Below are 55,854 nucleotides of genomic sequence, written 5' to 3'. Positions count from 1 at the left end.
CATGCAACGGTGGATGAAACGCCCGTAAGGCTCTGCTAGCGTCCCCGCCCATGAGCCGGGAAGTCAGCGCTGCGAAGGACGATCTGGAGGAGACCGGCGGCAGCGCCGCCGCGCCTGCCGCCACGCACAAGGCCGCGCGCTCCGAGGCCGAGCCCCAGCGCATGACGCCGATGATGGCGCAGTATGTGGAAATCAAGGCGGCGCACGCGGACTGTCTCCTCTTCTACCGGATGGGCGATTTCTACGAGCTGTTCTTCGAGGATGCCGAGATCGCCTCGCGCACCCTTGGCATCGTGCTCACCAAGCGCGGCAAGCACCTCGGCGAGGACATCCCCATGTGCGGCGTGCCGGTGGAGCGCGCCGAGGACTACCTGCAGCGCCTCATCGCCGCCGGCCACCGCGTCGCCGTCTGCGAGCAGACGGAAGACCCCGCCGAGGCGAAGAAGCGCGGCGGCAAGTCCATCGTGCAGCGCGGCGTCGTGCGCCTCGTCACGCCCGGCACGATCACCGAGGACAGCCTGCTCGACCCGGCGCGGGCCAACCTCCTCGTCGCGCTCGCCCGCCGCCGCACCGGCGAGGACAGCTATGCCTACGGCCTCGCCGCCATCGACATCTCCACCGGCCGCTTCACCGTGACGGAGACGGCCGCCGCCGGGCTGTCGGCCGAGATCGCGCGGCTCGACCCGCGCGAGATCGTGGTGCCGGACACGATCTACGACGAACCTGCGCTGCGCGATCTGTGGCGCGAGCAGCGCGCCGCCGTCACGCCCCTGGCGCGCGACGGGCTCGATCCGGCCTCCGCCGAGCGGCGGCTGAAGGATTTCTTCGGTGTCGCCAGCCTCGACGCCTTCGGCGCCTTCTCGCGCGCCGAGATCGCCGCCGCGGCCGCCGCCCTCGCCTATGTCGAGCGCACGCAGCTTGCCGCCCGCCCTGCGCTGTCGCCTCCGCTACGCGAGGACGTTTCCGGCACGCTCTCCATCGATGCGGCGACGCGCGCCAATCTCGAACTGATGCGCACCCTCTCGGGCGAACGGAGCGGCAGTCTCGTTTCGACCATCGACCGCACGGTGACGCCGGGCGGCGGGCGTCTCCTCGCCGAGCGTCTCGCGAGCCCGCTGACGAGCGTCGCCGCGATCCGCGCCCGTCACGACGCCGTGGCCTTCCTCCTCGGCGAACGGCCGCTGCGCGAGCGCCTGCGCCAGGCTCTCTCCGCGGTGCCCGACATCGCCCGTGCCCTGTCGCGCCTGACGCTCGGCCGCGGCGGCCCGCGCGACCTCGCCGCCGTGCGCGACGGGCTCGCGGCGGCGGAAGCGGTCGCGTCCCTCCTCGCCAGCGCCGCCCCACCTCCGGAATTGGCGGCCGCTGCCGAAGCGATGCGTGGCGTCGCGCCGGGCCTCGCCGAAAACCTCTCCGCCGCCCTCGCCGATGAACTGCCGCTCCTGAAGCGCGACGGCGGCTTCGTGCGCGAGGGCTACGACGGGACGCTGGACGAGGCGCGCGTGCTGCAGGTCGATTCGCGCCGCTTTATCGCCGCGCTGCAGGCCCGCTACGTCAACGAGACCGGCTGCCGGACGCTGAAGGTCAAACACAACAATGTCATCGGCTATTTCGTCGAGGTGCCACCCGCCATCGGCGAGGACCTCGTCAAGCCGCCGCACAACGCGACCTTTGTGCACCGCCAGACCATGGCGGGGGCCATGCGTTTCTCCACGACCGAGCTCGGCGAGCTTGAGGCCCGCATCGCCTCGGCGGCGGAACGCGCGCTCGGCATCGAGCTTGCCGTCTTCGAGCGGCTCGGCGATGCCGTGATCGGGGCGGGCGAGGCCATCAAGCGTGCTGCCGAGGCGCTCTCCGTCGTCGATGTCACGGCGGCGCTCGCGCTTCTTGCCGACGACCTCGGCTGGACGCGCCCCACCGTCGACGACAGCCTCGCCTTCTCCATCGCCGCCGGGCGCCATCCGGTAGTCGAGGCGGCGCTGAAGCGCGCGGGCCAGACCTTCGTCGCCAACGACTGCGCGCTTTCGCCGCCCGAGGGCGAGAAGGCCGGCCGCATCACCCTCGTCACCGGCCCCAACATGGCCGGCAAGTCGACCTTCCTGCGCCAGAACGCTCTCATCGTCGTGCTCGCCCAGATGGGTGCCTTCGTGCCGGCGGCGCGGGCCCATATCGGCATCGTCGACAAGCTGTTCTCGCGCGTCGGCGCCGCCGACGACCTCGCCCGCGGCCGCTCGACCTTCATGGTCGAGATGATCGAGACCGCGGCCATCCTCAACCAGGCGGGCGAGCGTGCGCTCGTCATCCTCGACGAGATCGGCCGCGGCACCGCGACCTTCGACGGTCTGTCCATCGCCTGGGCGGCGATCGAGCACCTGCACGAGGTCAACCGCTGCCGGTCGCTGTTTGCCACCCACTATCATGAGCTCACCGCCCTTGCCGAACGTATGCCCCGTGTGGAGAACGCGACCGTGCGGGTAAGCGAATGGAAAGGCGACGTCGTCTTCCTGCACGAGGTCGTCCCCGGTGCAGCCGACCGCTCCTACGGCATCCAGGTGGCCAAGCTCGCCGGCCTGCCGCCCCCGGTCATCGCTCGCGCCCGCGCCATCCTCGATGAGCTGGAGAAGACCGAACGGGAAAAGCCCGTCGCCACCCTCGTCGACGACCTGCCGCTCTTCGCCGCGATGCCGCCGCGCCCTGCCGCCGCGGCACCGCAGAAAGACGCGCTTGGCGAAGCACTCGACGGCATCGATCCGGACGAGATGTCACCCCGCGAGGCGCTCGAGGCGCTCTACGGCCTCAAGGCTCTGCGGGCCGAACGCGACCGTCACTAGTCAGGCCGCTGCCGCGACCCGGCGCAGCCGCCTCAGCCGCAGCGTGAAGAGCATGCCGTTCCACATGACGCAGATGGCAAGGCCGATCAGCAGCGCGGCGGCCGACCCCAGGGGAATGGCGGCGAGGTGAACCGCCGTCAGCGCGGCCGCAAAGCCCGCGAGGCCATAGACGCTGCTCGCCGCGACGGCACCGGCCGCCGGCCCGCCGATGGCCCGGTGAGTCACAACGAGAATACTCGAGATGACGATGGGGAAGAGGGCGAGAATGCCCGAGGCGACCGCCCCGATATGCCAGCTGACGACGCTGAGAACGCCCACGAGCGTCGCGACGGCGAGCGCGCGCAGCATCAGGTCGACCGGACGGGGACCATCCGAGGCCGGAATCACGACCCGCGAGAAGCGCCGCGCCAGCGGCACCCCCACGGCAAGGGCCGCGGCATTGACAAGCAGGCCGAACCACAGCGGCGGCGTCATCGTGCGGATGGCGAGGGCGGCGAGGAGCCACACGCCGATCGCTCCGGCGATGCTGCCGAGCCCGCCCGCGCCACGCCGGGCGAGCACCGCATAGGTCATGGCGAAGATCACCGTGACGGCGTTGATGCTGACGCTGCCGACCGCGCTTTCGGCGATGAAGGCCGGGCCGTGGTCCATGGCGAGCACGACATAGGCCGGGCCGGCGGAGATCGGCAGCGTCGCGATCAGGCCGCCGACGAAGGGCCCCGCCTTCTGCGCCACGAGCGAGCCCGAGACAACGATCGCGGCGACGAGCACCATCTTGACCGGCAGCGCCAGGAGCGCGGCATCGAATTCCATGTCCCGGACCTTCATCCCCGACGGCGCGCAGCAGCCGCCAGACAAGGGCATAGCGCGTTGGGGCGGGCGAAGCCCGCGACGTCTTTGCAACCCTGCCCTGCCGCCGCCGAAAGCGGATACCCGCCGCAATGGCGCCGGCTTTTGTTCTCTTCCTGTTCTTGAGCGGGACCGCGATCGCCGTTAAGGTGCGCCCGGGCCGGGGGAAAGAGCATGGTGGCGAGGGTCGCGACGGTCGCGTTCGAGGGCATCGAGGCACGCGCCGTCGACGTGCAGGTGCAGATCGCGCCGGGTAATGTGGCCTTCACCATCGTCGGCCTGCCCGACAAGGCGGTGGCCGAGAGCCGCGAGCGCGTGCGCTCGGCCCTGATGGCGGCGGGGCTCGCTTTGCCGGCCAAGCGCATCACCGTCAATCTCGCCCCGGCGGACCTGCCCAAGGAGGGCTCGCACTACGACCTGCCCATCGCGCTTGCCGTGATGGCCGCCATCGGCGCGGTGCCTGCGGATGCCCTTGCCGGCTATACAGTGCTTGGCGAGCTCGCGCTCGATGCGTCCGTCACGGCCGTCGCCGGTGTGCTGCCGGCCGCCATCGCCGCCAATGCGCGCGGGCACGGCCTCATCTGCCCGGCCGCCTGTGGCCCAGAGGCCTCCTGGGCGAGCGGCGATCTCGACATCCTCGCCCCGCGCTCCCTCGTCCAGCTCGCCAACCACTTCAAGGGCACGCAGGTCATGGCCCGACCCGCGCCGGCGGTGACGCGCCCCGGCGCCGACCTGTCGGACCTGAGGGACATCAAGGGCCAGGAAAGCGCCAAGCGGGCGTTGGAAATCGCCGCCGCCGGCGGCCACAACCTGCTCATGAACGGCCCGCCAGGCGCCGGCAAGTCGATGCTGGCGCAGCGCCTGCCCTCGATCCTGCCGCCCCTCGCCCCGGCCGAGCTGCTCGAAGTGTCGATGATCCAGTCCGTCGCCGGCCTCCTCGCCGAGGGCGCCCTGACGGACCGCCGGCCCTTTCGCGCACCTCATCATTCCGCCTCCATGGCCGCGCTCGTGGGCGGCGGTCTCAGGGCCCGGCCCGGCGAGGTCTCGCTCGCCCACCACGGCGTGCTCTTCCTCGACGAATTGCCTGAGTTCCAGCCCCAGGTGCTCGACAGCCTGCGCCAGCCGCTGGAAACCGGCGAGGTGCTGATCTCACGCGCCAACCACCGTGTCAGCTATCCGGCCCGCTTCCAGCTCGTCGCCGCCATGAACCCCTGCCGCTGCGGCCGCGCCACCGAGCCCGGCTTCGCCTGCCGGCGCTCGCCCAACGAGCGCTGCATGGCGCAGTACCAGGCGCGGCTGTCCGGTCCGCTGATCGACCGCATCGACCTCGTCATCGAGGTGCCGGCCGTCACGGCGGCGGATCTCATCCTGCCGCCCCCGACCGAGGGCTCGGCGGAGGTGGCGCAGCGTGTCGCGCGCGCCCGTGCCGTGCAGAGCGCCCGCTATGGCGCGCTCGGCCTCGCCGAGGTCACCACCAATGCCCGCTGCCCCGTGCCAGTGCTCGAGGAGGTGGCGCGGCCGGACGATGCCGGCCTTGCCCTCATTCGCGAAGCGGCCGACGCCATGCGCCTCACAGCCCGCGGCTATCACCGAGTGCTGAAGGTGGCGCGCACCCTCGCCGATCTCGACGGCGAGGAACGGGTCGGGCGCCTGCATCTCGCCGAAGCGCTGTCCTTCCGCACGACGCTCGAACGGCTCGCCGTACCAGCCTGAACGGCTTAACGGGCGATTCAGCACGCCTGCCAACGCAATCTCAACGCCTCCATGGGAGTTTGCGCAGCAACGAAAAGCTGAGCTGATCTGCCGGATGGACCTTCTGACCACCTCTCATGACCTCGTGACCGGCGCTGCCGCGCTGATCGCTGTCGCGACCGTGGTTTGGCTCATCGCCCGGCGTCGGCGGACGCTTCTTTCCCAGATCGACCGGCTCGAAGCGGAGATCGAGACGCTGCACGATTCGGTATGGGAACTGTCCGAAAGCCGCGAGCATTATCGCAGCCTGGTCGAAGCCCAGGGCGACGTCATCGTGCGCCGCGCCCAGGACGGGCGCATCATCTACTGCAACGACGCCTTCGCCCGCCTCGCCGGCCGGGCGCGCGAGGAACTCATCGGCAGCCACTGGCAACCGGTGGTGCGCGAGATCAGCGACGTACGCCTGTCGACGACAGGTGCGCGCATCTTCGACGAGGCCATCGAGTTCGGCAGCGGCATCGTCTGGATCTCGTGGATTGAGACCCTCGCCATCGGCGACAGCGGCGCCGAGCGCCAGCGCGTCGGCCGCGACGTGACGAGCCGCGTCGCGGCCGAACACGACCTGCTCGACGCACGCCACCGCGCCGAGGCGGCGAGCGAGGCCAAGTCCCGCTTCCTCGCCACCGTCAGCCACGAGGTGCGCACGCCGCTCAACGGCATTCTCGGCATGGCCGATCTGCTCGCCGACACGCGCCTCGATCCCGAGCAAGCGACCTATGTGCGCGCCGTCAAGACCTCCGGCGAGGTGCTGCTGTCGCTCATCGACGACATCCTCGACTTCTCCAAGATCGAGGCCGGCAAGATCGCCCTCGTGCAGGAGCCGTTCGACCTGCGCAGCCTTGTCGAGAACGTCGTCGAGCTTCTGGCCCCGCGGGCTCAGGGCAAGGGTATCGAGATCGCGAGCTTCGTTGCACCCGACCTACCGTCGCTCGTCATGGGCGACCGCGATCGCCTGCGCCAGGTGCTGATGAACCTCGCCGGCAATGCGGTGAAGTTCACCGACCAGGGTGGCGTCGGAGTCAGCATCGAGGTCGAGTCCGACGGACTCATTGCCTTCAGCGTCGCCGACACCGGTCCCGGCATCCCCAAGAGCCGCCAGGACGCCGTCTTCCGCGAGTTCGAGCAGGTGGACGACACGGCGAGCCGCCGCCATGGCGGCACCGGCCTCGGCCTCGCCATCTGCCGGCACATCGTCGAGCGCATGGGCGGCACCATCACCGTCGAGAGCGAGGAGGGCCGCGGCGCCACCTTTCGCTTCACTATCGCTCTCGCGAGTGTCGGCGGCGACAGCCGCACCGCGCTGCCGCCGCCGACCAAGGTCGATCTTTCCGGCAAGCGCGTGCTCATCATCGCCCACTCGCCCTTCGAGGCGCCCTTCATCGCCCGTCGGCTCACCGCGGCCGGGGCGAGCGCCGAGATCTGCGAAAGCGAAGAAGCCGCGAGCGCGGCGATGACAGCCGGCAGCTATGACGTCGTCCTCACCGACTGCGCACTTGGCGAAGAGGCGGCGCGCCGCCTCGCCGCCCTCGCCCGGCGTTCCGGCGTGCGGCGCAGCCTCGTCCTCCTCTCGCCCTTCGAGCGGCGCGAGTTCGGCCCGCCGGCTGCCGCCGGCTTCGACGGCTATCTGGTGAAACCGGTGCGCGCCCTGTCCCTGATGCAACAGATCGCGCACGAGCCCACTGCGCTGCCGCCGCAGCAGATCCATTCGGCGCAGGCCCAGGCCCTGCCGCCGCCGGGCGGACACGAGCCGCGCCGCCGGCGCGTCCTCCTGGCCGAGGACAACGAGATCAACGCGCTGCTCGCCCTCAAGCTCCTCGAAGCGGCGGGGGCCGAGACGCTTTGGGTGCGTGACGGTGTCAAGGCCGTCGCGGCCGTGCGGCGGGTACTTGCCGGCCACGAGGAACCGTTCGACCTCGTGCTGATGGACGCGCGCATGCCAGAAATGGACGGTCTCGAGGCGGTGCGCCGCATCCGCGCTGCCGAGGCCGCCCATCCGCGCCCGGTGCATGCGCGAATCGTCATGTTGACGGCAAACGCCTTCGCCGAGGACCGCGCGGCGGCCCTGGCGGCCGGGGCCGACGATTTTCTTGCCAAACCGTTTGAACGTCAGAAGATTCAAGAACTTGTTGATGGCGCCGGTACTGCCGGCGTGGCTCGGGCCTGAGCTCATCGCCCCATCTCGTCGTTGTCACAAAACTTTCCGAGGCTTATGGTTCCGTTAAGAAATGCGGCGGATTGGCTGCGTCGGCAAACCGGCGCGCCGGTTTGCCGATGCCGCCTTCGGGGCAGACGGTCTGGGGCACATGGTTTACGATCCGACACAGGTGAAGACCTCGCAAGGGGCCGCGCAGCCCGACGTCATCCGGGTCGCGCCACGCGGTTTCACGAACATGCTGCGCCCCAGCAACTGGGGAACCGCCACCGCAAACGCGCTGCTGCCGTTCCGCACCCCGGCCCCGGCCGATGCCGGCGGTTTGCCGACCATCCTCGGACGAATCGGCTCCCTCGAGGTGCGTCTCGCCCGCACCCGCAAGGAGATCAAGCAGGCGCAACGGCTGCGCTTCCGCGTCTTCTACGAGGAGATGTCGGCGCTGCCGAACGCGACATCCATGCTGTCGCGGCGCGACATCGACGAGTACGACGCCATCTGCGACCATCTGCTGGTGCTCGATTACGACGTGCCCAAGAAGGCCTTCCGCACCCCCAGGCCGCAGGTGGTCGGCACCTATCGCCTGCTTCGACAGGACGTGGCCGACCGGCACTGGGGCTTCTACACGGCCGGCGAGTTCGACATCCAGCCGCTGATCGACACCAATCCCGGCAAGCGCTTCCTGGAGCTCGGCCGTTCCTGCGTGCTGAAGCCCTATCGCAACAAGCGCACCGTCGAACTGCTGTGGCACGGCATCTGGACCTACGTGCTGCACCACCGCATCGACGTGATGCTGGGCTGCGCCAGCCTGGAGGGTACCAACCCGGATCAGATGGCTCTGCAGCTCAGCTTCCTGCACCATTTCGCCCGCGCGCCCGAGAACTGGCGGGCCCATGCGCTCGCCGGCCGCGGCGTCGCCATGGACCGCTTGCCCAAGGAGGCCGTCGATCCCAAGGCCGCGCTGCATGCACTGCCGCCGCTGGTCAAGGGCTACCTGCGCCTCGGCGCCTTCATCGGCGAGGGGGCCGTGATCGACCATCAGTTCGGCACCACGGACGTGCTGGTGGTATTGCCCGTCGAAGCCATCAACCCGCGTTATATCGACCACTTCGGCCCGGCCGCAAACCGCCACGCCGCCTGACGGGGTCTCAAGGTCGCCCGGCAAGCTCCACCTGCGCCAGTGCGGCAATCCCTTCACGGTAAGTCGGGTAGGCGAGCGACACGCCGAGTTCCTCGCGCAGGCGGCGGTTGCAGACGCGGCGGTTGTCGGCATAGAAGCTGCGCGCCATCGGCGACAGGTTGGCCTCCGCGAAAGGAACCTCCGGCGGCGGAGCGATGCCGGCGAGTTCGGCCGCATAGGCGACGACGTCCTGGGGCGGGGCCGGTTCGTCGTCGGCGACATTGTAGATCGCCCCCGGCGACGGCCGCGCGAGAGAGGCGGCGAGCGCGGCGGCGATGTCCTCCACATGGATGCGGTTGAAGACCTGGCCGGGCTTGACGATGCGCTGCGCCTCGCCGCGCAGGAGCTTGGCAAGCGGGCTGCGCCCCGGTCCATAGATGCCGGCGAGCCGGAAGATCTGCACCGCCTTGCCGGTCTTGCCGCCGAGCGCCAGCCATGCCTCTTCGGCAAGGACGCGCTGGCGCGTGCGCCCCATGGAGGCATTGAGCGGCGCGCTTTCATCCACCCAGGCACCACCATGGTCGCCATAGACGCCGACGGTGGACAGATAGGCGATCCACCCGAGCCTCGGCGCCCCTGCAATGGCCTCGCGCCCGGCCGCCAGCACCACGTCCCCCTCGGGCCCCGGCGCGATGCTGACGATGAGCGCATCGGCTTCTGCCAGTGCAGCGGCCGCCGCCTGCGGCAGGTGCCCGCCTGCGAAGACGAAGGCCTCGATCTCGCCCGGTGCCGCATTGACCGTGGCCGCCTTCTCGGCGGTGCGCACCGTCCCCGAGACGCGGCCGAAGCGCTCGCGATACCGGGCGATGAAGTGGCTGGCGCTGTAGCCGAGACCGAAGACGAACAGGTTCACGTCAGACCCTCCCCTGCACTCCCGGCGAGCGCCAAACGCCATTCATCGCGCACGGTCATGTCCTCTTCCCCGTCCATGCGAAGCGCAGCCAGCGCCACGAAGTCATCCGCCGGCAACAGCCGCGACAAGGCCCATACGGCCGTGCCGCGTATCAGGGCACTCGGCTCGTCGAGCAGACGCAAGGCGGACTCCGCGAGTGCCGGCAAGCCGGAATTGCCGATGGCGACAAGCACGTTGCGGATGAAGCGTTCGCGCCCCGTGCGCTTGATCGGCGAGCCGGCGAAGAGCTGCCGGAAGGCGGCCTCGTCGAGCCGTGCGAGCGCAGCAAGCGACGGCGCCGTTAGATCCGGCCGGGCAGCGAGGCGCGCCTCCCGCGCTTCCCGCGCGAACTTGTTCCACGGGCAGACGGCGAGGCAGTCGTCGCAGCCGAAGACCCGATTGCCCATGAGGGCGCGCAGGTCGCGCGGGATCGGCCCCCTGTGCTCGATGGTGAGGTAGGAGATGCAGCGTCGTGCATCAAGCACGTAGGGCGCCGGGAAGGCCGCCGTTGGGCAGATGTCGAGGCAGCGCCGGCACGAGCCGCAATGGTCCTTTTCCGGCGCATCGGGCGGCAGCTCCGCCGTGGTGAAGATGGCTCCGAGGAAAAGCCAGTTGCCGAAGGTGCGCGACACGAGCACCGTGTGCTTGCCCTGCCAGCCGAGACCGGCCGCCTCCGCGAGCGGCTTCTCCATCACCGGCGCGGTGTCGACGAAGACCTTGACGTCCGCGCCGCCCACGGAGGCGAGGAGCGATGCCACCTGCTTGAGCTTGCCCTTGATGATGTCGTGATAGTCGCGGTTGCGCGCATAGACCGAGATGGTCGCCCGCTCGGGCCGCGCGAGATTGGCCAGCGGATCCTCCGCAGGGCCGTAGTTCATGCCGAGCAGGAGGATGGAGCGCACCTGAGGCCAGAGCCGTGCGGGATCCGCCCGCTCGTCTGCCCGGTCTGCCATCCACGCCATGCTGCCCTGGCACCCTTCCGCGAGCCACGCGCCAAGCCGCTCCGGCAGTTGCGGCACGGCGGCCGGATGCGTGACCTTGAGGACGTCGAAGCCCTCGGCCGCGGCCCGTGCGGCAATCGCGCGTCTGAGCGCCTCGCCCGTCAGAAATCGAGATCCGCGTAGTGGGCGGCCGGCGCCATGCCCGGCACCCTGTCGTTCAGCAGCGTCCGGAAGGACGGCCGCGATTTTACCCGTGCGTACCACGCCTTCGCCGTTTCGTCCTCGTCCCAGGGCACATCGCCCAGATAGTCGGCGCAGGACAAGTGCGCCGCCGCCGCGAGGTCCGCATAGGAGAGCTGCGCGCCCGCCAGCCAGTTCCGCTTCGCCGCCAGGAAGCCGATGTATTTCATATGATAGCGGACATTGCTGCGCGCCGCACGGATGGCGCTCATGTCCGGCGGTCCGCCGCCGGCGTCGGCCCCCATGAAGCGCTTGTAGATCTTCTCGGTGACGAGATAGCCCGACACCTCCTCGAAGAACTTCTGGTGGAACCACTCCATCAGGCGCCGCACCTCGACCCGGTCGGCCACCGTCTGCGGCAGGAGGCGGCGCATCGCGTCGAGCCCGCCGCTCCGCGTCTCGTCGAGATATTCGGCGATGACGGAGGCACCGGGCACGACGAGCCCCTGTTCCTCCACCAGCACGGGGACGAGCCCGGCGGGGTTAAGCACCAGGAATTCGGTGCGCCGCTCCCACGGCTTTTCCTCCACCAGGGATAGTTCGGCACCGATCTCGCCGAAGATGAGCCGTATGAAGCGGGAGTGCGGACAGAAGGGATAGTGATGCAGGGTCGCCATGATACGCGCGGACTATGCTGACAGACAGGCGGCAATAAGGCGGGAGCGGTCACCTTCCGGCATATCCGCGCGCGCAGACCGGCTGGCACGATGGCCATTCCCCGTATAGAACCGCTGCCGGGCCGAGACAACTCGATTCGTTTCTCGGAACACGACGTCGCCGCCCCTTCTCGCAACTCTTCACAGCCCGCCCACAGCCCGCCGCAGGATCGCCGCATGACTTTCACGGACGCGCTCGAAGCACTCGTGCTCGGCCTCATCGAAGGCTTGACGGAGTTCATCCCGGTGTCCTCGACGGGCCACCTGCTGCTCGTCGGCCATTTCATCGGCTTCGAATCGAATGGCAAGACCTTCGAGGTGCTGATCCAGCTCGGCGCCATCCTCGCCATCCTGTCGGTCTATTTCAGCAAGCTCCTCACCGTCGCCCGCGGCCTGCCGACGGACCCCGGCATGCGCCGTTTCGTCCTCGGCGTCCTCATCGGGTTCCTGCCGGCAGCCATCATCGGCGCCATCTTGCACGGCTTCATCAAGGAGGTGCTGTTCGATCCGACGATCGTCTGCATCTCGCTCATCCTCGGCGGCATCATACTGCTCGCCGTGGACGGCCTGGCACTGAAAGTCGAGCATCGGGATGCCATGCACTACCCGCTGCCGATGTATCTCAAGATCGGAATCTGCCAGTGCCTCGCCATGATCCCCGGCGTGTCGCGCTCGGGTGCAACCATCGTCAGCGCCATGCTGATGGGTGCCGACAAGCGCTCGGCGGCGGAGTTCTCCTTCTTCCTCGCCATGCCGACCATGGCGGGGGCCTTTGCCTACGACCTCCTGAAGAACTACAAGAACCTTTCCTTCAACGACGGTGCCCTCATCGTCATCGGCTTCGTCTCGGCCTTTGTCGCCGGCCTCTTCGTAGTGCGCTCACTGCTCAACTTCGTCTCGCGGCACGGGTTCGCCCTCTTCGGCTGGTGGCGTATCGTCATCGGCGCCGCCGGCCTGGCAGGCATCCTCGTCTACGGTTGAGCCACCGTCATGCCGTCTCGGCTCATATCGTCTTGGCCTCGTAGCGACACAGGTCGTTGATGAGGCAGCGGCTGCAATCCGGCTTGCGCGCCTTGCAGACGTAGCGTCCGTGCAGGATGAGCCAGTGATGGGCGTGGCGCCGATAGGGCTCGGGCACGACTTTCTCGAGACCCATTTCAACCGCGAGCGGAGTTTTGCCCGGGGCGAGCGGGATGCGGTTGGCGACACGGAAGAGATGTGTATCGACGGCGATGGTCGGCGCACCGAAGGCGATGTTCATGACCACGTTCGCCGTCTTGCGGCCGACGCCCGGCAGGGTCTCGAGCGCCTCACGCGAGCGCGGCACCTCGCCGCCGAAACGCTCGATGAGCTGACGCGACAGGGCGATGACGTTTTTCGCCTTGTTGCGGTAGAGGCCGATGGTCTTGATGGCCTCACGCAGCGACTCCTCGCCAAGAGCAAGCATCTTTGCCGGCGTGTCGGCGATGGCAAAGAGCGGGCGCGTCGCCTTGTTGACGCCCGCGTCCGTCGCCTGGGCCGACAGCACGACTGCGACGAGCAAGGTGTAGGGATTGACGTATTCGAGCTCGCCCCTGGGCTCGGGGTTGGCATCGTGGAAGCGTCTGAAGATCTCGGCGACCGTCGCGGCATCCGGCACGACTGGGCCCTTGCGGCCCCTGCCGGCACGGGCCGGCAGCTTCCCGGTCGGCACCACCCCGGCCGATCCAGCGGCCTCCGCCTGCCGGGGTCGGGAAGTCGCCGTGTCGCCGGCGGGAGAAGAAGGATGCTTCACGCGCATGCCGGTCCTATAATGGACGGTGATGACGAGCGACAAGCCCTCTCTCCCGCCGAGTCCGGACGCGGTGAACGATCCCGCGGCGGAACCGCTGTTCCGCGCGCTCATCACGCCGCACCGCTCGCTGGGGCAGAGCGCCTTCCGCCTGGTCATGACGCTGATGTGCGTCGCGACCTTCGTCTCCAGCGTCCCCTTCATGCTCGCCGGCGCCTGGCCGGTTGCAGGCTTCTTCGGCCTTGACCTGCTCGCCATCTATCTCGCCTTCCGCGTCAACTTCAGCCGCGCCCGCAGTTTCGAGGAAGTCGTCCTGAGCCGGATTGAGCTTCTCCTGCGCAAGGTCGGCCACCGCGGCGACCGGCGCGAGTGGCGATTCAATCCGGCCTGGACCCGGCTCGAGCGCGTCTGTGACGAGGATTTCGGTTTGCAACGCCTGACAGTCGTGTCGCGCGGCGAAAGTGTTTCCGTGGGCAACGTCCTGTCGGCCGATGAGAAGGCGGACTTCGCCGACGCTTTCTCGGCCGCTCTCGCGACCGCAAAGCGCGGGTGAGTCTTCCGGCAGCGACACTTGGATGAAGGCGGCTTCACCGCTATTATTTGAACAACGGAGTGACGCCCTGCCCTAGGCTGTGTTGACAAAGGGGGTTCCCGCTCAACGAGCGACGTGGGTTAGGCCAGCGTCCAGATGATAGACAGCACCGTCGTGCGTGCCTACCAGCACTCGGCGAAGCGTCCGACGCCCAGGGTTTCGGCCCGATGATCGATCAGCCTGGACCGGAAGCGAAGGTGTTGATCGCCGACAACGGCTACGACAGCAATGCCATCCGCGACGATCTGCGGGCACGCGGGGCAGAGCCGCTCATCCCCATGAAGCGCAATCGTCTCGCGCGGCTCCCGGTCGACAGCGTCGTCTACGCTCTGCGCAACCGCCTCAAGAACGACCGCCGGATCGCCACCCGTTACGACAAAGCCTCGGCCAGTTAGCTCGGCTTCGCAATCATCGGCGCCATCCGCCTGTGGATCAGGCACTTTGTCAACACAGCCTAAGCGGAGCGGACCTGGCGCACGAAGGCGTCGACGGCCTCGTTGAGGGCGAGCGCCTGCTCGTCGAGTTCCGTCGCTGCCTGCAGCACCTGCTCGGCGGCGACGCCGGCGCTCTGGGCGTCGAGTCGCACGTCGCCGATGTTGCCCGAGACAGCCTGGGTGCTCGTGGCCGCCTGGCGGGCGCTGACGGCGATCTCCTCGGCGGCGCGGGACTGGGCCTTGGCGACATCGGCGACGATGGAAACGGCCTGACCGATGTCGGCCACCGTGCCGTCCATGGAGGCCACGGCCCGCACGGCCGCCACGGAGGCGCTGCGGATGGTCTCGATATTGGCGGCGATCTCGGCGGTTGCCCGGCTCGTCTGCACGGCGAGGCTCTTGACCTCGCTCGCCACCACCGCAAAGCCGCGGCCGGCGGCGCCGGCGCGTGCAGCCTCGATGGTGGCGTTAAGGGCGAGAAGGTTCGTCTGATTGGCGATGTCCTCGATGAACTCGACGATGGTGCCGATCTTCTGCACCGCATCGACAAGGCCGTCCACGTCGGCGCGGGTCATGGCGACATGTTCGGAGGTCTCGCGTGCCTTGCCGACCGTGACCATGGACTGGCGGGTCAACTCGTCGATGGAGGCGTGGATCTGCTCCGCCGCGCCGGCCACGGTGCGCACGTGCGCCGAGGTCGCCTCGGCATCGGCGGCGACCTCGGTCGCCTTGCGGCTGGTGCCCTGCGCCGTGGTGGCGAGGTTGCCGGCGGCCGCCCGCATGTCATCGGCAGCCCGCGAGAGCTGGCGCAGCGCCTGCCCGACCCCGTGCTCGAAACGGTCGGCGAGTTCGCGCAGCGTGCGCTGGCGCGAGCGCTCGTTCTCCGCCTTCAGCTCCTCAGCGGTGATACGGTCGGTCACGTCGATGACAAAGCCGTCCCAGATGATCTCGCCCCTGTTGCCCGTGCGTGGTGTCGCCTGGGTGCGCAGCCAGACGATGCGGCCGTCCTCCGGGCGGATGACGCGGATCTGCACGTTGCACGGCACGCCATCGCGGGCGGAGAGGTCGAGCGCCTCGCGATATGCGGGGAGATCCTCCGGGTGGACGAGGCGGTGCAGACTGTCGGCGCTTTTCATGATTTCGGCTGCCTCGATGCCGAATATCTCGATGGCTCCCTTGGAAACGAACGGGAAGGAGATGCGGCCGTCCGGATGCAGCACGCGCTGGAAGAGCACCCCCGGCGCATTGTCGACGATGCCGCGCCGCAACAGCTCGGTCTCGCCGAGAGCGTGCACCGCCGAGCGCCGTTCCCGATCCCAGAGAATGAGCAGGCCAGTGAACTCGACGCCGAGCCAGTTCACGACGACATGCGGAACGGCAATCGTCTGCAGTGCGGCGAGGGTCGCTTCCCAAGACGGAAGGGCAGCTAGGCTGAACAGCGGCAGGATGCCTGCCATGGCCCCGAGGGCGTGGATGTCACGATGATTCAAGGCGCGTCGCTTGCGACGCAGAAACAGATGATAGGCCGATCCGGCCACGGCACTCGTGCCGATGCCGATGAGCCCTGCGGCAAGTCCGGTTCCTCCCGCGTCCCAGCGCACCACCATCGCCATCGCGGCGGTGATCACGGCGCTCGCGATGCCGCCGACCGGAGCGGCGAGCGTCACCATGACGTTGCGTGCGTCGAACAGCAAACCCGGAACCGGAACAGCCGGCCGATACATGCTCACCATGGCGACGAGACCGAAGACAACGCCGACGGCCACCTGCCAGACCAGGGGCCATCGCGCCAGCGGCGGCGCGAGAATCGCGAGCAGCACGGCCGACAGCACGAGAAACGATGCGCTCTCGACGAACGGAAGGAAGTAACTGAACGAGGGCATTCCAGTCGTCGCTTTGATGGCGGCTGGGCAGCGAGACTACGCCTGGAGCGTAAACAAAGCCCTGCGCCGCCGTTGCATTCCTTCACGATACGCAAACCCTCTTCCGCGGCGATCCCGGATGGGGCCGTGCGGCTTCGCTTGCGGGCAGCCTTCTTCTTCGCCATCAAGGACGGCATGACGCATCAACCGTTACGCGAGCCCTTGCCAGTGGATGACGCGCTGCCGGCCCTGCGTGCCGCGCTCGCGGCCCGCAATGCCGCGGTCCTCGTGGCACCGCCCGGCGCCGGCAAGACGACGCGCGTGCCGCTCGTCCTGCGCAACGAGGCCTGGTGTGCGGGGCGTGTCATCGTGCTCGAGCCGCGGCGTCTCGCAGCGCGCGCGGCGGCCGCTCGCATGGCGGCCACTCTGGGCGAAACGGTCGGCGAGACGGTTGGCCTCCGGGTCCGGCTGGAGACGCGCGTTTCGCGCAAGACACGCATCGAGGTCGTCACCGAAGGCGTGTTCACGCGCATGATCCTCGACGATCCGGCGCTCGAGGGCGTGTCGGCGGTCCTGTTCGACGAGTTCCACGAGCGCTCGCTCGATGCCGATCTCGGCCTCGCGCTCGCCATCGAGACGCAGGAGGCCCTCAGCGCGAATCTGCGGCTCCTCGTCATGTCGGCGACGCTCGATGGCGCGCGCGTTGCCGCGCTCCTCGGCGATGCGCCGGTGATCGAAAGCGAAGGTCGCGCCTTTCCGGTCGAGACGCGCTATCTCGGCCGCACGCCCGGCCGGCGCATCGAGGAAGACGTGGCCGATGCCGTGGTGGCAGCGCTCGGTGTCGAGGCCGGCTCGCTCCTCGTCTTCCTGCCCGGCCAGGGCGAGATCCGCCGCGTGGCGGAGATGCTAGGCGCGCGCATCCGTGACCCAAGCGTCGACATTGCGCCCCTCTACGGCACCCTTGATCGTGTCGCGCAGGACCGGGCCATCGCGTCTGCGCCGCCCGGGCGGCGCAAGGTGGTCCTGGCCACCGCCGTCGCCGAGACCTCGCTGACGATCGCCGGTGTCCGGGTCGTCATCGATTCCGGTCTCGCGCGCGTGCCGCGCTACGAGCCCGACATCGGCTTGACGCGGCTCGAGACGGTGCGCGTGTCGCGCGCCTCGGCCGACCAGCGGCGCGGCCGCGCCGGCAGGACGGAGCCGGGCGTCTGCTACCGGCTGTGGGAGGAGGCGGGCAACGGCGCGCTCGAGCCTTTCGCACGGCCCGAGATCCTGACCGCCGACCTTGCACCGCTGCTGCTCGACTGCGCGGCCTGGGGGCTCAGCGACCCGATGCGGCTGCGCCTCCTCGACGCGCCGCCCGCCCCCGCGCTTGCCGAGGCGCGGCGCCTCCTCGTCGAGATCGACGCGCTCGACGGTAGCGGGCGGCTCACGCCGACGGGCCGGCACCTGCACGACCTGCCACTACCGCCGCGCCTCGCGCGTATGGTCCTCGCCGCCGGCACCGCGGCCGGCACTGCAGCGGAGATTGCCGCCATCCTCGTCGAGCGCGGGCTCGGTGGGAGCGGCACGGATCTCGTCGAGCGGCTGGAGCGCTTCCGGGCCGACCGTTCACGTCGGGCGGCCGACATGCGCCGCACGGCGGCCGGCTGGGCCCAGCAATCCGCTGCGGCCGGGCTGCCGGCCGCGGCGGCGAACGATGACCCCGGCGTCCTCGTCGCGCTAGCCTATCCGGACCGCATCGCACGCGCGCGTGGCAAGGCGGGTGAGTTCCTGCTTGCCAACGGCCGCGGCGCCTTCGTCGACTCGGCCGACCGGCTGGCGCGCGAATCCTTCCTTGCCGTGGCCGAGATCGCCGGCGGCGGCGCAAGCGCCCGCATCGTGCTGGCGGCGCCGATCACGCCAGCTGGCATCGAGGCTATCGCAGGCCATCACATCGAGAACGTGGAAGAGGTGGTGTTCGATCGGGCCGCCCGGGCCCTGCGCGCCCGCAAGCTACGCCGCCTCGGCGCCCTCGTCCTCGCCCAGCACCCGCTTGCCGTGCCGGCGGACGAGGCTTCCGCCGCCGTGCTGGCGCGGGGCGTCGCAGCCATCGGCATCGATGGCCTGCCCTGGACGAAGGGCCAGCAGCAACTGCGCGAGCGTGTTGCCTTCCTGCGCCGCGCCGAGGGCGAACCTTGGCCAGACCTCACGGACGAGGCCCTGGCGCAAACTGCCGAGCGCTGGCTCGCCCCCCATATCGTCGGCTTGACCAGCCTGTCCGGGATCGACGCCGGCCATCTCGACGCGGCGCTGCGCAGCCTCGTGCCCTGGGAGCTGATGCGCCGTCTCGATACCGAGGCACCGACCCATTTCGAGGCACCGACAGGCTCGCGCATCCTCGTCGACTATGGCGGGGAGGAGGGACCGTCCATTGCCCTTCGGGTGCAGGAACTGTTCGGGCTCGACCGGCATCCGACGCTCGCCGGCGGGCGCGTGCCGCTCATCCTCGAACTGCTGTCGCCGGCGCACCGGCCCATCCAGATTACGCGCGACCTGCCGGGCTTCTGGCGCGGGTCCTGGGCCGGCGTGCGAGCTGACCTGCGCGGCCGCTATCCCAAACATCCCTGGCCGGAGGACCCGGTCAGCGCCACGCCGACGACGCGCGCCAAGCCGCGCGGCACTTAGCGATGCCCCCGCGCCGTCAGGCCGATGCCGCGACGGGCAGCAGCCGGGCGGCGGTGGCAGGGTTAAGCGCCATGGGAATATCGTAGACGAGGGCAAGGCGCATCAACGCCTTCACGTCGACGTCGTGCGGATGTGGCGACAGCGGATCGACGAAGAAGATGAGCATGTCGATGCGACCCTCGGCAATCATGGCGCCGATCTGCTGGTCGCCGCCGAGCGGCCCGCTCTTCAGCCGCGTCACGCTGAGCTCCGGGCAGCGCTCCATGACGCGCGCGCCGGTCGTGCCGGTAGCATAGAGCGTCGTGGCGGCGAGTTCGTTGCGATGCGCCTCGGCGAAGGCGGCCATCTCTGCCTTCTTCGCGTCATGGGCGACGAGGGCGATGGTGGGGGTGGCGGCGGGTGTCTCGGTGGTCTCAGTCATGGCGGCTTTCGCTGGAGGCCGGAGGAAGGCTCCCCGGTCTTAGGAAAGCGGCCACCTTTGTGCAATCGCGCTTTTGCTGTCCCCGCGTCCCGCTCGTCTCGCAGGCGTCGGGGGCGGGATCCGACAGGGCATCGGCATCAGTTTCCCATGCGCTCGTTCCAGCGCCATTCGCCGACAAGGCAGGAGGCCTTCTTTTCCGCGGCCGTGCGCTCGACCTGCGGCGCAGGCCCGCTGACGCCGGCGATCTCCATGACGAGCTTCTTGCGGATGGTGTCCTGGAACTGCTCGATCTCGCGCACGGGCACCATGAACGCGCCGAGGCCGCCGATGACGCAGTCGCGGTAGTAGGCGTCCAGATCGGCGATGTCCATGTAGCTCGAGCGTTTGTAGAGCAGCGGCAGGCCGTTGATCGTGATGTTGCGGGCGACCGCCTCGTCGCGGGCGTCGGTCACTGGCCGGCCCTGGTTGTTCGGCCCGTCGCCGGAGATGTCGATCACCTGCCGCATGGCCGCGACGCCGCTGCTGCCGAAGAGGTTGGCGGCGAAGTCGATGGCACCGGAGATCGAGGTGCGATAGGCGCGCCGGATGGGCGCGGCGGCGATGCGCTCCACGAAGGCATCGGCGCTCTCGGGCCCCTCGATGACCTGCCAAGGAACGATGATGTCCTGAGAGTTCGAGCCCGCCCATTCGACATAGGTGGCGGCGATGCGGCCGACGGGGCCGCGCGCGATGGCGTCAAGCACGGGCGTCGAGCGCAACGCCTCGACATAGCCCTTGCGCTGCAGGCGCTGCTCGTCCTCGTCCATGGAATAGGAGATGTCGACGGCGATGACGAGCGCGACATCGACCTCCTGCGGCCCTGCCTGCGCGAGCGCTCCTGCCGGCAGCATCATGAGGCCGGCGAGTGCTGCCCCGGCCAACGATCCCCACGGCAGTGTCCCAATTGCCGGATGGCCCATCTCGCGTCTCCTCTCTCCCAGTAGGCGAGGGGGACCATCAAGTGTGCCACTCCCGGCGAAACGATGGAACGTCCCGCCCTGGCCGGCTCACGATTTCGTGCGCGAGGCCACCACGGCCGAGACGATGCCAAGCGCCGCCGCGAAGGCGCCGTCGGCATCGAGCCGGGTGGTGTCGAGCTGGTGCGCATCAGGCGCCACCGCGAGGGGGGCCGTGGGGCGCTCGGCGTCACGCCGGTCGCGGCGGCGGATGTCCTCGAGGATCGCGGCCTCGTCGGCCGGCTCGCCGCGCGCGACGAGTTCGCGCCAGCGGCGACGGGCCCGCTCCTCGGCGCTCGCCGTGACGAAGAGCTTCACATCGGCCTCGGGGCAGATCACGGTGCCGATATCGCGGCCGTCGAGCACTGCCCCGCCGGGCTGGCCGGCGAAGGCGCGCTGCAGGGCAATGAGCGCCTCGCGCACACTCGGCATGGCGGCGACGATGGAGGCGGCCTCGCCCATCGCGCGACCGCGCAGGGCGCCCTCGTCGAGACGTTCGAGGTCGAGCTCCCGGGCCGCCGCCGTTGCCGCCGCAACATCGTCCAGAGTTTCCCCGGCTGCGAGAAGGCGTTGCGCCACGGCCCGATAGAGCAGACCGGTGTCGAGATGCGGCAGGCCGAAGTGAGCGGCGAGCCGGCGCCCGAGCGTGCCCTTGCCGGAGGCGGCGGGGCCGTCGATGGCGATGATCATGGCATCCCCCGCCCGTCAGCCGATATCGGCGCCGAGGCCGTGCATCAGCGGCACGAAGGTCGGGAAGCTCGTCGCGATCATCGTGCCGTCATCGACCTGCATCGGCTTCTCGCTGGCGAGGCCCAGCACCAGGAAGGACATGGCGATGCGGTGGTCGAGATGCGTCGCAGCCGTGCCGCCGCCCGGAACACGCCCGCCGCGCACGATGAGGTCGTCACCGGCGATCTCGGCATCGACCCCGGCCGCGCGGAGGCCGGCCAGCACGGCCTCGAGCCGGTCCGATTCCTTGACGCGCAGCTCGTGCAGGCCGCGCATCACCGTCTCGCCCTCGGCGAAGGCGGCGGCGACGGCGAGGATCGGATACTCGTCGATCATCGACGGGGCGCGCTCGGCCGGGACGTCAATGCCCTTCAGGGTGCCAGCGCGCACGCGCAGGTCCGCGACATCCTCGCCGCCCTCCTCGCGTCGGTCGAGCACGGCGATGTCCGCGCCCATCTCCATGAGCGTGGTGACGAGGCCAGTGCGCAGCGGGTTCATCATGACGCCTTCGAGGACGATGTCCGAGCCCGGCACGATCAGCGCGGCGACCAGCGGGAAGGCGGCAGAGGAAGGATCGGCCGGCACGACGACGGGTCGCGCCGTCAGCTCCGGGTGGCCGACGACGGTGATGCGCCGGCCGTGGATGCCGTGGGGCTCGACGCTCACCTCGGCGCCGAAGTGGCGCAGCATGCGCTCGGTGTGGTCGCGCGAGGCCTCGTTCTCGACGACGGTGGTGCGGCCTGGCGCATTGAGGCCGGCGAGCAGCACGGCCGACTTGATCTGTGCCGAGGCGACAGGCGTCTCATAGACGATCGGCACGGTCTCGCGCGCACCTTCCAAAGTGATGGGACAGCGCCCACCCTCCGCCTCGGACACGACTCGCGCGCCCATTTTCACGAGCGGGTCGAGGATGCGGCGCATGGGGCGCTTGCGCAGGGAGGCGTCGCCGTCGAAGGTCGCGGTGATCGGATGGCCGCCGACGACGCCCATCATCAGGCGAGAGCCGGTGCCGGCATTGCCGAAGTCGAGCACGCCGGCCGGGCGCGAGAGCCCGCCGATGCCGACGCCTCGAACCCGCCAGCGCCCCTCGCCGAGACGCTCGACATCCGCGCCGAGCGCGCGGGCGGCATCCGCCGTGCGCAGGACGTCCTCGCCCTCGAGAAGACCGCTGATCGCCGTCTCGCCGGCGCTCAGGAGGCCGAAGATCAGCGAGCGGTGGGAGATGGACTTGTCGCCGGGCACGCGCAGGCGGCCGGCGAGGCTGGCCCCGCGGCGGGCGATGAGCGGTTGCGGTGTTGCGGAATGGGAAGACACGGTCGCTCGGTTCCAGTTGAAAGGGCGGCATGCGCTCCCTAGCGCATTTCCTCGCCGGATGAAATCGCCGGGCCGCCCGCCGAAAAAACTGCGATTAGGGTTTGACAGGCGGCGGACACATGACTAACGGGAGCGCTCAACCTCAACCCCGGAAGAGAGCACCACCGTGGCGAAACCGGAACTCGGCACGAAGCGCCAATGCCTGAGCTGCGGCGCCAAGTTCTACGACCTCAACAAGGATCCGATCGTCTGCCCGAAGTGCGGGACGGTCTTCGTCGTCCAGGCTCTGCGCGGCCGCGCGGAGACAGCGCGGGCCGAGGAGGGCGAGGAAACCGAGCTCGAGACGGGTGCGGACATCGTCTCCCTCGACGAGGTTGCTGCCGGCGAGAAGGCCAAGGAAGGGGCTGTGGATGACGATGTCGATATCGAAGATGATATTGACGACGACGACACTTTCCTGGAAGAAGACGAAACCTCGGACGACGACGTGAGCGATCTCATCGACGGCGACATCGACGACGATGAAGAGGCTTGATACAACGGCGCGTTGAGGATATAGACCCGGCCGTCGCCCTCGCGGCGGCCCCGTGCGGAACCCAAGCCGCACCGGTTCTGATGGGGCCATAGCTCAGTTGGGAGAGCGCTTGAATGGCATTCAAGAGGTCGGCGGTTCGATTCCGCCTGGCTCCACCAAACTCATTCTCCACTGTGTAGCCTCCAAAAAATAGCGTATGTTGCGCAGCAGCATGGGTGCATCCGGCCACCGTGGCCCGCTTCCGGGCCGGAGCGCCATCTGACGGTCCCGCCGGCGGACGTCCTCTCCTCCTTCGCCTTCAGCCGCGCGGCAACGACCGCGGCGCGTGCGCCGTGCTCTTGACCCGTCGGCGGAGGGACGCCATATGCTTGGCAACGAGGATGCCGCCCAAGGCGGGTCCAAGGATCCGAAGTGCCTGAGAGGGCTTCGCAATGTCGCGTGTACCGTCCTTGTCCTCCCCGTTTCTGCTCGGCTTCGACGAGATCGAACGAGCGCTCGATCGCGTCGCCAAGGCGACGTCGGACGGCTATCCGCCGTATAACATCGAGCGGCTGCCGCGCACCGACAGCGAGCCGGACCGGCTGCGAATCACGCTCGCGGTCGCCGGCTTTACCCGGGACCAGCTGGAGATCACCGTCGAGGAGAACCAACTCGTCATCCGCGGGCGGCAGAGCGACGACAAGACACGCCACTTCCTGCATCGCGGCATTGCCGCGCGGCAGTTCCAGCGAACCTTTCTGCTGGCTGATGGAATGGAGGTGCTCAGTGCAGACCTCTCGAACGGCCTTCTGTCCGTCGATCTCGCAAGGCCGGAACCGGAGCGGATCATCCGCAAGATCGACATCCAGGCGCGCGGGTGAGCCGCGGCCGAACACCGACACCGCTTCATGAGGAGGGTGCGATGAACGACAACGATACTTTCGAATTCCGCGGCGATGTCCACGATGTCGCGGCGCTGGCGCAGGCTGGTGGCGGCAAGGTTGCCTATGTGCGAGCCATCCGCTCCGAGCGGGTGCGCGAGATCTTCCCGCAGGCGCCGGACATTCAGCCCGGTCTCGATCTCTTTGCCTTGCTGGCGGCCGACGGCACCCCCATCCTTCTGACCGATTCGAAGGACGCCGCCATCGCCAATGCCTGGGCAAACGACCTCGAGACGGTCAGCGTCCACTGACCTTCTGGACAGCGAGGTTTTCCACCGCGCCGACGAGCAGGTCGAGGTCCTGCGGCCGCGACAGGCGGTGGTCGCCGTCCTTCACCAGCGTGACGACGGCCTCGTCCCCCGGCAGATGCTCGACGAGCTCCATCGCGTGCTGCCACGGCACGTCCGGGTCCTGCATGCCCTGCAGGATGTGGATCGGGCAGCCGGTGGCGATGGCGCTGCCGAGCATCAGGTGGTTGCGCCCGTCCTCGATCAGGCGGCGCGTGATGGCATAGGGCTCGGGTGAATATTGCGAGGGCTGCAGGTAGCGGCCCTCGCGCATGATCTCGTCCCGCACCGCCTCCGGCATCTCGCCCCACATCAGCCGCTCGGTGAAATCGACCGCGGGGGCGATCAGCACGAGGCCGCCGGGTGCGGCGGGCGAGTTCTTCGCGCGCAAGGCGCGCGTGGCGAGCAGCGCCAGCCAACCGCCCATGGAGGAGCCGACGAGGATCGGCGCTTCACCGGCCTCGGCCTCGATCACGGCGAGGCTGTCGGCGAGCCAGGTGGAGATGCAGCTTCTCTCGAAATCGCCCTCCGATTCGCCATGGCCGGCATAGTCGAAGCGCACGAAGGCATGGCCGGTGCGCACCGCCCAGTCGTCGAGGGCCGAGGCCTTGGTCGCCAACATGTCGGAGCGGAAGCCGCCGAGCCAGACGACGGCGGGGGCCGCGCCTTCACGCTTGCGCAGCGCGAGGCGGTACTCGTCCCCATTTTCCTGTCGCTTCAGAAATTGCGGTTCGGGCGCGCTCATCCTAAACACTCCGCAGGGGCTGTTCTCAAGTTCAGCGTTTCGGAGGCCTCATACACCGGTGGCAGTTTTGACGCGACCCGGCATGCCGGCACCTTTTCCCACTTCGACCGAGCACCCCCTGACGGGGCGCACGGTGCTGCAGATCGTTCCCGAGCTCGAGATCGGGGGGGCAGAGCGCACGGCGGTCGATGTCGCGGCCGGCCTCGCCGCCGTCGGCGCGCGGGCGCTGGTGGCGACCGCCGGCGGGCGGCTCGTCGGCGAGCTCCAGGCCAAGGGCGGCGTTTGGATACCCTTTCCCGCCGCGAGCAAGAATCCGCTCGCCATGCTGGTCAACGCCCGCAAGCTGATGCGCATCTGCCTCGACGAGGGGGTGGAGGTGGTGCATGCGCGCTCACGCGCGCCGGCCTGGGTGGCACTGACGGCGGCGCGAGCGCTCGGCCTTCCCTTCGTCACAACCTATCACGGCAGCTATTCCGGCCGTTCCAAGGTGAAGGTCACCTACAACTCGGTGATGGCGCGCGGCGACGTCGTCATCGCCAATTCGCGCTATACGGCCGAGCTCATCTCCGCCATGCATCCCTTCGCCCGTGAGCGGCTGCGCGTGATCCACCGCGGCACCGACCTCTCGGTCTTCTCTCCTTCGGCCGTGTCACCGGCCCGGGTCGATGCGCTGCGCCGGCAGTGGAACGTCGCGCCGCACGAGCGCATCGTGTTGCTCGCCGCGCGGCTGACGGGCTGGAAGGGACACCGGGTACTCGTGGAGGCGGCGCACCGTCTCGCCGACGGCGGCCTGCGCGATGTCGTGTTCGTCTTTGCGGGCGACGCCCAGGGGCGCGACGGCTATGTGCGGGAGATTGACGGCCTTATCGCCGAGCGCGGGCTGCAGGGCATTGTGCGTCGCGTCGGCCATTGCGCCGACATGCCGGCGGCCATGCTGGCGGCCTCCGTCGTTGCCGTGCCCTCGACCGAGCCGGAGGCCTTCGGCCGGGTGGCCGTGGAGGCGCAGGCCATGGGCACGCCCGTGGTAACGAGCGACCTTGGTGCGGTGCCGGAGACGGTTCTCGCCCCGCCGCAGGTCGACGCCGGGGCGCGTACGGGCTGGCACGTGCCGGCGGGCGATGCGCCGGCGCTGGCGGCGGCTCTCGGCGAGGTGCTGTCGCTCGGCGCTACCCAGGCCGAGGCACTGCGCCTCAGGGCCCGGGCGCATGTGGAGGACATGTTCTCGCTCGAGCGCATGGTCTCCGACACGCTCGACGTCTATGCCGCCCTGATCGAGGCGCGTGCCCCACGGCGGCGCGCTTGATCTGTTGACTTTTCCTGCCTTTGTGCAGAATGTCCGCGTTTCAGCCAGAACGAGCGTACCGGCGCGGCAGCGTCGCGGCTTGGCATCGGCGGATCGGTCCGAAGAGGTCGGGCCATATCGCGCTGCCCGAGGCCGCAGGATGTATCCGCAACGGCGCCGAACGAGGAGTTACGAACCATTCGCAGGCCTATGAGAGCAATGGCGATGCCCCAGAAGGAGGGGCCGCGCGCCAACCGGGACATCCGTGGTGTCCGTGAGGTCCAGCTCATTGACGAGAACGGGCAGAATCGCGGCATCGTGTCGTTCTTCGATGCGCTGAGGATCGCCGAGGAGGTGGGGCTCGATCTCGTCGAGATTGCTCCGAACGCGACACCGCCGGTCTGCAAGCTGCTCGACTACGGGCGCTACAAGTTTCTCGAGCAGAAGAAGGCCGCGGAGGCGCGCAAGCGCCAGAAGACCGTCGAGGTCAAGGAAATCAAGCTCCGGCCGGGCATCGACACCCACGACTACGAGGTGAAGATGAAGGCCATGCGCCGCTTCTTCGAGGAGGGCGACAAGGTCAAGGTGACGCTGCGTTTTCGCGGCCGCGAGATGGCGCACCAGGATCTCGGCTATAAGCTGCTGGTGCGCGTCAAGGAAGAGATGAGCGAGATCGCCAAGGTGGAGAGCGAGCCGCAACTTGAAGGCCGCCAGATGATCATGGTGATGGCGCCGCGCTGACGCGCCGGCCACTCTCGTGCCAGATGGTCGAAGGCCGCCGGCACCGCCGGCGGCTTTTTCTATTGGACGGGTCAGCGGCTTCTATTTACTTCTCTAGGCCGTAAACCCATAAACGGCTCTGGGTTCCCTGACGGTAGCAATTGTGATTCAAGCTCCTTTTCGGGAGCTTTGCGATGGGCCGCTACGATCTGACGGATTTCGAATGGGAGGCGATCCGGCCTCACCTTCCCAACAAGTCGCGGGGCGTGCCTCGCGTGGATGACCGGCGGGTTCTCAATGGCATCTTCTGGTGCCTGCGCTCCGGCGCGCCGTGGGCGGACATGCCGGCGCGCTACGGGCCGCCGACCACGATCTACAACCGCTTCAACCGATGGCGGAAGGCGGGCGTCTGGGATCGGCTCATGGACGCGATCACAAGGGCTTACGATGGTGACGTGCAGATGATCGACACCTCTGTCGTCCGCGTCCACCAGCACGGGGCGACGGCAAAAAGGGGGGTGTCGATCGATGTCTGGGTCGCTCCCGAGGCGGGCTCACGACCAAGCTCCACGCGCTCGTCGACAGCCGAGGCAGGCCGATCCTCCTCAAGCTCACGGCAGGCCAAGCCAGCGACCTCGCGAGTGCCAAAGACCTGATCGGGCATCTCGCGCCGGGCTCAATGCTGCTGGCCGACAAGGGATACGACGCCAACGACCTGCGCGCTGCCGTCGCCGAGCGGAACGCATGGGCGAACATCCCGCCCAAGCGCAACCGCAAGGACCCGATCTGCTTCTCCAGGCACCTCTACAAGGCGCGCAACCTCGTCGAGCGCTTCTTCAACAAGATCAAACACTTCCGCCGTATCGCCACCCGCTTCGACAAGACGGCGGAAAACTTCCTCGCCGCCGTGAAGCTCGCGTCCATCCGCATCTGGCTACGCGGTTATGAGTCTACGGCCTAGATCGGTGAAGGGCATGTAAGCTTTTATGAATTGAATGACAGGCTGACCCCTAGGCCGTAAACCCATAAACGGCTCTGGGTTCCCTGACGGTGGCGATTGTGATTCAAGCTCCTTTTCGGGAGCTTTGCGATGGGCCGCTACGATCTGACGGATTTCGAATGGGAGGCGATCCGGCCTCACCTTCCCAACAAGTCGCGGGGCGTGCCTCGCGTGGATGACCGGCGGGTGCTCAATGGCATCTTCTGGTGCCTGCGCTCGGGCGCGCCGTGGGCGGACATGCCGGCGCGCTACGGGCCGCCGACCACGATCTACAACCGCTTCAACCGATGGCGGAAGGCGGGCGTCTGGGATCGGCTCATGGACGCGATCACAAGGGCTTACGATGGTGACGTGCAGATGATCGACACCTCTGTCGTCCGCGTCCACCAGCACGGGGCGACGGCAAAAAGGGGGGTGTCGATCGATGTCTGGGTCGCTCCCGAGGCGGGCTCACGACCAAGCTCCACGCGCTCGTCGACAGCCGAGGCAGGCCGATCCTCCTCAAGCTCACGGCAGGCCAAGCCAGCGACCTCGCGAGTGCCAAAGACCTGATCGGGCATCTCGCGCCGGGCTCAATGCTGCTGGCCGACAAGGGATACGACGCCAACGACCTGCGCGCTGCCGTCGCCGAGCGGAACGCATGGGCGAACATCCCGCCCAAGCGCAACCGCAAGGACCCGATCTGCTTCTCCAGGCACCTCTACAAGGCGCGCAACCTCGTCGAGCGCTTCTTCAACAAGATCAAACACTTCCGCCGTATCGCCACCCGCTTCGACAAGACGGCGGAAAACTTCCTCGCCGCCGTGAAGCTCGCGTCCATCCGCATCTGGCTACGCGGTTATGAGTCTACGGCCTAATATATGCCCATCCGCTGAAGTATATTACAGCTACGGGGCTTGCTGCCAGTGCTCCGTCGACCAACGTGGTGCGGGCTCTGTCCATGGGGGTGTCTCCACGCATTTGTAGAAAGGCTTAACAAATAATCGTTCATGACAAAATCGGGCATTCGCTGGGAATGGAGCGAGACCCTACCTTCCGTAGCGGGGTTGAATGAAACATCCGATCGCACGATGGCGATCTTTTCCGCCGCGTGAACGGCACCCATTGCCTTTCTCGTCCATCTCTGGCATAAGCCCGGCCTCGTTCAGATCGCCCGGCTCGTTACGGGCTGCCGTGGCGGTCTGCAGCGCTTTCGAGCACATGGGCCGGTGATCGGCGCCGTTCGGGGAGCGGGCTCGCGGGATTGTCCGCGAGAGGCAAAGGCTTCGTGAAGGCACCGGCAGCGGCGGACAAGGGAAGCAAAATGCCCAAGCTTAAGACGAAGTCGAGCGCCAAGAAGCGCTTCAAGATCTCCGGGACCGGCAAGGTCATCGCCGCGCAGGCCGGCAAGCGCCACGGCATGATCAAGCGGACCAACAAGTTCATCCGCAACCAGCGGGGCACCACCGTGCTCTTCGAGGGCGACGCGAAGAACGTCAAGAAGTTCTTCCTGCCCAACGGCTGAAGCCAAACGCCCCCAGTTCCAGGAGATTAGCTCATGGCCCGCGTCAAGCGTGGCGTGACCGCTCACGCCAAACACAAGAAGGTCCTCAAGGCCGCCAAGGGTTTCTACGGCCGCCGCAAGAACACGATCCGCACCGCCAAGGCGGCTGTCGATCGCGCGATGCAGTACGCCTATCGCGACCGCAAGAACAAGAAGCGCACGTTCCGCGCCCTGTGGATCCAGCGCCTCAACGCTGCGGTGCGCGAGCACGGCCTGACCTACAGCCGATTTATCGACGGCCTCGGCAAGGCCGGGATCGAGATCGACCGCAAGGTTCTGTCGGACATCGCCATCCGCGAGCCGGAGAGCTTCAAGTCGATCGTCGAGAAAGCCAAGGCTGCGCTGCCCGCAGCCTGATGCCTGTGGCGCCTGCCGGGGCAGGATCATCCGATCCCGCCCCGCGGCCGTGCCGCAGCAGCGCATCCGCCCTACCGAGGCCCTGGAAGCGATGAGCGGCGCCCTGCGCCGCTCGCCTCATCGCGGCCCGAGGGCTTGACGGTCCTTCGGCCGTTGCCGACAAGCGGTAACCACCCCGAGGGACCGATGACCGATATTCCTACTCTCGAACGCACGCTCATCGGCGCCGTCGCCGCCGCGGCGGACGAGGCCGCGCTCGAAGCCGTGCGCGTCTCCGCGCTGGGCAAGAAAGGCAGCGTTTCCGAGCTCCTGAAGACGCTCGGCGCCATGACGCCAGAAGAGCGGCGCGAAAAGGGCCCGCTCATCAACGGCCTGCGCGACCGTGTCAATGCCGCCATCGCCGAGCGCAAGGCCAAGCTCGAGGAGAAGGCACTCGCCGCGCGCCTCGCGGCCGAGCGCGTCGACGTCACGCTGCCGCTCCAGGAAGGGCCGCAGACGCGCGGGCGCATCCACCCCATCTCGCAGGTCATCGACGAACTGACGGCGATCTTCGCCGACATGGGCTTCTCCATCGCCGAGGGGCCGGACATCGAGACCGACTTCTACAACTTCACGGCGCTCAACTTCCCCGCCGGCCATCCGGCCCGGGACATGCACGACACCTTCTTCCTGCCGCCTGACGACAACGGCGAGCGCAAGGTGCTGCGCACGCACACGAGCCCGGTGCAGATCCGCACCATGCTCGGCCAGAAGCCGCCGATCCGCGTCATCATCCCGGGCCGGACCTACCGCTGCGACTCGGACCAGACGCACACGCCGATGTTCCACCAGGTGGAGGGGCTCGTTATCGACAAGTCCTCCCACATCGGCCACCTGAAGTGGATCCTCGAGGAGTTCTGCAAGGCCTTCTTCGAGGTCGACCAGGTGAAGATGCGCTTCCGCCCCTCCTTCTTCCCCTTCACCGAGCCGTCGGCGGAGGTGGACATCCAGTGCTCGCGCAAGGGCGGCGAGATCCGCTTCGGCGAGGGCGACGACTGGCTGGAGATCCTGGGATGCGGCATGGTGCACCCCAACGTGCTCCGCAACTGCGGGCTCGACCCGGACGAGTACCAGGGCTTCGCCTGGGGCATGGGAATCGACCGCATCGCGATGCTGAAATATGGCATGCCGGACCTGCGTCCCTTCTTCGAGGCGGACGTGCGCTGGCTGTCGCACTACGGCTTCCGCCCGCTCGACCTGCCGACGCTGGCCGGCGGCCTGAGCGTGTGAGGAGGGAAGACAGATGAAGTTCACCCTCTCCTGGCTCAAGGACCACCTCGATACCGACGCGACGGTCCAGGACGTCGCCGACACGCTCAACCGCATCGGCCTCGAGGTCGAGGCAGTGGAGGACAAGGCGGCGCTCTTCGCGCCCTATGTCATCGCGCATGTCGTCTCGGCCGAGCAGCATCCCAATGCCGACCGGCTCCGCGTCTGCATGGTCGACACCGGCCGCGGCGAGCCGCCGGTGCAGGTCGTCTGCGGCGCGCCCAACGCGCGCACTGGCATGAAGAGCGTCTTCGCCCCGGCCGGCACCTACATTCCCGGCAAGGGCATCACGCTGACGGTCGGCACCATCCGCGGCGTCGAGAGCCGCGGCATGCTGTGCTCGGCCTTCGAGCTCGAATTGTCGGACGACCACGAGGGCATCATCGACCTGCCCGAGGATGCGCCGGTCGGCCAGCCCTTCGCGGCCTATGCGGGCATCGACGATCCCGTGATCGAGATCGCCGTGACGCCGAACCGGGCCGACGCGCTCGGCATCGCCGGCATCGCACGCGACCTCGCCGCCGCGGGCCTCGGCCGTTTGAAGACGCCAGCGGTCACGGCCGTTCCCGGCAAAGGCCCGTGTCCGGTCTCCGTCTCGCTCGCCTTCACGGGCGAAGACGCGCACCTGTGCCCGGCCTTCGCGCTGCGCCTCGTGCGCGGCGTGAAGAACGGCCCGTCGCCCGCGTGGCTGCAGCGGCGCCTGAAGGCCATCGGCCTCAGGCCCATCAACGCCCTCGTCGACATCACCAACTACATCACCTTCGACCGCGGGCGGCCGCTGCACGTCTTCGACGCGAAGAAGGTCACGGGCAACCTCGTCGTGCGTCATGCGCGCGACGGCGAGGAGGTGCTGGCGCTCGACGGGCGCAACTATGCGCTCGACCCGTCGATAGTCATCATCGCCGACGACAAGGGCGTCGAATCGATCGGCGGCATCATGGGCGGCGAGCATTCCGGCTGCGACGAGACGACCACCGACGTGCTGATCGAATCGGCGCTGTGGGACCCGCTCAACATCGCCCAGACGGGGCGCAAGCTCGGCATCGTCTCCGACGCGCGCTACCGCTTCGAGCGCGGGGTCGATCCTGCCTTCTGCGAGCCGGGCCTCGCGCTCGCGACGCAGATGGTGCTCGACCTGTGCGGCGGCGAGGCGAGCGAGGCGACGCTCGCCGGTTCCATCCCCGATACCCGGCGGGCGCTCGCCTTCCCCTATGCGGAGGTCAAGCGCCTCACCGGCCTCGACCTGCCGGCCGAGACTATGCGCGGTACGCTCGAAGCGCTCGGCTTCCTCGTCGCCGGCGCGGGCGACGTCGTCGAGGTGATGCCGCCGTCGTGGCGGGCGGATATCGAGGGCAAGGCCGACCTCGTCGAGGAGGTGATGCGCATCACCGGGCTCGACAACGTGCCGGCCGTGCCCTTCCCCCGACTCGAGGCGGCGGTCGCCAAGCCCGTGCTGACGCTGCTGCAGAAGCGCACGCGCCTCGCCAAGCGCACGCTCGCCGCGCGCGGGCTCGTGGAGGCCGTCACCTGGTCCTTCATCGGCAAGGCGGAGGCGGAGCTGTTCGGCGGCGGCGATCCGCGCCTCGCGCTCGCCAACCCGATCGCGTCCGAACTTTCCGACATGCGGCCGAGCCTCGTCCCGGGCCTCGCCAGGGCGGCGCAGAAGAACGCCGACCGCGGCCATCCGGACGTCGCGCTGTTCGAGGTCGGCCAGGTCTTCGCCTCGGACGAGCCGGAGGGGCAGACGATCGTCGCCTGCGCCCTGCGGCGCGGCACGGCGCGGGCCGAGGGTGTCGGCCGCCGCTGGGACGGCGAAGCGAAGCCCGTCGATGTCTTCGACGCCAAGGCCGATGCCATGGCGCTGCTCGCCGCGCTCGGCATCCCGACGGGCGGGCTGCAGATCGTGCCCGGCGGTCCGGACTGGTACCACCCGGGCCGCTCGGCGACGCTGCAGTTCGGCCCGCGGGCGGTCCTCGGCGCCTTTGGCGAGTTGCATCCGCGCATCCTCAAGGCGCTCGACGTCAAGGGTCCGCTCGTCGCCTTCGAGCTGACGCTCGATGCGCTGCCGGCGCCCAAGGCGAAGCCCACGAAGATGAAGCCGAAGCTGGCGCTGTCGGACTTCCAGCCGCTGACGCGCGACTTCGCCTTCGTCGTCGACCGCGAGGTCGCAGCGGCGGAGATCGTCAAGTCGGCCGGCGCGGCGGACCGCAACCTCGTCACCGAGGTCACGGTCTTCGACGTCTACGAGGGGCCGCACGTCGGCGAGGGCAAGAAGTCCGTCGCCATCGCCGTGACGCTGCAGCCGACCGACAAGACGCTCACCGATGCTGAGATCGAGGCCGTCTCGGCGAAGATCGTCGAGCAGGTGGCGAAGAAGACCGGGGCGACGCTCAGGGGATAGGGCGGCATCATTGGCCCGCGTCTCTCGTTGTGCCGGATAGGCGCGATCGAGTCTTCGGAGCCGAGCGACCTGTCTCCCTCCTCGCCGCAAGCGGGGGGAGCGAGGTGTGGCGCTCCGGCTGTTGCGCCCTGTATAAGGGGCCGTCTCCGGAGCCGAACGTCGTGCGCCTTCTCGCCGTCCTCGCCCTCGTCTGCCTTGCCTGCGCCGCGCTGGCCCAGGGCAAGCCGCGCACGATCGCGGACTGCGAGCGGATCGACGAGCCGCTCGCCTACAACGCCTGTCTAGCCTCCTTCGGCCCCAGGCAGGGGCAGCGCAATTTCGTGCCGGCAGGAGAAGCCGCGGCGGAAAGTGCGCAGCGGGCAGCGCCGGCGCGCGGCATGAAGGGCGCCGTTTCCTCCGGCCGCCGCAAGGACGGCAAGGCCTTCGTCATCTTCGACGTGACGCCCGGCAAGCGCTGAAGTTCAGCCGTCGGCGGCGACGGCCGCCGTGCCGCTCAGCGGGTTCTCCGGGTCCCATCCGTACGTCAGGGTCTCGAAGCGCATGGAGCGCGCATCGACCATCAGCAGGCGGCCGACGAGCGGCTCGCCGAAGCCGACGATGGCGCGGATGACCTCGAGAGCCATCAGCGAGCCCATGACGCCGGCGAGCGCGCCGAGGATGCCGGCCTCCTCGCAGGTGGGCACCGTGCCGGGGGGCGGCGGGCTCGGAAAGAGACAGCGGTAGGTGGGGTTGGGCGTGCCGTCCGGGCCGCGCTCGAAGGGGCGCAGCGTCGTCAGCGACGCGTCGAAGGTGCCGAGCGCCGCCGTGACGAGCGGCTTTTTCTCGTAATAGCAGGCATCCGCCACGGCATAGCGCGTGGCGAAATTGTCGGAGCCGTCGGCAACGACGTCATAGGCCGCGACGAGGGCGCGCACATTCTCGGCATTCAAGCGCAGCGGGTGGCGCGCGACGGTGACATGAGGATTGAGCCGGGCGATGGCCGCGGCGGCGCTGTCGACCTTCGGCGTACCGACGTCCGCCGTGCCGTGGATGATCTGGCGCTGGAGGTTGGACAGGGAGACGACGTCGTCATCGACAATGCCGAGCGTGCCGACGCCGGCCGCGGCGAGATATTGCAACAGCGGCGCGCCGAGCCCGCCGGCGCCGATGGCGAGAACGCGCGCCTTCTTCAGTTTCAGTTGCCCGGGGCCGCCGACATCGCGCAGCACGATGTGGCGGGCATAGCGCTCGATCTCTTCGGGGGACAGGCTGGCAGCATTCGTCATGGCGCGACAATAGCCCCGGGCGCGGCGGGCCGGAAGGCGGCGCGGTGATGGCTGTGCATGGTGCCTGCCGGGCGGGTCGGGCGGCTCTTGGAATCCGCTGCCGAGCCGTGCCATCGTAGATGCCAAGCGGGCGCGGCCAGGAAGCCGACGCCCGCATGCCACGAAGGGGAAGCTTCCATGCGTTTCAGGACCCTCGGCCTCGCGCTCGCCGGTCTCGCCGCCAGCGCCGCAGCCGCGCTCGCGCAGGATTTCAAGCCCGCCATCGTCTATGACCTCGGCGGCAAGTTCGACAAATCCTTCAACGAAGGCGTCTATGACGGCGCCGAGAAGTTCAAGGCCGAGACCGGTGTCGCCTATCGCGATTTCGAGCCGCAAAACGACGCCCAGCGCGAGCAGGCACTGCGCCGCTTCGCGCGCGACGGCTATTCCCCCATCGTCGCCGTCGGCTTCAGCCAGGCAAGCGCGGTAGAGAAGGTGGCCGGCGAATTTCCCGACCTGAAGTTCGCCATCATCGACATGGTGGTCGAGCGGCCGAACGTGCAGTCGATCCTTTTCAAGGAGCAGGAAGGCTCCTTTCTGGTCGGCATGCTGGCGGCGATGGCCTCGAAGACCGGTAAGGTCGGCTTCGTCGGCGGCATGGACGTGCCGCTCATTCGCGCCTTCGCCTGTGGTTACGTGCAGGGTGTCAAGCACGCCAACCCGCAGGCCGAGATCTTCCAGAACATGACCGGTACGACGGGTGCGGCCTGGAACGACCCGGTGAAGGGCGGCGAACTTGCGAAGAGCCAGATCGACCGTGGCGCCGATGTCGTCTACCACGCCGCCGGCGGCACCGGCATCGGCGTGCTGCGCGCGGCGGCCGATGCCGGCAAGCTCGGCATCGGCGTCGATTCCAACCAGAACGGCCTGCACCCGGGCAAGGTGCTGACCTCGATGCTGAAGCGCGTCGACACGGCGACTTACAAGACCTTCATGGATGCCAAGGACGGAAAATGGCAGTCTGGCGTCGTGAACCTGGGGCTCGCTGAGGAGGGCGTGGCCTGGGCGCTCGACGATAACAACCGCTCGCTCATTACCCCGGAGATGAAGGAGGCGGTCGACAAGGCTGCCGAGGAGATCAAGGCCGGTACCATCAAGGTGCACGACTATCGCTCCGACAACAAATGCCCCGTCTGAGCGGCCAGGGTTGTCACGCGTGATGAGCGCAGCGGTCGAGCCTCCGGCGATCGAACTCGTCGACATCGACAAGCGCTTCGGGCCCGTGCGGGCGAACGACCGTGTCAACCTCTCGGTGGCGCGGGGCACGGTGCACGGCATCGTCGGCGAGAACGGCGCCGGCAAGTCGACGCTGATGTCGATCCTCTACGGCTTCTACGAGGCCGATGGCGGCGAGATCCGTGTCGACGGCACGCCGGCCCGCATCCGCAGCCCGGCTGATGCGATCCGCCTCGGCATCGGCATGGTCCACCAGCACTTCATGCTGGTGGACAGCCTTTGCGTTGTCGAGAACGTCATGCTCGGCGCCGAGGGCGGGGCGCTTCTCGACCGGGGCCTCGCCCGGGCGCGGGCGGAGCTTGACCGCCTCGCCGCCGACCACGGCCTTGCCGTCGACGTCGATGCGCGCGTCGGCGACCTGCCGGTCGGCCTGCAGCAGCGCGTCGAAATCCTGAAGGCGCTCTATCGCGGCGCCGATGTGCTCATCCTCGACGAACCCACAGCGGTGCTGACGCCGCCGGAGGCGAAGGCGCTCTTCGGCCTCTTGCGCACGCTGCGCGAGGCAGGCAAGACCGTGCTCCTCATCACGCACAAGCTCGAGGAGATCATGGCGGTGACCGACCGGGTCTCGGTGATGCGCCGCGGGCAGATGGTCGCCACGCTCGACACCGCCGCGACATCCCCGCCCGAACTCGCCGAACTCATGGTGGGCCGCAAGGTGCTGCTGCGGGTGGATAAGCGCCCGCTTGCCGCCGGTGAGCCGCGGCTCGCGGTGGAGAACCTCTCCGTCGTCGACGAGCGAGACTGCCTGCGCGTAGCGGAGGTGTCCTTCACCGTCCGGGCCGGCGAAATCGTCGGCATCGCCGGGGTTGCCGGCAACGGTCAGAGCGAGCTCATGGAGGCGATCGCCGGCATGCGACGGCCGACGCTCGGCACCATCGCGCTCGACGGCACGGTGCTGACGCGCGAGGCGCATACGCCGCATAACCTGCGCCGGTTGGGCCTTCTGCACGTGCCGGAGGACCGGCTGCGCACCGGGCTCGTGCCGGCCTTTCCCGCCTATGAGAGCGCCGCGCTCGGCTTCACCGACGATCCGGCCTACGGGCGCGGCCTGTTGCTGGAACGCGGCCGCATGATCGCCCACCTGGCCGACAGGATGGCGGCGTATGACGTGCGTCCGCCCGACCCGCTGCTGAAGACCTCGAAATTCTCCGGCGGCAACCAGCAGAAAATCGTGCTGGCGCGAGAGATCGAGCGGGCGCCGAAGGTGCTGATCGTCGGCCAGCCGACGCGCGGGGTCGATATCGGCGCCATCGAGTTCATCCACCGCCGGCTGATCGCGCTGCGCGACGCCGGGGTTGCCGTTCTTCTCGTTTCCGTGGAGCTCGAAGAGATCATGAGCCTCGCCGACCGGATCCTCGTCATGTGCGGCGGGCGCATCACCGGCGAGCGGCGGCCGGAGGCGACGGACGAGCGCGACCTCGGCCTCCTGATGGCGGGCGTGGAGGGGCGGGCATGAGCACGCCGATCGACCTGCCGCGCTGGGCGGACGTCATCCTCGTGCCGGCGCTCAGCGTCGCGGCGGCCTTCGCGGTCGCCGGTCTCGTCGTCGCGGGCATCGGGGAAGACCCGTTCATGGCGACGCGCCTCCTGATCGCCGGCAGCCTCGGCTCGGTCGAAGGCGTCGGCTTCACGCTCTACTACACGACGAACTTCATCTTCACCGGCCTTGCCGTGGCGCTCGCCTATCACGCCGGCCTCTTCAACATCGGCGGCGAGGGGCAGGCGACGGTCGCCGGCATCGGCGCGGCCCTCGTCTGCCTCTACGCCGATTTCCTGCCCGGTGTCCTCCTCATCCCTGCCGGCATCCTCGGCGCGGCGGCCTTCGGCGCGCTGTGGGGCTTCGTGCCCGGCTACCTGCAGGCGCGACGGGGCAGCCACATCGTCATCACGACGATCATGTTCAACTTCCTCGCCGCGACGCTCATCGTCTATCTCGTCGTCAATGTCATTGGCGAGCGGGGTGTCACGGAGACGCGCGCCTTCGCGCGCCACGCCGTCATCCCCTATGTGCACGAGGCGCTGCGGGCGCTCGGCATCGCGGCGCCAACCTCGCCGCTCAACTTCACCTTTCTCCTCGCCCTCGCCGCGGCGGCAGGCGTGTGGGCGCTCGTCTACCGCTCACGCCTCGGCTACGCCATCCGCACCGTCGGCGCCAATCCCTCCGCCGCCGTCTATGCCGGCATCTCGCCGGCGCGCATGATCATGGTGGCCATGACCCTGTCGGGCGCGCTCGCCGGCGGGCTCGCGGTCAACGAGCTCATGGGTGTGCAGCACCGGCTGCTGCTCGAGTTCACCTCCGGCTACGGCTTCGTTGGCATCGCCGTGGCGCTAATGGGCCGTGCGCATCCGGCGGGCGTCATCTTCGCGGCGCTTCTCTTCGGCGTGCTCTACCAGGGCGGGGCGGAACTCGCCTTCGACATGCCGGCCATCACCCGTGACATGGTTGTCGTCATCGGCGGCGTGATCGTTCTGTTCGCCGGCGCGCTCGAGGGGCTGTTCAGGCGCCTTGCGGCGCGGCTTGTCGCACTCGGCACGGGGTTTGTGGCGGCGCGGCGCGTGCGAACGGCCGAGGAGGGGTGAGCCATGGACCTCGTCTCGCTCCTCGCCGTGCTCGATTCGGCCGTGCGGCTGTCCATACCGCTCCTGTGCGCCTGCCTCGCCGGGCTTTGGTCCGAGCGCTCGGGCGTTGTCGACATCGGGCTCGAGGGCAAGATGCTGGTCGCCGCCTTCGCGGCGGGCGCCGCCGCCCATGCGAGCGGATCGGCCATCCCGGGGCTTTTCGCCGGCCTTGCGGCGTCCGTCGCGTTCGCACTGGTGCACGGCTTCTCGGCCATCAGCCAGCGCGGCAACCAGATCGTCTCGGGCGTCGCCATCAACATGCTGGCGGCAGGCCTGACGGCAATCGTCGGCAATGCCTGGTATCACCAGGGCGGGCGCACCCCGCCGGTGGACGGGGCGGCGCGCTTCGGCGAGATCACGCTGCCGGGCGCTGAGGCGCTGTCGGGCATTCCTTTGCTCGGGCCGCTTTACCGCGAGGTCGTGTCCGGCCATTCGCTGCTTGTCTATCTCGCGATTCTTGCTGTTATCGCCACATGGTGGACGCTGGCGCGCACGCGTTTCGGCCTGCGCCTCAGAGCGGTCGGCGAGAACCCGGCCGCGGTTGACACGGCTGGCATTTCCGTCGCCGGGCTGCGCTATGCCGCGGTGGTCCTTGCCGGCCTCCTGTGCGGGCTCGGCGGCACCTATCTCGCGCTGGCGCAGGCCGCCGGCTTCCTGCCGCACATGACGGCGGGCAAGGGCTTCATTGCGCTCGCCGCTCTCATCTTCGCCAAGTGGCGAGCCTGGCCGGCGCTCGGCGCCTGCCTGCTCTTCGGTCTGCTCGACGCGGTGGCCATCCGCATCGAGGGCGTGCCGCTGCCTGTCATCGGCCGAGTGCCGGTGCAGGCCATCCAAGCGCTGCCCTATCTCATGACGGTCGTCCTGCTCGCGGGCTTCATCGGCCGGGCTGTGCCGCCGCGGGCTTCCGGCATCCCCTATGTCAAGGAGCGGTGAGATGAGCCTCCTCGACGACCTCTTCCGCGCGGCGCGTGCGGCGCGCGAGAAGGCCTATGCGCCCTATTCGCGCTTCGCCGTCGGGGCCGCCGTGGCGACGCCGGGCGGCGAGATCTTCGCCGGCTGCAACGTGGAGAACGCGTCCTACCCGGTCGGTTCCTGCGCCGAAGCCGGCGCCATCGCCGCCATGATCGCGGCAGGCGGGCGGCGCATTGCAGCGGCCCTCGTGGTGGGCGAGGGCACGGCGCTCGTCACGCCCTGCGGCGCCTGCCGGCAGCGCTTGCGCGAATTCGCGCGCGAGGATACGCCCGTGCATGTCTGCGGGCCGGAAGGGTTGCGGCGCAGCTTCACGCTCGGGGAACTGCTGCCCTTGTCCTTCGGGCCGGACAATTTGACGAACGACGGGTGAGGCCATGACCGGAACGGCCGAGAGCGACGTGAAGCTGCGGGACGAGGCCCTCGGCCTGCTTGCGGAGCGCGGCATCGCGGGGCCCTTCGACGCCGCGCTGGTGCTTGGCACCGGCCTCGGCAACATCGTCGAGGATGTCGAGGAGGCGCGCGAGGTGCCCTATGCCGACATTCCCGGCTTTCCGGTCAGCGGCGTCTCGGGCCATGCGGGGCGGCTCATCGCCGGCCGCGTCGAGGGGCGGCGGGTCCTCATCTACGGGGGGCGGGCGCATTACTACGAGACCGGCAATGCGGCCGTCATGCGCGCGCCGATCAATCTCCTGACCGGGCTCGGCAGCCCGCCGCTCGTGCTCACCAATGCCGCCGGCTCGCTCCGGGCGGATATCCGCCCCGGCAGCCTCGCCCTGATCACGGACCACATCAACTATTCCGGTCTCAACCCGCTCATTGGCGACACCGGCGATGGGCGCTTCGTGCCCATGACGCACGCCTATGACGAGATGCTGCGCAAGCGGATGATGCTGGCGGCGAAGACGGCCGGCATCACCCTCAATTCCGGCGTCTACATGTGGTTCTCGGGGCCCAGCTTCGAGACGCCGGCGGAGATTCGTATGGCCCGTATGGTCGGCGCCGATCTCGTCGGCATGTCGACTGTGCCCGAGGTCATCCTCGCCCGCCGCTTCGGCCTGCGCGTCGCGGCCTTGTCGGTGGTGACAAACCTGGCCGCCGGCCTCGAGGGAGCGACCCCGAGCCACGGCGAGACGAAGGACGTCGCAACCCTCGCCGCCGTGACGCTGCGGCGGCTGCTGCGGGCCTTCCTCGCGACGCGTGACGAGCGGTGAGAGGTGGCGGCTGGCGCTTGATGCCCTTCAACAGGCACTCTCTGCAAGTCCATCCTCGCATCTACTTTGCACGATGCCCTGAATAATCAATTCACCGGCGTCTCTATTCTCATATCCATCCGGCGATCGTAGATATCCGCCATCCAATTATATGAGCTGAATGCAGTGCGGCTCGCGGCCGCGGGCCCGGACCATCCGGCGCGAGCGTGGCGCGCCGCGAACATCGATCGCTTTGCCGCGATCGGGAAGGAACGACCATGATCGTGCACGGATGGAGCGCAGGCGTTCGCATGTTGCGCGCGCGGCGCTACCGGCGGGCAGCCTTGGCCGCCGTGATTGCGGGGCTTGCTGCACCGGGAGCGTGGGCCACCGAGCCTGCGTGGCCCACCCTGTCCTATGACTACATCGCGCTCGACGAGGATGTCCGGGACGTGTTGACGGAGTTCGGCAACCACATGCGCATTCCGGTGAAGCTCAGCGACCGCGTGCGGGGCCGCGTGCGCGGCGGCATCATGCCCGCGGCGCCGCGGACATATCTCGACGACCTGTGCGGCCGTTTCGGGCTCTCCTGGTACTACGACGGCACGACGCTGCACATCTCGTCGAGCGACGAACAGCGGACGGAGATTGTCGAATATGGCTCGGCTTCCCCGGAGGAGCTGCTGAAAGCGCTGCGCGAACTCGGGGTGGCCGACGCGCGCTATCCCGTCCGCCTCGCGCAGGGGCGGAGCGTCCTTTCGATTTCCGGACCGCCGGTCTACCGAGCCCTGGTGCGCCAGACGCTGGCGTCGCTGATGAAGGGGGGCACGCCGGAGGCACGTGTTCGGGTCTTTCGCGCCGGTGCTGAGAGTTCGTCGTGATCTTTCGATTGTTCGTGGCGCGTGTAGACAGAGTTATGCCTGTAGCGACTGTCGCCCGGCGGGGTGTCGCCGGTATGATCCTTGTAATCGATTGTATTCATTATCTTAAATTGCGGGGAAGCGAGGCAGCATGAACGAGATGCGCGGGATCGACAAACTGGAGCGGCGACAGTCCGGCGGGCTCGATCAGGAACTTATTGAAAAGATGCAGATCTTCATCGAGCAGGCAAAGAATGAGCGTCCCAGGGCGGGCGACACCGCGAATGCCGCTCCGCTCGCCATGCTTCGTTCGGCCGAGGCACCCGCCGTGCCCGGCGACGGAAGAGAGTGAGCCGACGTCGATCCGACTTCTTCTGCGCGCCATCCGGCAGCCGACGGCGCATCCGCTTTCGCCATGGAACTGGTCATGAACGCTACTTCAGCCATCAGCGGCTTTCTGGGCGACGCCGTGAAGCCGCTCGATCCAGCCGAGCCGACGCAGCCGGTGCAGGCATTTCAGTGGTCGCTGAACGAGGTGAAGACGCTTTGGGCAGCCGAACAGGCATCCTCCGACGCGGGCGACGGTCTGCCGGCTGTGGTTGGGGCGGTGCGTGACGGCATTCTGCCCTTCTTCGAGCGGCGGCGCAACGATGCGGATCTGTCCGGCGAGGTGAATACCGGCCGGGCTGAGGGGGACGCGAACGCCTTCTTCGAGAAGATCAAGGAACAGGCTGGCGAGGAGCGGCAGCATCACCTCTCGATGCAGCTCATCATTGCAGCATTCACGGGTCTGATCAGCACGCTGAAGATGCTGCTGAGGGGCTGAGCCATGCCGGTCGTGCCCGCTTCGTCGTCCCGCCCGTGCCGGCTCCGCATCGCAGCCGCCATTGCGCTCGCGCTCGTCGTCGCGGCCTGCAAGGCCGAGCTCTACGGCAATCTCGACGAGCGGCAGGCCAACGAGATCGTCGCGGCCCTGCAGCACCATGGCATCGCCGCCAGCCGGGGCGCCGACAAGGAGGGTCGCATCACCGTCTCCGTCGACGGCCGCGATTTCGCACGCGCGTTCGATATCCTGAGGAACAATGGCCTGCCCCGTCGCGCGCATGCCACGCTGGGCGAGGTCTTCAAGCCGGAAGGGCTGGTGGCCTCGCCGCTGCAGGAGCGGGCGCGCATGACTTATGCCCTGAGCGAGGAGCTGTCGCGGTCGGTGGGCGAGATCGACGGCGTCCTGTCGGCGCGGGTGCATATCGTCCTGCCCGAATATGCCCCGCTGCAGCACGCGTCCACGCCGGCCTCCGCCTCTGTTCTCATCCGGCACAGGGCGGGCGTGCCGATGGGCGAATATGTGCCGCAGATCAAGACGCTGGTGGCCAACGGTATTGCCGGGCTCACCTATGACGGGGTATCCGTCGTGCTCGTCCCCGCGCCGGAGCGGCCGGATACGCTAGCGGAGGCAGCACCGGTCTCCTTCCTCGGCATGTGGCTGCGTCCCGACAGCCTCGGCTGGGCCCGCTTGCTGATGGGCCTCGCCGCGCTCACCATCGCGGTCCTTGCTGCCGGGCTCGGCTATGCGGTCTGGCGGAGCCGGTCCAGCGTCTACGCGTTGGGGACGACGCGGCGGGAGGCCGAGAGGCCCCCTGAGGCCGGGCAGGGGGCCGTCTTGCCGCGGGAGGCGGCGTGATGACGATGCCCGCCCCCGTCAGCGAGGATGAGAGCCGGTGGTGCGCCTTTCTGCGCCTGCCCGGCGGTTATGCCCATCCGCAGCGTTTGGCCGAGACGCTCGGCGGGGCCATGACGCCGGACCTCTGCGCCGCGCTGCAAGCGGAACCGCGCTTTGCTGCGCGGCTGACGGCATTGCTCGACACCGCCGGTCTCGTGCCGCCGGCCGGCGCCGCGCTCGACTGCGCGGACGTCGATCGGTCGATCGCCGTGCGCGGGCCGCACGAGCTCACGGCCGCCGCTCTTCGCGCCGGTGCGCTCTATTGGGCGGACGCCATCGCCAACGTGGTTCTCGCCCCGGACGTGGAAGCGCTGCGCCGGTCGCTTGATGGCGATCTCATCGCCTTCGGCCTCGCCAACCGGGCCGCCGGGGCGCAGGGCCTGCGCTTCGACGACCTCACCGGTGCGGCGGAGGTTGTGGCGCGCGACGGCTGGTACAGCTTTCTGGCATGGGTCGCGCAGCTCCCGGCAGCGGTGGCGGGGCGGCTGATGCTCAAATTCGAGGATGGGGCGATCACGCCCGGGCCGGTTCCCGATCCCTTCGGGGAAATCGGGCCAGGGCTCTATCGTCAGGCAGCAGGATGAACATGAGCAGCATGGATCGCTTATCGACCCTGGGCGGCGGCAGCCGGATCGTGCGCGGCCCGGAGGTGGACATCTGGCAGAAGGCAGCGCTGACCCTCCGCAAGGCGCAGGACTTGGCGTCGTCGGAGATGAGCCGCGGGTACAGCGAGGGCCATGAGAAAGGCGTCCGCGATGGCCTTGCCAGCGTGAAAGAGAAGAAGGCCGCAGCGGCCGAGCAACTGGCCCGGACAGTCGCGGCCGTCGATCGCTATCTCGGTTCGCTCGAAAGTGATGTGGCCGACCTCGCCATGGGCATCGTGCGCCAGGTGCTGGGCTCCTTCGACGACGGCGATCTCGTGGCACGGCTTGCCAGCGAGGCCCTGGCCAATTTCCGTCGAGCGAAGCACCTCAAGATCACCGTACATCCCGACGCCTGCGCCAAGGTGCGCGACGCCGTCAGCGCCCTCGCCGAACGGGAGGGCCTCGCCGTCACCATCGCGGTTGCGGGGGATCCAGCCCTGGGCACAACGGATTGCCGCCTCGCGAGCGATTTCGCCATCGTCGATGCGGATCTCGAGACGCAACTCTCCGCCTTGGCCCGTGCCCTGCCGCGACGGGAGGCGCGGGGGTGATGAGCGGCGACGCCCTCGACATCGATGCGCGTATCGCGGGCATTCTCCCGAAGCTGCGACGGCAGGCGGAGACCGTCAGCCCGCGCGTCGTCAAGGGGCGCATCCTGCGTGCCGTCGGCGTTACCATCCACGCCAGCGTCGCACAGGTGCGGCTGGGGGAGGTTTGCCGGCTTCGCGACCCCGTTTCCGGCGTCGCGGTTCTGGCCGAGGTCGTCGGCCTGCTGGAAGATGCGGCGGTGCTGACGCCGCTCGGCGACCTTTCCGGCCTCTCCAGCGCGACCGAGGTCATCCCCACTGGCAGTGAACTGCGTGTGCCCGTGGGGCCGGGGCTGCTCGGCCGCGTGCTCAGCGCGCTCGGCGAGCCGCTCGACGGCGGTGCCTGGCCGCCGCCCGGCATGGTTGGCACCTATCCCCTGCAGGCGCCGCCGCCGCCGCCGATGGCGCGTGACATCATCAAGGAACCGCTGCAGCTCGGCATCCGCTCGCTCGACGGGCTCGTGACCTGCGCGCGGGGCCAGCGCATCGGCATCTTCGGCGAACCGGGCGTCGGCAAGTCGACGCTGCTCGCCCAGATCGTCAAGGGCACCGAAGCCGACGTGGTCGTCATCGGCCTCATCGGCGAGCGCGGCCGCGAGGTGCGCGAATTCCTGGAGCGCGAGCTCGGCGAGGAGGGCCGGCGCCGGTCGGTGACGGTGGTCGCCACCTCGGACCGACCGGCCATCGAGCGTGTCAAGGCGGCCTATGTGGCGACGGCCATCGCCGAATACTTCCGCGATCAGGGTCGCAGCGTGCTGCTGCTCATGGACAGCGTCACGCGCTTCGCCCGAGCCCAGCGCGAGATCGGCCTCGCTGCGGGCGAGCCGCCGACGCGGCGCGGCTTTCCCTCGTCGCTCTTTGCGGTGCTGCCGCAACTGCTCGAGCGCAGCGGCCCGGGGCAGGGCGGTGCCATCACCGGCCTCTATACGGTTCTCATGGAAGGCGACGGCACACAGGACCCCATTGCGGAAGAGGTGCGCTCCATCCTCGACGGCCACGTCGTTCTGTCGGCGGAACTCGCCCATCGCAACCATTTCCCGGCCATCGACGTCCTGAAGAGCCGCAGCCGCCTGATGGATGCGGTGGTCACGCCGGAGCATTCCCGCCTCGCCGGCCGCGTGCGCGACCTGATGGCGCGCTACGCCGAGGTCGAGTTGCTGGTGCGGGTGGGCGAATACCAGCGCGGCAGCGATTCGCGGGCCGACGAGGCCATCGATGGCATCGATGCCATCAATGACCTGCTGCGCCAGGGGCAGGCCGAGCGTTCGACGATGGCCGAGGTCCAGCAGCGCATGCGGATGCTGGTGTCATGACGCAGGAGCGAATGCTGGCATTGCTGCGTCGCCTGCGGCACCGCGGTCTCTCGCGCGCGGAAGAGGGCATCGTGCGCGCCCAGCGTGGACTGCGCCAGGCCGAAGCGGTCGCGTGCGCGGCGCAGGCCGCCGTCGAGGAGCACAAGGAGGCTGCGCGGCAGGAGGAAAGGACCTTGCTCGGCCGCATGGCCGCGCGTCTTGCTGGTGCTTCCGACCTCGCGCGCCAGCAGGCGTCGCTCGATGGGGCAGCCGCCGAGACGAGACGGCTTCGTGCCGGTGTGGCGGCGGCGGACGCTGAGCGGGGAGCGCAGGAGGCGGCGCTTGCCGAGGCGCAGCGGGAGCTGCAGCGGCGGCGTCGCAAGCTCGCCAAGCTTGACCTGCTGCTGAACGACAGGCAGGAGCAAAGGCTGCGGCGGGACGAAGTGCTCGTGGAGACGGAGGCCGAGGATCGCGCGGCCGCATTGTCCGGGGGCAGCCATGGCGCGCCGGCCGCCCGCCGCTGACATGCCCGCGCCACGCAAGAGGGCAGCCCCCCGCAGGCGTCCCGTGGGCAGCCGTCAGGCTGCGCCCTTCGTCCCGGTTGCGCTCGACGTCGCGGCGATGCAGCTGTGGAATGCCGCCTACCGTTTGCGCAGGCCATGGTACACGCAACTCGCCGGGGTGCCGGCCCACATCATTTTTGCGCCCCGTCCGGTCCCGGCTGCGCCCGGTGTCGTCGTGGAGCTGACGATCGCCGGCCGGCCGGCGGCGGCCTGGGTACCGGCAGCCTTCGCCGAGGAGGTTCTGGCGGCGCTGCCACAGCAGTTCGACCCGGCGCGCCTGTCTCCGCAACACCTCGCCATGCTTGCCGAATTCGCCACGCTGCCGGGGCTTCGCGCATTGGAGGACCAGCTCGGGGCCGCGATCGTGCTGGTTTCGCTGCAATCGCAGGTCCCCGATGAGAGGCGGGGCCCCTGGGTCGATGTCAGGATCGTCAGAGACGGACGGGAGGAGGTTCCCGCCCGGCTGCTGCTGCCGCCCGAGACGGGCGAGGAGATTATCGCCGCGCTCGGCGATGGGCCGTCGCCGGGCGGGCACGACGACCTGCCGTGTTCCGTCGCGGTCCGCATCGGCGCGACGGCGCTTGCGGTGGCGGATGTCGTTTCGCTGCGCGTCGGCGATGCGGTGCTGTTCGACGCCACCGCCGGTCCCGATGCGGCCGTGGCGGTGGTCGCGGATTGTCTCGCGGCGCCGGCCGTGGTGGGGGAGGCTGGCATCCGTCTTGAGGACTTCCCGCGGCCGGCGGCCGGATCGATGCTGGAGTGGTGCATGACGACAGCGGCGCAGAATGAGGGACACGGAGCCGATGCCGAGGATACGGCGCTTGCCATGGTCCCGGTCCACCTCGTCTTCGAGCTCGGGCGGATCGATCTGCCGCTCGCCGAGGTGCAGCGGCTGGCGCCCGGCGTCACTCTGCCACTCGCTGTGCCGGTGGCCGGCGAGGTCGACATTCTCGGCAACGGCCGGCGTATCGGGCGCGGCGTGATGGTGCGGATCGGCGAAAGCATCGGCGTTCGGATCGTCAGGCTGGCCGGCCATGGGTAGCGGCGAGGTCAACCTCCTCGGTATTGCCGTCGTCTCGGTCGCCCTCGGCCTACTGCCCTTCTTCGCCGTGCTGACCACAGGCTTCCTGAAGATAGCGATCGTGCTGATGATCGTGCGCAACGCGCTGGGCGTGCAGCAGACGCCGCCCAACGTGGTGCTCTATGCAGTTGCGATTGTCCTCACGGTCTACGTGTCGGCGCCGCTCCTTGCCGCGATCCACCAGAAGCTGAGCGAGCAGGATATCGATGTCCGCTCCGTCCAGGGGCTCATGACCGTCGGCCAGGAGGTCGCCGGCCCTCTCCGGGACCACCTTGCGCGTTTTGCGACGCCGCGCGAGCGGCAGTTCTTCCTGTCGGCGACGCAGCGCATCTGGCCGCAGCAGGCCCAGGCGGGCCTCAGTGAGAACGATTTCGTCATCCTGCTCCCGGCCTACATCAGCTCGGAGCTGACGCGTGCCTTTCAGATCGGCTTCCTGCTCTACCTGCCCTTTCTCGTCATCGATCTCGTGGTCTCGAACATCCTGATGGCGATGGGGATGATGATGGTCTCGCCCATGCTGATCTCGGTGCCGCTGAAACTCTTCCTGTTCGTTGCGGTCGACGGATGGTCGCGGCTGATGCACGGCCTCATCCTGAGCTACGCCTGAAAGAAGGAGGCCGCTGCCGCCATGTCGCTGCGTGCCGCCTTGCCCGGAGGTGCCCGTGGGCCAAGACTATCTCGCCACCAAGATGGTCGATACGCTCGTGACCATGCTGATACTCTCAGGGCCACCGCTGGCGGCGGCCGTCGTCCTCGGCGTCGTCGTCGGCTTTCTGCAAGCCGTCACGCAGATCCAGGATCAGACGCTGCCGCAGGCCGTGAAGCTGGTGGTCGTCGTGGTGCTCGTCATCATCCTCGGGCCGGCGCTCTCGGCTGTGCTGCTCGCGCAGACGAACAGGATCCTCGACGAGTTTCCCTTCGTGGTACCTTAGAGCCGGTTCGGACCGGATTGCATCGCGATCCGGTCTGCAGAACGATTTCTGTCCTGAAGTTTGGAACGGGATCCGATCAGGTCGGAGCAACCTGATCGGATCCGGCTTCAGAGCATCGTCCGTCGAAGCGGATGCCGGTTCGGCGAAGACAGTGCCCGATTCCCAAGAGGCAAGCGCCCTGTCCGTTTCGCCTGGGTCGAGCCGCAGGGGGATGCCTTGACCCTCGAACTCCTGTCACAGGCGATCCACGCCATCCACGCCCAAGTTCTGACGCTCGCCCTCGTCTCGGCGCGTCTTTTGGGCGCCATGGCGATCGCGCCGGCGTTCGAACGGCTCGGCCTGACCAACACGATGCGTGGCGCCGCCGCCATCGCCTTCGCCGCGCCCATGGTCACGCTGGCGCCGTCGTCGATGTTCGAAACCGGCCTTCCGACGTTGTTCGTCGGCGTGGGGCTCGCCCTGAAGGAGGCGATGGTCGGCTTCCTCATCGGCTTCATCTTCGGCATTCCGTTCTGGGCCGCCCAGGCCGCCGGCGACATCATGGACCTGCAGCGCGGCGCGACATCGGCCACGCTCGTCGATCCGAGTTCTGGAACGGATGCGGGCGTCACGGGCACATTCCTGACGCTTGCGATGCTCGCGATGTTCTTCAGTGCCAACGGCGTGGACGCGATGGTCGCCGCCGTGTACCACAGCTATTTGCTGTGGCCGCTGGACCGGCTCTGGCCGCAGTTCGAGCTCTCTCACGCCGACGTCGTGCTGCGGCTGCTCAACGACGTCACCTTCCTCGGCATGCTGATGGCGGCGCCGATCATCGCCGCGATGCTGCTTGCCGACGTGGTGCTGGCCTTCGTGGCCCGGGCCGCGCCGCAGCTCAATGCCTTCAGCCTCTCGCTGGCGCTGAAGAACCTCGTCTTCATGCTGCTGATGGCGATGTACTGTGCCTTCCTCGTCACCTACATGCGCGACGGCCTCGCCTATGGTCTCAACAGCGCCCAGATGCTCGGCGAACTGGCGCCACGGCGGTGATGGTCTGGCCGATCCGGTTCCTCAGGCACCGGCGGCCTCGATCCCGGCCTCCTGTGGTGACTCCCGTGCCGCTTCCTGCGCGGCGGCCTGCAGGACGAGGAGACCGTCGGGCGTGACGGTGACGGTGGCGACCGTCTGGACGAAATAATCGGGCGCGATCTCGTCATAGGCGAGCACCGGCAGCCGCAAGCCTTCCTGCAACAGTATCTGGCGCAAACCGAGGCGAATGTCGCGCTGGGCGAGGACGACCGGCGTGGGGGCGGGCACGGGATTGTGCAGGTGTTCGCGGATCCGCGCGGCGAGGAGCGCAAGCGAATCGCGCGCGCCGGTGCTGCCGAAGCTCTGCTGCAGCACCACTCGCACGAGCTCCTCGATCTCGCGCTCCAGCACATAGGCGGCGATGACGCGGTTCTCGTCCGCCCAGCGGAAGCAGATCTGACGCCGCAGCGTGCTGCGCACGAAGCCCTCGAGCGTGATGATCTCGCGGTGATACTGCGCCCATTCCACGATGGCCTCGAGGATGAGGCGTAGGTTGCGGATCGGCACCTGCTCGGCGACGAGGCCGCGCAGCAGCTCGGCCAGCGTTTGTAGTGGAATGAGCTTCTGCACCTCGCCAACGAGCTCGCCGTACTCGCCCTCGATCTGCGCCAGGAGGTTGCGCGTCTCCTGCAGCCCGAGGAAGTGCATGGCGGTGTTTCGGAGCGTCTCCTCCACCCGGTGCAGGAGAACCTCTCCGCGCTCGCGGGCCGTGAAGCCGGCGGCCTCCAGGGCCGCCCGATGCGCCTCGGGCACCCAAAGGGTCTCGGCATGATGCTGCGTCGCGCCCTCCTCCTCGAAGGGCAGGCCGGCGAGGTCGAGGTCCATCGCGCCGGCCGTGACGGCGAGGTGCCCCGCCGGCAGGGTCCCTCTTTCCTCCGGCGTGCCGTCGAGGTCGAGACTGAAGGCATCGACCGGCAGGGCGGCGTCGAAGCGCACGACGAGGTTCGGCACGCGCAGCCCGATCCGTGTCAAGAGCGTCGCGCGGATGCGGTCGATCTCGATCGTAAGGGGAGCCGGCGGGATCGCGGCGGCAAGATCCGGCCCGAGCCGCAGGACGAGGCGCGGCTCGAGCGCTCTGGTGGTCGCCTTGAGGCCATCGGCGGCCGCGGCCGTGTGCGCGGTGCCACGCAGCATGAGCCATGTGCCCCCGGCGAAAGCGGCGGCCAACACGAGGAAGACAAGAGTCGGGAATCCGGGGAGAAGGGCAAGGGCGGCGAGCACCGCGGCAACGAGCCCGAAGGCGCGCGGGTCGCGCGAGAGCTGGCCGAAGATGGCCGAGCCGACATCCTGATCCCCGTCGCCGCTGACGCGCGTAACCACCGTGCCGGCGGCCATCGACACGAGAAGGGCGGGGATCTGCGCGATGAGGCCGTCGCCGACAGTCAGCAGCGAGTACCGCAGCGCCGCCTCGCCGAGGCTCATGCCGCGCTGGAGGACGCCGATGGTCAGGCCGCCGAGCAGGTTGATGATGATGACCACGAGGCCGGCGATGGCATCGCCCTTGACGAATTTCATCGATCCGTCCATGGCGCCGTAGAACTGGCTCTCGCGCTCCAGCAGGCTGCGCCGCCGCTGTGCCTCCGGCTGGTCGATGGCGCCGCTGCGCAGGTCGTTGTCGATGTTCATCTGCTTGCCGGGCATGGCGTCGAGGGTGAAGCGCGCGCCGACCTCGGCGACACGCTCGGCGCCCTTAGTGATGACGACGAACTGGGCCACGGTGATGATGAGGAAGACGATGAGGCCGACGGCCACATTGCCGCCGATGACGAAGGTGCCGAAGGCCTCCACCGTCTCGCCGGCGTCGCCCTGCAGCAGGATGAGCCGGGTGGTCGTGATGGCGAGCGCGATGCGGAACAGCACCGCCATCAGCACGATGGTCGGCAGCGAGGACAGGTCGGTCGCCCGTTTGATGTAGAAGGCGACGAGCAGGATGAGCGTGCTCGCGGCGATGTTGCAGGCGATGAGCACATCGACGAGCGCCGTGGGTAGCGGGATGATCATCATCATCACCGCGACCACCACGAGCAACGCGAAGGCGATGTCGCCCCGCTGGGAAGCGGCCAGGAGGATCTTCTTGAGGAAGCTTGCCGGCATCAGGGCGGTCCGCGTTGCTCGACGTAATCCATGAAGGCGCGGCGCGCTCGGCCCGCTTGCCCGAGCATCCAGAGCGCCCGGCTTTCGAGGAGCCTGAGGGCCGGCGGCACGGCCGGCTCCAGATGCTTGAGACGCTCGATTGCCGCTAGCGCGCCTTCGGGCCGGCCGGCGAGGAGCAGTGCCTGTGCGAGGCTGCGCTGCACGCCCACGTCGTCGGGCAGGAGATGCTCGGCGAGCCTTAGCAGCTCTAGCGCTCGGTCATGCTGGCCGTAGCGGCTGTAGAAATGTCCGAGGGCGCGCAGGAGGCGCGCCGCTTCATGCCGCTTCTCGTTCAGACGGCGCCCCCTATAGCGTAGAGACGGGTGAGAAGATCGCGCCGCTGGTCGCGCTCGGCCGCGAGGATGGCGGCGGTGTCGCCGGGAAGGCCCTCGAGCGAGGGCACGATCTCCGCTACGATGGCGTCGAGCAGCCCGAGGCAGGCCGGCCCGGCGACCAGGGACATGTCCTCCGGCGGCGGGCGCACATAGCTTTCGACCAGCCCCTCGGCGGTGTTCGGCAGCGGCGTGCTGACGCCAGCCCTGCTTCGCGTCGAGGATTGGCGACGGCTGACCGGGGCGAGGGGATGTGATCGGACCTCGCCCTTCACCTGGGACCGTGCGTCGCGGCCAGGGGAGGATGCAACGTCGCGGTTCGCCGGCGGCGCGGGCGCCGGCCTCGCAACGGGCTGGACGGTGTGCCGCACCTGGTCGATGTTGCTCGTGGTCATCGTCGTTCCTTCCTCCGCTCCGACGGGCACGACGCTTCAGTAGGTGAGCCTCACGACATTGCCCTCCCGAGCGAAGGTGATCGCCTCGCGATCGATGCGCTCGATGCGCCAGCCGCCTTCGACGACAGCGCCCTCGTGGTGCTTGCGCCCGTCGCCCGTCACAACATAGGGCGTGTCGCCGAACCAGACCGCACGCAGGCGCAGGCCCTGAATGGGGAAGGAATCCGACGTCGTCACCTGGGACACCAGGAGCGGATTCGGAGCATAGGTGGCGTCGAACCAGCTCCGCGTCTCGGTCCAGGCCGGCATCTTCTTCTCCGGCACCATGCCGGCGACGACGACGCGGTTACCGTCGACCGCGACCTGCAGACCGGCGAGATCGGCGGCGGCGAGGCGGGACCTCAGCTGCTCCGCGGCCTCCGCCGGCGTCGAGCGCATCGGCGGCGCGACGCCGTCAGTCCGTCCCGCGGGCTCGCCGCCGGGGCTGCGGCCCCTGTCCATCAAAACGGGCGGCAGGGCGGCTGCGAGGACCAGGGCGAGGACCATGCCCGCCAGATGGAGCGGGTTGCTGGCGGCGCGGCGGGCGAACTGCACGGCATGCGAAAGAGGTGGCATGCGGCTGTCGGTGATGCGCAGCGTCGCGCCGCCGAGACTGATCTCGGCGGGCAGGCGGACGACGCGACCGTAGCCGCCGGGCAGGAGGCCATGGCCGGCGATATCGATGTCGCCGCCGCGGGCCTCGACCTTCATCGAGCCGCGGCCGATGCGGATGGTGGCATGGTCCGGCACAATGCCCGGGTCGGCAAGGACGATGTCCGCCTCCGCCGTGGAGCCGATGCGGTAGACCTTGTCCAGAAGCTGGAACGAGGCGCCGGCATGGCAGCCGTTCACGACGGCCACGGCGGGGCCGGCCGGAGGCTGGTCGGCCATCTCCTGCGGGTTGCCGGCGTCCGCCGCGAGGCGGGTGGCGACGGCCCGCCCGGCGCCGATGACATTCGCCCGGCCGCTGGATGTGGCGGTTCGAAGCTGCATGGCCGTTCTCGAGAGACCGTCGACGTGAATGAAAAGGGCGTATCGCAATGGCGCGGTGCCGGCATGAAGTCGACACCGTATAAGTGCTGCAGACAGGCAGGCCGTCCGGTCTTACTGAACGCGGGCGCCCTGGATGGCGGCGTTCGCGCGGTCCTTGTTGTTATCGATCACTGTCTGGATCTGCTTGTCGATCATCGTGCGCTGCGCTTCCTTGAGCTGGAAGGCCATCTGGTCCTTCTGGAGCTGCCGCATCTGCGTGCTGAACTGCTCCAGTTCCGAAGCACTCGACGACGCGCTCTGGGTTGTCATAGGAGGGGCGCTTATGGTCATCAGTAAATCCTTTCAATTGTAATATATATCGTCGTGAACAGATTACGTCTCGGCGTTGAGTGAGAGCTATATATCATTCAATGCGCTCAGCCGAGCGTGTATAGCATAACATCGGATGTGTTCATATCAATAAATACATTGACTGTATTCGTGAATAATGAATTCGGAACGGTGTATTGATCGATCGGTGCGGCCGGCGGGCTCGCCCCTGCGGTGCCACGTCGCGCATCGCCGGGCTTTGCCGTCAAGCGACGGCTTGTGAAACAAGGGTGCCACGCAATGGCCGATTCTTCCGAAGAAAAGGAACTCCCCGCCTCCGACAAGAAGCTTCAGGATGCACGCAAGAAGGGCCAGGTGGCAAAGGCCGGCGATATCGTATCGGCTGCCATCGTGGCGGGAATCGTGCTGCTCGTGGGTTGGCTCTGGCACGGCTGGGGCGAGCGGCTGCTGGCGCTGACGGATGCCATGGTACGGGCCACGACCGCGCCGACCGACCTCTTGCCGGCGCTTATCGAGGCAGGAGCCGCCTGGATCGCGCTGGTGCTGCCGGTGCTGGCAGTCTCCCTCATTCTGGCCCTGGCGGCGGGCATGGCCGCGACGGGCGGGCCGCTCTTTGCCATGGAAGCGATCAAGCCGAAGCCCGAGACCTTCAGTCCCGCCAGTGCGCTGAAGCGCATCTTCGGAATGCGGGCATGGATCGAGATCGGCAAGAGCCTCGTCAAGGTGATTGTGCTTGCGGCCGCCTTCGTCTCCGTCGTCCGGCTGTGGCTCTCGCCGCTGATGGAGATACCGGCCTGCGGCCTTGCCTGTTTCGGCCCGATGCTCGTCGCGATGCTGAAGGCGACGGCCTATGTCGCGGTGGGTGTGTTCGCCGCCGTCGGCATCGCCGACATCCTCCTGCAGCGCCGCCTTTTCCTGCACGAGATGCGCATGACCAAGACGGAGATGAAGCAGGAGCGCAAGAACCAGGAGGGCGATCCGCACATGCAGGCCGAGCGGCGGCGTCTGCGGCAGGAGCAGGCGCGCATGCCGGTGCGGCTCGGCCTCGCCGCCACGTCGCTGGTGGTCACCGACGGCAAGCATCTCATCGGCCTCAGATACACGCCGGAGGAGGGGATCCCGTCCGTCGTCTTCAAGGCCCAGGGCGCGCGGGTCGCCCAGGCCCTCGAGGAGGCGCAGCAGCGCGGCCTGCGCATCGAGGCCGATGCCGAAGCCGATGTCGTCGCGGGCCTCGCCACCCATGGCCTCGGCGAGCCGCTGCGGGAAAACCTCTTCCGCCCCGTCGCCATGATGCTCGTCCGCGCCGGCGCGCTATGACCGATGATTCCGCGGCCCCGCCTGTGGATGACTGGGTTTATTGTGGACGACCGGCGCGGTGACAGCATCTGCAAGCTGCCCGCCGGGTGCCGCCATGACCCGTGCCCGCATCTGTATGCCAATTGCGCACGGTTGTCGGGCCAGTCCCGGCGCGAGGGCTCAGCCGCCGACCGGCGCATGCCGGCCGGGTCCGATGCTCCCGCTTCCTGTCAGCAGGTAACAGGCACACCGGGGCGAACGCCGAGCGGGTCCGCCGCCGATCGGTGATGCATGCCCGGCTGGCACAATCGGGCTGGCAGCAGCCCTTCGGCTGCGACTTCAGCAGGGGATCGCCATGTTTCTGAACAGAAGGTGGCAGCGCAAGGACCGGCTTTGCGTCGGCCCGGCGCGCATAGACCGGCAGACGATGACATACGTGGTGCTGCGCCTCGTCATCGTTTCCGGCGTCTTTCTCGCGATCGCGATCGGTGCACGGGGGCTGCAGGCCGCCCCGTCGCGAACTCTCGACCTCTCCGTCAGCCAGGGACGGATGCTGCAACTTGACAGGCCAGCCGCTTCGGTCTTCGTGGCCGATCCGGACATCGCCGACCTCAAGGTCGTCACGCCCAATGCGGTCTACGTCTTCGGCAAGAAACCGGGTGTCACCAATCTCATCGCCCTGTCGGCCAACAACGAGCTGCAGGCCGAGGTGAGGCTGCGCGTCGTCGTCGACAGTACGCCGCCGAACGAGGCCGTCGGCGCGCTTCAGCCGCAGTCGAACGTCGACGTCTCGCTGTTCGGCAAGCGCCTCGTCGCGCGCGGGAACACGGGCTCCGTGGCCGAGGCGATCGATGTCGGCGAGGTGGCCAACGCCTATTCGCCGGACGGGCAGACG

56 protein-coding genes, 1 tRNA gene and 1 pseudogene (1 of these 58 only partly in view) are annotated in these 55,854 nt (G+C 68.6%); 41 read left to right on the top strand and 17 right to left on the bottom strand.

Annotated features, from left to right (window positions below):
* The first annotated feature begins 50 nt into the window (after positions 1-50).
* Entirely contained in the window at positions 51-2,828 is a 2,778-nt protein-coding gene (gene mutS / locus BOQ54_RS16770; RefSeq protein ID WP_071924330.1) for a DNA mismatch repair protein MutS, read from the top strand.
* Here mutS and BOQ54_RS16765 read toward each other — a convergent pair whose 3' ends face one another.
* A complete protein-coding gene (locus BOQ54_RS16765; protein WP_071924329.1) occupies positions 2,829-3,641 on the bottom strand; it encodes a hypothetical protein in 813 nt (270 codons plus the stop codon).
* A gap of 210 nt (positions 3,642-3,851) precedes the next feature.
* Here BOQ54_RS16765 and BOQ54_RS16760 point away from each other — a divergent pair, with 210 nt between their 5' ends.
* The 3 genes from BOQ54_RS16760 to BOQ54_RS16750 all read left to right on the top strand — a co-directional run bounded on the left by BOQ54_RS16760 (position 3,852) and on the right by BOQ54_RS16750 (position 8,719).
* Positions 3,852-5,390 carry a YifB family Mg chelatase-like AAA ATPase gene (locus BOQ54_RS16760; protein WP_071924328.1) on the top strand — a complete coding sequence of 513 codons (1,539 nt, stop codon included), beginning with the start codon at positions 3,852-3,854 and terminating at the stop codon, positions 5,388-5,390.
* 94 nt (positions 5,391-5,484) lie between these two features.
* Positions 5,485-7,593, top strand: coding sequence for an ATP-binding protein (locus BOQ54_RS16755; RefSeq protein ID WP_071924327.1), 2,109 nt, complete (start codon positions 5,485-5,487; stop codon positions 7,591-7,593).
* Between the two features lie 139 nt (positions 7,594-7,732).
* On the top strand, positions 7,733-8,719 hold the full coding sequence (locus BOQ54_RS16750) for a GNAT family N-acetyltransferase (RefSeq protein WP_071924557.1): 987 nt from the start codon (positions 7,733-7,735) through the stop codon (positions 8,717-8,719).
* Positions 8,720-8,726: 7 nt separating this feature from the next.
* On the opposite strand, the gene BOQ54_RS16745 is transcribed toward BOQ54_RS16750, so the two are convergent.
* Genes BOQ54_RS16745 through BOQ54_RS16735 form a run of 3 tightly spaced genes read right to left on the bottom strand, consistent with a single transcriptional unit; the run spans position 8,727 to position 11,448 of the window.
* Positions 8,727-9,611: an SDR family oxidoreductase gene (locus tag BOQ54_RS16745; protein WP_071924326.1), complete on the bottom strand. Its 885-nt coding sequence runs from the start codon at positions 9,609-9,611 to the stop codon at positions 8,727-8,729.
* On the bottom strand, positions 9,608-10,756 hold the full coding sequence (queG, locus tag BOQ54_RS16740; RefSeq protein ID WP_071924556.1) for a tRNA epoxyqueuosine(34) reductase QueG: 1,149 nt from the start codon (positions 10,754-10,756) through the stop codon (positions 9,608-9,610). Before queG ends, BOQ54_RS16745 begins: the two co-directional genes overlap by 4 nt.
* Positions 10,753-11,448 (bottom strand): glutathione S-transferase family protein, encoded by a 696-nt coding sequence (locus tag BOQ54_RS16735; RefSeq protein ID WP_055460790.1) that lies wholly within the window; start codon positions 11,446-11,448, stop codon positions 10,753-10,755. Before BOQ54_RS16735 ends, queG begins: the two co-directional genes overlap by 4 nt.
* Before the next feature lie 216 nt (positions 11,449-11,664).
* Here BOQ54_RS16735 and BOQ54_RS16730 point away from each other — a divergent pair, with 216 nt between their 5' ends.
* Positions 11,665-12,468 (top strand): undecaprenyl-diphosphate phosphatase, encoded by an 804-nt coding sequence (locus BOQ54_RS16730; protein WP_063189714.1) that lies wholly within the window; start codon positions 11,665-11,667, stop codon positions 12,466-12,468.
* Between the two features lie 22 nt (positions 12,469-12,490).
* On the opposite strand, the gene nth is transcribed toward BOQ54_RS16730, so the two are convergent.
* Positions 12,491-13,267 (bottom strand): endonuclease III, encoded by a 777-nt coding sequence (gene nth / locus BOQ54_RS16725; protein WP_071924325.1) that lies wholly within the window; start codon positions 13,265-13,267, stop codon positions 12,491-12,493.
* Between the two features lie 64 nt (positions 13,268-13,331).
* Here nth and BOQ54_RS16720 point away from each other — a divergent pair, with 64 nt between their 5' ends.
* Together BOQ54_RS16720 and BOQ54_RS16715 are read left to right on the top strand one after the other, a co-directional pair.
* Positions 13,332-13,811, top strand: a complete 480-nt coding sequence (locus BOQ54_RS16720; protein WP_096335287.1) for a DUF2244 domain-containing protein — start codon at positions 13,332-13,334, stop codon at positions 13,809-13,811.
* 185 nt (positions 13,812-13,996) lie between these two features.
* Positions 13,997-14,245: pseudogene (locus BOQ54_RS16715) on the top strand (transposase); the annotation flags it as partial.
* A 59-nt stretch (positions 14,246-14,304) separates the two neighbouring features.
* Here the strand turns inward: BOQ54_RS16715 and BOQ54_RS16710 are convergent.
* Complete coding sequence (locus tag BOQ54_RS16710) at positions 14,305-16,167, bottom strand: methyl-accepting chemotaxis protein (RefSeq protein WP_055460737.1); 1,863 nt, start codon at positions 16,165-16,167, stop codon at positions 14,305-14,307.
* 174 nt (positions 16,168-16,341) lie between these two features.
* Here BOQ54_RS16710 and hrpB point away from each other — a divergent pair, with 174 nt between their 5' ends.
* Positions 16,342-18,813 (top strand): ATP-dependent helicase HrpB, encoded by a 2,472-nt coding sequence (gene hrpB / locus BOQ54_RS16705; protein ID WP_071924555.1) that lies wholly within the window; start codon positions 16,342-16,344, stop codon positions 18,811-18,813.
* Between the two features lie 16 nt (positions 18,814-18,829).
* Here the strand turns inward: hrpB and BOQ54_RS16700 are convergent, their stop codons facing one another.
* The 4 genes from BOQ54_RS16700 to aroA all read right to left on the bottom strand — a co-directional run bounded on the left by BOQ54_RS16700 (position 18,830) and on the right by aroA (position 22,272).
* Positions 18,830-19,234 (bottom strand): methylglyoxal synthase, encoded by a 405-nt coding sequence (locus BOQ54_RS16700; RefSeq protein WP_063189720.1) that lies wholly within the window; start codon positions 19,232-19,234, stop codon positions 18,830-18,832.
* Positions 19,235-19,371: 137 nt separating this feature from the next.
* Complete coding sequence (locus BOQ54_RS16695) at positions 19,372-20,193, bottom strand: DUF1194 domain-containing protein (protein ID WP_055460735.1); 822 nt, start codon at positions 20,191-20,193, stop codon at positions 19,372-19,374.
* A gap of 87 nt (positions 20,194-20,280) precedes the next feature.
* Complete coding sequence (gene cmk / locus BOQ54_RS16690; protein WP_055460734.1) at positions 20,281-20,919, bottom strand: (d)CMP kinase; 639 nt, start codon at positions 20,917-20,919, stop codon at positions 20,281-20,283.
* A gap of 15 nt (positions 20,920-20,934) precedes the next feature.
* Complete coding sequence (aroA, locus tag BOQ54_RS16685; RefSeq protein WP_063189722.1) at positions 20,935-22,272, bottom strand: 3-phosphoshikimate 1-carboxyvinyltransferase; 1,338 nt, start codon at positions 22,270-22,272, stop codon at positions 20,935-20,937.
* Positions 22,273-22,438: 166 nt separating this feature from the next.
* On the opposite strand from aroA, the gene BOQ54_RS16680 reads away from it, so the two are divergent.
* From BOQ54_RS16680 to BOQ54_RS16665, 4 genes are all read left to right on the top strand, one after another.
* Complete coding sequence (locus BOQ54_RS16680) at positions 22,439-22,807, top strand: TIGR02300 family protein (protein WP_055460732.1); 369 nt, start codon at positions 22,439-22,441, stop codon at positions 22,805-22,807.
* Between the two features lie 82 nt (positions 22,808-22,889).
* Positions 22,890-22,965, top strand: a tRNA-Ala gene (locus tag BOQ54_RS16675).
* A 273-nt stretch (positions 22,966-23,238) separates the two neighbouring features.
* Positions 23,239-23,667 carry an Hsp20 family protein gene (locus BOQ54_RS16670; RefSeq protein WP_026015432.1) on the top strand — a complete coding sequence of 143 codons (429 nt, stop codon included), beginning with the start codon at positions 23,239-23,241 and terminating at the stop codon, positions 23,665-23,667.
* Between the two features lie 41 nt (positions 23,668-23,708).
* A complete protein-coding gene (locus BOQ54_RS16665) occupies positions 23,709-23,978 on the top strand; it encodes a DUF1150 family protein (protein WP_055460731.1) in 270 nt (89 codons plus the stop codon).
* Here BOQ54_RS16665 and BOQ54_RS16660 read toward each other — a convergent pair.
* The gene (locus BOQ54_RS16660; protein WP_055460730.1) at positions 23,965-24,759 is read right to left on the bottom strand and encodes an alpha/beta hydrolase; all 795 of its coding nucleotides are present in this window, start codon (positions 24,757-24,759) and stop codon (positions 23,965-23,967) included. The two genes, BOQ54_RS16665 and BOQ54_RS16660, sit on opposite strands and share 14 nt — an antisense overlap.
* Before the next feature lie 82 nt (positions 24,760-24,841).
* Here BOQ54_RS16660 and BOQ54_RS16655 point away from each other — a divergent pair, with 82 nt between their 5' ends.
* The 9 genes from BOQ54_RS16655 (at position 24,842) to BOQ54_RS16605 (ending at position 33,828) form a co-directional block, all read left to right on the top strand.
* A complete protein-coding gene (locus tag BOQ54_RS16655) occupies positions 24,842-26,062 on the top strand; it encodes a glycosyltransferase family 4 protein (protein WP_186438003.1) in 1,221 nt (406 codons plus the stop codon).
* Positions 26,063-26,260: 198 nt separating this feature from the next.
* Complete coding sequence (gene infC / locus BOQ54_RS16650) at positions 26,261-26,782, top strand: translation initiation factor IF-3 (protein ID WP_245280619.1); 522 nt, start codon at positions 26,261-26,263, stop codon at positions 26,780-26,782.
* A gap of 173 nt (positions 26,783-26,955) precedes the next feature.
* A protein-coding gene (locus BOQ54_RS19565; protein WP_145979701.1) for an IS5 family transposase occupies positions 26,956-27,722 on the top strand; the annotation gives its coding sequence in 2 pieces (ribosomal slippage) (positions 26,956-27,280 and positions 27,280-27,722; 768 coding nt in all).
* Positions 27,723-27,851: 129 nt separating this feature from the next.
* Positions 27,852-28,618, top strand: a protein-coding gene (locus BOQ54_RS19560) for an IS5 family transposase (RefSeq protein WP_145979701.1) whose coding sequence is annotated in 2 segments (ribosomal slippage) — positions 27,852-28,176 and positions 28,176-28,618 — 768 coding nt in all. Because the reading frame shifts where the segments join, the coding sequence is not laid out codon by codon here.
* Between the two features lie 446 nt (positions 28,619-29,064).
* A complete protein-coding gene (gene rpmI, locus BOQ54_RS16625; RefSeq protein ID WP_019403889.1) occupies positions 29,065-29,265 on the top strand; it encodes a 50S ribosomal protein L35 in 201 nt (66 codons plus the stop codon).
* Between the two features lie 33 nt (positions 29,266-29,298).
* Entirely contained in the window at positions 29,299-29,661 is a 363-nt protein-coding gene (rplT, locus tag BOQ54_RS16620) for a 50S ribosomal protein L20 (protein WP_019403890.1), read from the top strand.
* Positions 29,662-29,847: 186 nt separating this feature from the next.
* On the top strand, positions 29,848-30,930 hold the full coding sequence (gene pheS, locus BOQ54_RS16615; RefSeq protein WP_071924323.1) for a phenylalanine--tRNA ligase subunit alpha: 1,083 nt from the start codon (positions 29,848-29,850) through the stop codon (positions 30,928-30,930).
* 13 nt (positions 30,931-30,943) lie between these two features.
* Entirely contained in the window at positions 30,944-33,370 is a 2,427-nt protein-coding gene (gene pheT, locus BOQ54_RS16610) for a phenylalanine--tRNA ligase subunit beta (RefSeq protein WP_071924322.1), read from the top strand.
* 161 nt (positions 33,371-33,531) lie between these two features.
* A complete protein-coding gene (locus tag BOQ54_RS16605) occupies positions 33,532-33,828 on the top strand; it encodes a hypothetical protein (protein WP_055460106.1) in 297 nt (98 codons plus the stop codon).
* Between the two features lie 3 nt (positions 33,829-33,831).
* On the opposite strand, the gene moeB is transcribed toward BOQ54_RS16605, so the two are convergent.
* Entirely contained in the window at positions 33,832-34,635 is an 804-nt protein-coding gene (gene moeB, locus BOQ54_RS16600; RefSeq protein WP_055460107.1) for a molybdopterin-synthase adenylyltransferase MoeB, read from the bottom strand.
* 177 nt (positions 34,636-34,812) lie between these two features.
* Between moeB and BOQ54_RS16595 the strand changes: the two genes are divergently transcribed.
* From BOQ54_RS16595 to sctT, 18 genes are all read left to right on the top strand, one after another.
* Entirely contained in the window at positions 34,813-35,811 is a 999-nt protein-coding gene (locus BOQ54_RS16595; protein WP_055460108.1) for a BMP family lipoprotein, read from the top strand.
* A gap of 22 nt (positions 35,812-35,833) precedes the next feature.
* Positions 35,834-37,369 (top strand): ABC transporter ATP-binding protein, encoded by a 1,536-nt coding sequence (locus BOQ54_RS16590; protein WP_071924321.1) that lies wholly within the window; start codon positions 35,834-35,836, stop codon positions 37,367-37,369.
* Positions 37,366-38,493 carry an ABC transporter permease gene (locus BOQ54_RS16585; RefSeq protein WP_063189738.1) on the top strand — a complete coding sequence of 376 codons (1,128 nt, stop codon included), beginning with the start codon at positions 37,366-37,368 and terminating at the stop codon, positions 38,491-38,493. The genes BOQ54_RS16590 and BOQ54_RS16585 overlap by 4 nt, the downstream gene beginning before the upstream one ends.
* A 3-nt stretch (positions 38,494-38,496) precedes the next feature.
* Positions 38,497-39,465: an ABC transporter permease gene (locus BOQ54_RS16580; RefSeq protein WP_071924320.1), complete on the top strand. Its 969-nt coding sequence runs from the start codon at positions 38,497-38,499 to the stop codon at positions 39,463-39,465.
* A gap of 1 nt (position 39,466) precedes the next feature.
* The gene (gene cdd / locus BOQ54_RS16575; RefSeq protein ID WP_071924319.1) at positions 39,467-39,874 is read left to right on the top strand and encodes a cytidine deaminase; all 408 of its coding nucleotides are present in this window, start codon (positions 39,467-39,469) and stop codon (positions 39,872-39,874) included.
* Positions 39,875-39,878: 4 nt separating this feature from the next.
* Positions 39,879-40,715, top strand: a complete 837-nt coding sequence (locus tag BOQ54_RS16570; RefSeq protein ID WP_055460113.1) for a purine-nucleoside phosphorylase — start codon at positions 39,879-39,881, stop codon at positions 40,713-40,715.
* Positions 40,716-40,972: 257 nt separating this feature from the next.
* Positions 40,973-41,575: a hypothetical protein gene (locus BOQ54_RS16565; protein ID WP_055460114.1), complete on the top strand. Its 603-nt coding sequence runs from the start codon at positions 40,973-40,975 to the stop codon at positions 41,573-41,575.
* 130 nt (positions 41,576-41,705) lie between these two features.
* A complete protein-coding gene (locus BOQ54_RS16560; protein WP_055460115.1) occupies positions 41,706-41,906 on the top strand; it encodes a hypothetical protein in 201 nt (66 codons plus the stop codon).
* 63 nt (positions 41,907-41,969) lie between these two features.
* Positions 41,970-42,380, top strand: coding sequence for a hypothetical protein (locus tag BOQ54_RS16555; protein WP_071924318.1), 411 nt, complete (start codon positions 41,970-41,972; stop codon positions 42,378-42,380).
* Between the two features lie 3 nt (positions 42,381-42,383).
* Positions 42,384-43,235: a type III secretion system inner membrane ring lipoprotein SctJ gene (gene sctJ, locus BOQ54_RS16550; protein ID WP_071924317.1), complete on the top strand. Its 852-nt coding sequence runs from the start codon at positions 42,384-42,386 to the stop codon at positions 43,233-43,235.
* Positions 43,235-43,858, top strand: coding sequence for a hypothetical protein (locus BOQ54_RS20090; RefSeq protein WP_071924316.1), 624 nt, complete (start codon positions 43,235-43,237; stop codon positions 43,856-43,858). The genes sctJ and BOQ54_RS20090 overlap by 1 nt, the downstream gene beginning before the upstream one ends.
* The gene (locus BOQ54_RS16540; protein ID WP_186438002.1) at positions 43,855-44,469 is read left to right on the top strand and encodes a FliH/SctL family protein; all 615 of its coding nucleotides are present in this window, start codon (positions 43,855-43,857) and stop codon (positions 44,467-44,469) included. Before BOQ54_RS20090 ends, BOQ54_RS16540 begins: the two co-directional genes overlap by 4 nt.
* Complete coding sequence (gene sctN / locus BOQ54_RS16535) at positions 44,469-45,818, top strand: type III secretion system ATPase SctN (RefSeq protein ID WP_071924314.1); 1,350 nt, start codon at positions 44,469-44,471, stop codon at positions 45,816-45,818. The genes BOQ54_RS16540 and sctN overlap by 1 nt, the downstream gene beginning before the upstream one ends.
* On the top strand, positions 45,815-46,321 hold the full coding sequence (locus tag BOQ54_RS16530; RefSeq protein ID WP_071924313.1) for a hypothetical protein: 507 nt from the start codon (positions 45,815-45,817) through the stop codon (positions 46,319-46,321). The genes sctN and BOQ54_RS16530 overlap by 4 nt, the downstream gene beginning before the upstream one ends.
* A gap of 43 nt (positions 46,322-46,364) precedes the next feature.
* On the top strand, positions 46,365-47,402 hold the full coding sequence (sctQ, locus tag BOQ54_RS16525) for a type III secretion system cytoplasmic ring protein SctQ (protein WP_186438001.1): 1,038 nt from the start codon (positions 46,365-46,367) through the stop codon (positions 47,400-47,402).
* Positions 47,395-48,048, top strand: a complete 654-nt coding sequence (gene sctR, locus BOQ54_RS16520) for a type III secretion system export apparatus subunit SctR (RefSeq protein ID WP_055460123.1) — start codon at positions 47,395-47,397, stop codon at positions 48,046-48,048. Before sctQ ends, sctR begins: the two co-directional genes overlap by 8 nt.
* Before the next feature lie 55 nt (positions 48,049-48,103).
* Entirely contained in the window at positions 48,104-48,373 is a 270-nt protein-coding gene (locus BOQ54_RS16515) for an EscS/YscS/HrcS family type III secretion system export apparatus protein (RefSeq protein ID WP_071924311.1), read from the top strand.
* A 216-nt stretch (positions 48,374-48,589) separates the two neighbouring features.
* A complete protein-coding gene (sctT, locus tag BOQ54_RS16510) occupies positions 48,590-49,402 on the top strand; it encodes a type III secretion system export apparatus subunit SctT (protein WP_055460124.1) in 813 nt (270 codons plus the stop codon).
* A gap of 21 nt (positions 49,403-49,423) precedes the next feature.
* On the opposite strand, the gene sctV is transcribed toward sctT, so the two are convergent.
* The 5 genes from sctV to BOQ54_RS16485 all read right to left on the bottom strand — a co-directional run bounded on the left by sctV (position 49,424) and on the right by BOQ54_RS16485 (position 53,663).
* Complete coding sequence (gene sctV, locus BOQ54_RS16505; RefSeq protein WP_055460125.1) at positions 49,424-51,535, bottom strand: type III secretion system export apparatus subunit SctV; 2,112 nt, start codon at positions 51,533-51,535, stop codon at positions 49,424-49,426.
* Positions 51,535-51,738 carry a hypothetical protein gene (locus BOQ54_RS20310; RefSeq protein ID WP_245280573.1) on the bottom strand — a complete coding sequence of 68 codons (204 nt, stop codon included), beginning with the start codon at positions 51,736-51,738 and terminating at the stop codon, positions 51,535-51,537. The genes sctV and BOQ54_RS20310 overlap by 1 nt, the downstream gene beginning before the upstream one ends.
* Positions 51,739-51,866: 128 nt before the next feature.
* Complete coding sequence (locus BOQ54_RS20305) at positions 51,867-52,301, bottom strand: hypothetical protein (protein WP_071924309.1); 435 nt, start codon at positions 52,299-52,301, stop codon at positions 51,867-51,869.
* 36 nt (positions 52,302-52,337) lie between these two features.
* Positions 52,338-53,333 carry a SctD/MshK family protein gene (locus tag BOQ54_RS16490; RefSeq protein ID WP_055460128.1) on the bottom strand — a complete coding sequence of 332 codons (996 nt, stop codon included), beginning with the start codon at positions 53,331-53,333 and terminating at the stop codon, positions 52,338-52,340.
* Positions 53,334-53,444: 111 nt separating this feature from the next.
* A complete protein-coding gene (locus BOQ54_RS16485; RefSeq protein WP_019403585.1) occupies positions 53,445-53,663 on the bottom strand; it encodes a hypothetical protein in 219 nt (72 codons plus the stop codon).
* A 279-nt stretch (positions 53,664-53,942) separates the two neighbouring features.
* Between BOQ54_RS16485 and BOQ54_RS16480 the strand changes: the two genes are divergently transcribed.
* Complete coding sequence (locus tag BOQ54_RS16480; RefSeq protein WP_055460130.1) at positions 53,943-54,980, top strand: EscU/YscU/HrcU family type III secretion system export apparatus switch protein; 1,038 nt, start codon at positions 53,943-53,945, stop codon at positions 54,978-54,980.
* A gap of 334 nt (positions 54,981-55,314) precedes the next feature.
* Positions 55,315-55,854, top strand: the start of a protein-coding gene (locus tag BOQ54_RS16475) for a type II and III secretion system protein family protein (protein ID WP_145979790.1). It continues 804 nt past the right edge of the window; the window shows 540 of its 1,344 coding nt (coding positions 1-540); the start codon lies at positions 55,315-55,317; the stop codon falls past the right edge of the window.

The sequence above is a fragment of the Chelatococcus daeguensis genome, from assembly GCF_001887265.1.
GTDB lineage: Bacteria > Pseudomonadota > Alphaproteobacteria > Rhizobiales > Beijerinckiaceae > Chelatococcus_A > Chelatococcus_A sambhunathii.
Note: the sequence above shows the minus strand (reverse complement) of the source record. Positions and strands in the feature narration are given on the sequence as shown.

Coding starts and splice junctions, on each gene's coding strand:
- mutS (WP_071924330.1), top strand. CDS start 51: ATGAGCCGGGAAGTCAGCGCTGCGAAGGACGATCTGGAGGAGACCGGC.
- BOQ54_RS16765 (WP_071924329.1), bottom strand. CDS start 3,641: ATGGAATTCGATGCCGCGCTCCTGGCGCTGCCGGTCAAGATGGTGCTC.
- BOQ54_RS16760 (WP_071924328.1), top strand. CDS start 3,852: ATGGTGGCGAGGGTCGCGACGGTCGCGTTCGAGGGCATCGAGGCACGC.
- BOQ54_RS16755 (WP_071924327.1), top strand. CDS start 5,485: ATGGACCTTCTGACCACCTCTCATGACCTCGTGACCGGCGCTGCCGCG.
- BOQ54_RS16750 (WP_071924557.1), top strand. CDS start 7,733: ATGGTTTACGATCCGACACAGGTGAAGACCTCGCAAGGGGCCGCGCAG.
- BOQ54_RS16735 (WP_055460790.1), bottom strand. CDS start 11,448: ATGGCGACCCTGCATCACTATCCCTTCTGTCCGCACTCCCGCTTCATA.
- BOQ54_RS16730 (WP_063189714.1), top strand. CDS start 11,665: ATGACTTTCACGGACGCGCTCGAAGCACTCGTGCTCGGCCTCATCGAA.
- nth (WP_071924325.1), bottom strand. CDS start 13,267: ATGCGCGTGAAGCATCCTTCTTCTCCCGCCGGCGACACGGCGACTTCC.
- BOQ54_RS16710 (WP_055460737.1), bottom strand. CDS start 16,167: ATGCCCTCGTTCAGTTACTTCCTTCCGTTCGTCGAGAGCGCATCGTTT.
- hrpB (WP_071924555.1), top strand. CDS start 16,342: ATGACGCATCAACCGTTACGCGAGCCCTTGCCAGTGGATGACGCGCTG.
- BOQ54_RS16700 (WP_063189720.1), bottom strand. CDS start 19,234: ATGACTGAGACCACCGAGACACCCGCCGCCACCCCCACCATCGCCCTC.
- BOQ54_RS16695 (WP_055460735.1), bottom strand. CDS start 20,193: ATGGGCCATCCGGCAATTGGGACACTGCCGTGGGGATCGTTGGCCGGG.
- cmk (WP_055460734.1), bottom strand. CDS start 20,919: ATGATCATCGCCATCGACGGCCCCGCCGCCTCCGGCAAGGGCACGCTC.
- BOQ54_RS16670 (WP_026015432.1), top strand. CDS start 23,239: ATGTCGCGTGTACCGTCCTTGTCCTCCCCGTTTCTGCTCGGCTTCGAC.
- BOQ54_RS16665 (WP_055460731.1), top strand. CDS start 23,709: ATGAACGACAACGATACTTTCGAATTCCGCGGCGATGTCCACGATGTC.
- BOQ54_RS16660 (WP_055460730.1), bottom strand. CDS start 24,759: ATGAGCGCGCCCGAACCGCAATTTCTGAAGCGACAGGAAAATGGGGAC.
- BOQ54_RS16655 (WP_186438003.1), top strand. CDS start 24,842: ATGCCGGCACCTTTTCCCACTTCGACCGAGCACCCCCTGACGGGGCGC.
- infC (WP_245280619.1), top strand. CDS start 26,261: ATGGCGATGCCCCAGAAGGAGGGGCCGCGCGCCAACCGGGACATCCGT.
- rpmI (WP_019403889.1), top strand. CDS start 29,065: ATGCCCAAGCTTAAGACGAAGTCGAGCGCCAAGAAGCGCTTCAAGATC.
- rplT (WP_019403890.1), top strand. CDS start 29,299: ATGGCCCGCGTCAAGCGTGGCGTGACCGCTCACGCCAAACACAAGAAG.
- pheS (WP_071924323.1), top strand. CDS start 29,848: ATGACCGATATTCCTACTCTCGAACGCACGCTCATCGGCGCCGTCGCC.
- pheT (WP_071924322.1), top strand. CDS start 30,944: ATGAAGTTCACCCTCTCCTGGCTCAAGGACCACCTCGATACCGACGCG.
- moeB (WP_055460107.1), bottom strand. CDS start 34,635: ATGACGAATGCTGCCAGCCTGTCCCCCGAAGAGATCGAGCGCTATGCC.
- BOQ54_RS16595 (WP_055460108.1), top strand. CDS start 34,813: ATGCGTTTCAGGACCCTCGGCCTCGCGCTCGCCGGTCTCGCCGCCAGC.
- BOQ54_RS16590 (WP_071924321.1), top strand. CDS start 35,834: ATGAGCGCAGCGGTCGAGCCTCCGGCGATCGAACTCGTCGACATCGAC.
- BOQ54_RS16585 (WP_063189738.1), top strand. CDS start 37,366: ATGAGCACGCCGATCGACCTGCCGCGCTGGGCGGACGTCATCCTCGTG.
- BOQ54_RS16580 (WP_071924320.1), top strand. CDS start 38,497: ATGGACCTCGTCTCGCTCCTCGCCGTGCTCGATTCGGCCGTGCGGCTG.
- cdd (WP_071924319.1), top strand. CDS start 39,467: ATGAGCCTCCTCGACGACCTCTTCCGCGCGGCGCGTGCGGCGCGCGAG.
- BOQ54_RS16570 (WP_055460113.1), top strand. CDS start 39,879: ATGACCGGAACGGCCGAGAGCGACGTGAAGCTGCGGGACGAGGCCCTC.
- BOQ54_RS16565 (WP_055460114.1), top strand. CDS start 40,973: ATGATCGTGCACGGATGGAGCGCAGGCGTTCGCATGTTGCGCGCGCGG.
- BOQ54_RS16560 (WP_055460115.1), top strand. CDS start 41,706: ATGAACGAGATGCGCGGGATCGACAAACTGGAGCGGCGACAGTCCGGC.
- BOQ54_RS16555 (WP_071924318.1), top strand. CDS start 41,970: ATGGAACTGGTCATGAACGCTACTTCAGCCATCAGCGGCTTTCTGGGC.
- sctJ (WP_071924317.1), top strand. CDS start 42,384: ATGCCGGTCGTGCCCGCTTCGTCGTCCCGCCCGTGCCGGCTCCGCATC.
- BOQ54_RS20090 (WP_071924316.1), top strand. CDS start 43,235: ATGACGATGCCCGCCCCCGTCAGCGAGGATGAGAGCCGGTGGTGCGCC.
- BOQ54_RS16540 (WP_186438002.1), top strand. CDS start 43,855: ATGAACATGAGCAGCATGGATCGCTTATCGACCCTGGGCGGCGGCAGC.
- sctN (WP_071924314.1), top strand. CDS start 44,469: ATGAGCGGCGACGCCCTCGACATCGATGCGCGTATCGCGGGCATTCTC.
- BOQ54_RS16530 (WP_071924313.1), top strand. CDS start 45,815: ATGACGCAGGAGCGAATGCTGGCATTGCTGCGTCGCCTGCGGCACCGC.
- sctR (WP_055460123.1), top strand. CDS start 47,395: ATGGGTAGCGGCGAGGTCAACCTCCTCGGTATTGCCGTCGTCTCGGTC.
- sctV (WP_055460125.1), bottom strand. CDS start 51,535: ATGCCGGCAAGCTTCCTCAAGAAGATCCTCCTGGCCGCTTCCCAGCGG.
- BOQ54_RS20305 (WP_071924309.1), bottom strand. CDS start 52,301: ATGACCACGAGCAACATCGACCAGGTGCGGCACACCGTCCAGCCCGTT.
- BOQ54_RS16490 (WP_055460128.1), bottom strand. CDS start 53,333: ATGCAGCTTCGAACCGCCACATCCAGCGGCCGGGCGAATGTCATCGGC.
- BOQ54_RS16485 (WP_019403585.1), bottom strand. CDS start 53,663: ATGACCATAAGCGCCCCTCCTATGACAACCCAGAGCGCGTCGTCGAGT.
- BOQ54_RS16480 (WP_055460130.1), top strand. CDS start 53,943: ATGGCCGATTCTTCCGAAGAAAAGGAACTCCCCGCCTCCGACAAGAAG.